At 51.3% G+C, this 46,494-nt stretch carries 37 protein-coding genes; 21 read left to right on the forward strand and 16 right to left on the reverse strand.

Annotation, left to right across the window (positions count from 1 at the left end; all coding sequences use genetic code 11):
• The coding region (locus J8X26_RS16805) for a transporter associated domain-containing protein (protein ID WP_208951453.1) at window positions 1-1,067 on the forward strand (1,067 nt) is incomplete at its 5' end.
• A 70-nt stretch (window positions 1,068-1,137) separates the two neighbouring features.
• On the opposite strand, the gene J8X26_RS16810 is transcribed toward J8X26_RS16805, so the two are convergent.
• The 4 genes from J8X26_RS16810 to pabB all read right to left on the reverse strand — a co-directional run bounded on the left by J8X26_RS16810 (window position 1,138) and on the right by pabB (window position 6,691).
• A complete protein-coding gene (locus J8X26_RS16810; RefSeq protein WP_152325651.1) occupies window positions 1,138-2,730 on the reverse strand; it encodes an EAL domain-containing protein in 1,593 nt (530 codons plus the stop codon).
• Between the two features lie 455 nt (window positions 2,731-3,185).
• The gene (locus tag J8X26_RS16815) at window positions 3,186-4,550 is read right to left on the reverse strand and encodes an L-serine ammonia-lyase (RefSeq protein WP_152325652.1); all 1,365 of its coding nucleotides are present in this window, start codon (window positions 4,548-4,550) and stop codon (window positions 3,186-3,188) included.
• Between the two features lie 168 nt (window positions 4,551-4,718).
• Window positions 4,719-5,321 carry a CoA pyrophosphatase gene (locus J8X26_RS16820; protein ID WP_208951454.1) on the reverse strand — a complete coding sequence of 201 codons (603 nt, stop codon included), beginning with the start codon at window positions 5,319-5,321 and terminating at the stop codon, window positions 4,719-4,721.
• Window positions 5,318-6,691, reverse strand: coding sequence for an aminodeoxychorismate synthase component 1 (gene pabB, locus J8X26_RS16825; protein WP_208951455.1), 1,374 nt, complete (start codon window positions 6,689-6,691; stop codon window positions 5,318-5,320). Before pabB ends, J8X26_RS16820 begins: the two co-directional genes overlap by 4 nt.
• 160 nt (window positions 6,692-6,851) lie before the next feature.
• Between pabB and J8X26_RS16830 the strand changes: the two genes are divergently transcribed.
• Window positions 6,852-7,031, forward strand: coding sequence for a YoaH family protein (locus tag J8X26_RS16830; protein WP_101077138.1), 180 nt, complete (start codon window positions 6,852-6,854; stop codon window positions 7,029-7,031).
• An 83-nt stretch (window positions 7,032-7,114) separates the two neighbouring features.
• On the opposite strand, the gene purT is transcribed toward J8X26_RS16830, so the two are convergent.
• A complete protein-coding gene (gene purT / locus J8X26_RS16835) occupies window positions 7,115-8,293 on the reverse strand; it encodes a formate-dependent phosphoribosylglycinamide formyltransferase (protein ID WP_208951456.1) in 1,179 nt (392 codons plus the stop codon).
• Window positions 8,294-8,552: 259 nt separating this feature from the next.
• Here purT and dbpA point away from each other — a divergent pair, with 259 nt between their 5' ends.
• The 4 genes from dbpA (at window position 8,553) to pip (ending at window position 14,098) form a co-directional block, all read left to right on the forward strand.
• Window positions 8,553-9,935, forward strand: coding sequence for an ATP-dependent RNA helicase DbpA (gene dbpA, locus J8X26_RS16840; protein WP_152325656.1), 1,383 nt, complete (start codon window positions 8,553-8,555; stop codon window positions 9,933-9,935).
• A 162-nt stretch (window positions 9,936-10,097) separates the two neighbouring features.
• Window positions 10,098-10,463, forward strand: coding sequence for a protein YebF (yebF, locus tag J8X26_RS16845; protein WP_152325657.1), 366 nt, complete (start codon window positions 10,098-10,100; stop codon window positions 10,461-10,463).
• Window positions 10,464-10,592: 129 nt separating this feature from the next.
• Window positions 10,593-12,632: a S9 family peptidase gene (locus tag J8X26_RS16850; RefSeq protein WP_208951457.1), complete on the forward strand. Its 2,040-nt coding sequence runs from the start codon at window positions 10,593-10,595 to the stop codon at window positions 12,630-12,632.
• Window positions 12,633-13,141: 509 nt separating this feature from the next.
• Window positions 13,142-14,098 (forward strand): prolyl aminopeptidase, encoded by a 957-nt coding sequence (pip, locus tag J8X26_RS16855; protein ID WP_152325659.1) that lies wholly within the window; start codon window positions 13,142-13,144, stop codon window positions 14,096-14,098.
• Between the two features lie 37 nt (window positions 14,099-14,135).
• Here pip and J8X26_RS16860 read toward each other — a convergent pair whose 3' ends face one another.
• The gene (locus J8X26_RS16860) at window positions 14,136-14,366 is read right to left on the reverse strand and encodes a DNA polymerase III subunit theta (protein WP_152325660.1); all 231 of its coding nucleotides are present in this window, start codon (window positions 14,364-14,366) and stop codon (window positions 14,136-14,138) included.
• Window positions 14,367-14,773: 407 nt separating this feature from the next.
• Between J8X26_RS16860 and ftnA the strand changes: the two genes are divergently transcribed.
• The 4 genes from ftnA (at window position 14,774) to J8X26_RS16880 (ending at window position 17,067) form a co-directional block, all read left to right on the forward strand.
• Window positions 14,774-15,280 carry a non-heme ferritin gene (gene ftnA, locus J8X26_RS16865; protein ID WP_095921401.1) on the forward strand — a complete coding sequence of 169 codons (507 nt, stop codon included), beginning with the start codon at window positions 14,774-14,776 and terminating at the stop codon, window positions 15,278-15,280.
• 139 nt (window positions 15,281-15,419) lie between these two features.
• Window positions 15,420-15,806: a copper homeostasis periplasmic binding protein CopC gene (copC, locus tag J8X26_RS16870; RefSeq protein ID WP_374101288.1), complete on the forward strand. Its 387-nt coding sequence runs from the start codon at window positions 15,420-15,422 to the stop codon at window positions 15,804-15,806.
• A gap of 3 nt (window positions 15,807-15,809) precedes the next feature.
• A complete protein-coding gene (copD, locus tag J8X26_RS16875; protein WP_208951459.1) occupies window positions 15,810-16,694 on the forward strand; it encodes a copper homeostasis membrane protein CopD in 885 nt (294 codons plus the stop codon).
• 37 nt (window positions 16,695-16,731) lie between these two features.
• A complete protein-coding gene (locus J8X26_RS16880) occupies window positions 16,732-17,067 on the forward strand; it encodes a YebY family protein (RefSeq protein WP_152325663.1) in 336 nt (111 codons plus the stop codon).
• A gap of 345 nt (window positions 17,068-17,412) precedes the next feature.
• Here J8X26_RS16880 and J8X26_RS16885 read toward each other — a convergent pair whose 3' ends face one another.
• The gene (locus tag J8X26_RS16885; protein WP_208951460.1) at window positions 17,413-18,021 is read right to left on the reverse strand and encodes a phosphatase PAP2 family protein; all 609 of its coding nucleotides are present in this window, start codon (window positions 18,019-18,021) and stop codon (window positions 17,413-17,415) included.
• Between the two features lie 262 nt (window positions 18,022-18,283).
• On the opposite strand from J8X26_RS16885, the gene adhP reads away from it, so the two are divergent.
• The gene (gene adhP, locus J8X26_RS16890) at window positions 18,284-19,297 is read left to right on the forward strand and encodes an alcohol dehydrogenase AdhP (RefSeq protein WP_152325665.1); all 1,014 of its coding nucleotides are present in this window, start codon (window positions 18,284-18,286) and stop codon (window positions 19,295-19,297) included.
• 362 nt (window positions 19,298-19,659) lie between these two features.
• Window positions 19,660-20,358, forward strand: a complete 699-nt coding sequence (locus J8X26_RS16895) for an extensin family protein (RefSeq protein ID WP_208951461.1) — start codon at window positions 19,660-19,662, stop codon at window positions 20,356-20,358.
• On the opposite strand, the gene J8X26_RS16900 is transcribed toward J8X26_RS16895, so the two are convergent.
• Together J8X26_RS16900 and J8X26_RS16905 are read right to left on the reverse strand one after the other, a co-directional pair.
• Complete coding sequence (locus tag J8X26_RS16900; protein WP_208951462.1) at window positions 20,359-21,540, reverse strand: M20 aminoacylase family protein; 1,182 nt, start codon at window positions 21,538-21,540, stop codon at window positions 20,359-20,361.
• A 362-nt stretch (window positions 21,541-21,902) separates the two neighbouring features.
• Window positions 21,903-22,160 (reverse strand): DUF1883 domain-containing protein, encoded by a 258-nt coding sequence (locus J8X26_RS16905; RefSeq protein WP_208951463.1) that lies wholly within the window; start codon window positions 22,158-22,160, stop codon window positions 21,903-21,905.
• A 516-nt stretch (window positions 22,161-22,676) separates the two neighbouring features.
• Between J8X26_RS16905 and J8X26_RS16910 the strand changes: the two genes are divergently transcribed.
• The 4 genes from J8X26_RS16910 (at window position 22,677) to J8X26_RS16925 (ending at window position 29,512) form a co-directional block, all read left to right on the forward strand.
• Window positions 22,677-25,439 (forward strand): WG repeat-containing protein, encoded by a 2,763-nt coding sequence (locus tag J8X26_RS16910; protein ID WP_208951464.1) that lies wholly within the window; start codon window positions 22,677-22,679, stop codon window positions 25,437-25,439.
• Window positions 25,439-28,279 carry a WG repeat-containing protein gene (locus J8X26_RS16915; RefSeq protein WP_208951465.1) on the forward strand — a complete coding sequence of 947 codons (2,841 nt, stop codon included), beginning with the start codon at window positions 25,439-25,441 and terminating at the stop codon, window positions 28,277-28,279. The genes J8X26_RS16910 and J8X26_RS16915 overlap by 1 nt, the downstream gene beginning before the upstream one ends.
• A gap of 96 nt (window positions 28,280-28,375) precedes the next feature.
• Window positions 28,376-28,768, forward strand: a complete 393-nt coding sequence (locus tag J8X26_RS16920; protein WP_165056871.1) for an ASCH domain-containing protein — start codon at window positions 28,376-28,378, stop codon at window positions 28,766-28,768.
• 93 nt (window positions 28,769-28,861) lie between these two features.
• On the forward strand, window positions 28,862-29,512 hold the full coding sequence (locus tag J8X26_RS16925) for a C39 family peptidase (RefSeq protein ID WP_152325672.1): 651 nt from the start codon (window positions 28,862-28,864) through the stop codon (window positions 29,510-29,512).
• Window positions 29,513-29,555: 43 nt separating this feature from the next.
• Here the strand turns inward: J8X26_RS16925 and J8X26_RS16930 are convergent, their stop codons facing one another.
• The 5 genes from J8X26_RS16930 to yebS form a co-directional block, all read right to left on the reverse strand.
• A complete protein-coding gene (locus J8X26_RS16930; protein ID WP_152325673.1) occupies window positions 29,556-29,798 on the reverse strand; it encodes a YebV family protein in 243 nt (80 codons plus the stop codon).
• 216 nt (window positions 29,799-30,014) lie between these two features.
• Window positions 30,015-31,685: a diguanylate cyclase gene (locus tag J8X26_RS16935; protein ID WP_208951466.1), complete on the reverse strand. Its 1,671-nt coding sequence runs from the start codon at window positions 31,683-31,685 to the stop codon at window positions 30,015-30,017.
• A gap of 393 nt (window positions 31,686-32,078) precedes the next feature.
• A complete protein-coding gene (gene rsmF / locus J8X26_RS16940) occupies window positions 32,079-33,605 on the reverse strand; it encodes a 16S rRNA (cytosine(1407)-C(5))-methyltransferase RsmF (RefSeq protein ID WP_208951467.1) in 1,527 nt (508 codons plus the stop codon).
• 83 nt (window positions 33,606-33,688) lie between these two features.
• A complete protein-coding gene (locus tag J8X26_RS16945) occupies window positions 33,689-36,319 on the reverse strand; it encodes a PqiB family protein (protein WP_208951468.1) in 2,631 nt (876 codons plus the stop codon).
• Window positions 36,288-37,535 carry a membrane integrity lipid transport subunit YebS gene (yebS, locus tag J8X26_RS16950; RefSeq protein ID WP_152325677.1) on the reverse strand — a complete coding sequence of 416 codons (1,248 nt, stop codon included), beginning with the start codon at window positions 37,533-37,535 and terminating at the stop codon, window positions 36,288-36,290. The genes J8X26_RS16945 and yebS overlap by 32 nt, the downstream gene beginning before the upstream one ends.
• Before the next feature lie 257 nt (window positions 37,536-37,792).
• Between yebS and J8X26_RS16955 the strand changes: the two genes are divergently transcribed.
• From J8X26_RS16955 to htpX, 4 genes are all read left to right on the forward strand, one after another.
• Window positions 37,793-38,290, forward strand: coding sequence for a GAF domain-containing protein (locus J8X26_RS16955; RefSeq protein WP_152325678.1), 498 nt, complete (start codon window positions 37,793-37,795; stop codon window positions 38,288-38,290).
• Between the two features lie 95 nt (window positions 38,291-38,385).
• On the forward strand, window positions 38,386-39,075 hold the full coding sequence (gene proQ, locus J8X26_RS16960) for an RNA chaperone ProQ (RefSeq protein ID WP_152325679.1): 690 nt from the start codon (window positions 38,386-38,388) through the stop codon (window positions 39,073-39,075).
• A 19-nt stretch (window positions 39,076-39,094) separates the two neighbouring features.
• Window positions 39,095-41,167, forward strand: a complete 2,073-nt coding sequence (prc, locus tag J8X26_RS16965; RefSeq protein WP_165056876.1) for a carboxy terminal-processing peptidase — start codon at window positions 39,095-39,097, stop codon at window positions 41,165-41,167.
• A 282-nt stretch (window positions 41,168-41,449) separates the two neighbouring features.
• The gene (htpX, locus tag J8X26_RS16970) at window positions 41,450-42,328 is read left to right on the forward strand and encodes a protease HtpX (RefSeq protein WP_152325681.1); all 879 of its coding nucleotides are present in this window, start codon (window positions 41,450-41,452) and stop codon (window positions 42,326-42,328) included.
• A gap of 63 nt (window positions 42,329-42,391) precedes the next feature.
• On the opposite strand, the gene J8X26_RS16975 is transcribed toward htpX, so the two are convergent.
• Window positions 42,392-43,789 (reverse strand): MFS transporter, encoded by a 1,398-nt coding sequence (locus J8X26_RS16975; RefSeq protein WP_152325682.1) that lies wholly within the window; start codon window positions 43,787-43,789, stop codon window positions 42,392-42,394.
• A gap of 239 nt (window positions 43,790-44,028) precedes the next feature.
• On the opposite strand from J8X26_RS16975, the gene kdgR reads away from it, so the two are divergent.
• Entirely contained in the window at window positions 44,029-44,820 is a 792-nt protein-coding gene (gene kdgR, locus J8X26_RS16980) for a DNA-binding transcriptional regulator KdgR (RefSeq protein WP_152325683.1), read from the forward strand.
• A gap of 75 nt (window positions 44,821-44,895) precedes the next feature.
• Here the strand turns inward: kdgR and J8X26_RS16985 are convergent, their stop codons facing one another.
• Window positions 44,896-46,287, reverse strand: coding sequence for an L-cystine transporter (locus J8X26_RS16985; RefSeq protein ID WP_152325684.1), 1,392 nt, complete (start codon window positions 46,285-46,287; stop codon window positions 44,896-44,898).
• Between the last annotated feature and the right edge of the window lie 207 nt (window positions 46,288-46,494).

Below are 46,494 nucleotides of genomic sequence, written 5' to 3' on the forward strand. Positions count from 1 at the left end.
TGGGTGTGATGTTGCTGGCGTCTAAATCGCTGACGCGTTTCGTGAATAACCATCCGACGGTTGTCGTCCTGTGTCTGAGCTTCCTGCTGATGATCGGCCTGAGCCTGATTGCAGAAGGATTTGGCTTCCATATTCCGAAAGGCTATCTGTACGCTGCGATTGGTTTCTCGATTCTGATTGAGTTGTTCAACCAGATTGCGCGCCGCAACTTCCTGAAAAGCCAGTCGAACCGTCCTATGCGTGAACGTACCGCCGAGGCGATTCAGCGTCTGATGGGCGGGAAACGTCAGAGTCAGAATGAAGATGAACCGGCGGGCGATGTGTTACCGGCGGGTGAGACGTTTGCTGAAGAAGAACGGCATATGATCACCGGCGTACTGACGCTGGCCTCGCGTACGCTGCGCAGTGTAATGACGCCGCGAACTGAAATTTCCTGGGTCGATTGTGAAAAGTCACCCGCCGAAATTCGCAGCCAGCTGCTCGACACGCCGCACAGTTTATTCCCTATCTGCCGCCATTCTCTGGATGATGTCATCGGGGTCGTTCGTGCGAAGGACCTGCTGGTTGCGCTGGAAAACGGTGAAAACATCGTGGCGTTTGCAGAAAAAACGCCGCCGATTGTGGTGCCTGAAACCATGGACGTCATCAATCTGCTTGCCGTTCTGCGTAAAGCGAAAGGCCGCCTGGTCGTGGTGAGTAATGAATTTGGTGTGATTCAGGGGCTGGTGACGCCGCTCGACGTGCTCGAAGCCATTGCTGGCGAGTTCCCGGACGAAGATGAAACGCCGGACGTTATTGCTGACGGTGAATCATGGATAGCCAAAGGCGGGACGGATTTGCATTTGCTACAGCAAATTCTCGACGTGAACACGCTGGTCAGCACTGACGATGATTTCGCTTCGCTGGCGGGGTTACTGCTGTCGAAGTCCGGGCAGATGCCGGTGGCGGGTGAGGTGATTGAAATGGCTTCGCTGCGCTTTGAAATTCTGGACTTGTCGGAATACCGCATCGAGCGCGTTCGCATTACACGGTTGAAGTCAGAGAATGACTGGGAACAGGAACAGTAACCAGTTCTGCTTCAGTGAAAACGGCGACTCCGGTCGCCGTTTTTTATGGTTTGAATTCAGTGTCAGGCTATCAGGCCGGTTTGGTTTCGTTCGGCGGCGTGATGATTTGAGTCGATTTTTTATAGCGCTCAAGCCAGACAGGGAACACTTCAATCGGCATTGGCCGGGCAAAATAGTAACCCTGCAATGAATCTACTTTGCGCTGCCGCAGATATTCCACCTGTTCACGCGTTTCCACCCCTTCGGCAATCAGCTTCAGATTCAGGCGTTGCGCCAGCGTAATGATGGTGTCGGTGACCGTCGCGTTAATCGCGTCCGTACCAATCGACGCTGTGAAGGCCTGATCAATTTTGAGTACGTCAGGGTTCAGTGTCTTGAGATAACTCAGCGAACTGTGACCGGTGCCGAAATCGTCAATGGCCAGCAGGATCCCCATTTCTTTCAGCTGTGAAATTTCTGCCGCGCGTAATTCCTGCAAACGTGTTCGTTCGGTCAGTTCCAGCATCAGGGATACCGAAGGCTGCGCCGGAAGCCAGATTTTGCGGATGTCATCCACAATTTCCATGTTATTAAAATGCTGCGCTGCGACATTAATACTGACGTAAAAACCGGGTGTGGCAGGGAACACTTCCAGGTTATTCGCAACCGTCTGAATCAGATATCGCGTAAGCGAAATGATCAACCCGTGCTGTTCAGCAAGCGGAATAAAGACATCGGGCGACACCCATTCCTGACGGCGATTTTTCCAGCGCATCAGGGTTTCTACGCCGATACAGCGGCCATCGGTACTGTTAATGATGGGCTGGCAGTAGACCTTAAATTCGCGGTGCGAAATCCCGTGACTGATCGGATAAGCCAGACTGATCCGGCTGCCGGAAAGCAGATAAACCGCGGTGGCGGTCAGCAGGCTGATTAATACAGAAAGGGGCAGATGAGATAACAGTTCACTCCAGGCTAAATCGCTGGCTTCTTCGCCATAAAGCGATACGGAAAAATCGTATTTATCAGAACTGACGCTCAGCAATGCTGGCTGCGGGAGGTGACTGCTTTCCACAATCTCGTCACTGCCGTATTCGAGATTTTGTCTTCCGACATTTAATACGATGTGGCTGGCGTAGGGGGGTTGCGGCTCAAGCAGAAAGTTCGAAAGGACACCGATGTTATAAACAAACAGCTCGCCGTTGAGATTATCCGGCGTGGTCGGTTGCCAGAGAACCAGCGTCGGCGCATCCACCTTGCTCCATTTTGACGCACGCAGATCTAGCTGAGTTTTACCCTGTGCCAGATTAGGCAGTGTTTTGTTGAAATTAAGATCTAAAGCCCCGATCAGGCTCGAACAGATGATGGTGCCATTACTGACCAGGCTGATGGATCGCAGCGTTTGCATACGGGCGACAGTTTGTTGCATGACCGGTTGCAGCGCGTTGCAGCTTAGCGTCTGGTCGATAGGAATCGCTCTTCCTGCGGGTGACGCAGGTTCAAGTAATTTCTCCAATTTTTCAACGGTGTGGATAGCCACGCGTTGTTGATCTTCTGCGATGACCTGAGCTTGTTCGTAAATGCGAATGCCAAGAGTCAGAAGCAATGTACATATCCCCATTGCGCAGGCAAGCGCAATGCGATAGTAACGATACTTCGCAAGACCGGTCTGGGAGAACAGCATCGTTCTAATCCTTTTATCCCGTGTTAAATGCAGGCTCAAAATTATTATTATTAAAGGTTTACCGATGCGTAACAGCCGTGTTGTTATTATTGATAGTAGCTGTAAATCGCCGGACGCTCTCCCTGAGTTATGGAAAACTCCCTAATTTTCCCGGCAAAAATCAAAGAAAATCCGTATCGGTGACGTTGTCACGTATGTTTTTCTGTACATTTTTTGCATGTATCTTCAGTGTATAGAGAGGTTCTCTGAACGGGAAAATCAGGCGGAAATCAGCATGCCGTACCTGCAGGGTATAATGCAAGTGTCACTACCATTATGTATTGATAATACAACAGGTTGTTGTTAGCGAAGGTTTTATTGCTACCGGCTCCCACCGGAGTGGTATTTCCTGCGGCAAGCGGGCCAAAAATGATGCAACCCGCCAGCCGCCTGGAGACGAAAAATCCTGCAAATGATTAGTCGCACTGAACCTTAATGGCTAAACCGCCGCGGGACGTTTCGCGGTACTTCGAGTTCATATCTTTGCCCGTTTCGTACATGGTCTCGATCACTTTATCCAGCGAAACGCGTGGCTCACTGGTCCGGCGCAAGGCCATGCGTGCGGCGTTGATGGCTTTTACGGAAGCAATCGCGTTACGTTCGATGCACGGAACCTGAACCTGCCCGGCAACCGGGTCGCAGGTTAAGCCCAGATTGTGTTCCATGCCAATTTCCGCTGCCACGCACACCTGCTCCGGGCTGCCGCCCAGCAGTTCTGTCAGGCCCGCCGCGGCCATAGAACAGGCCACGCCGACTTCGCCCTGACAGCCGACTTCCGCACCCGAAATCGACGCATTCATCTTGTAAAGAATGCCAATCGCGCCGGAGGTCAGGAAATAACGCAGGTAAATATCCGGGCTGACTGACTGAATAAACTGGTCATAATACGCCAGCACCGCCGGAACAATCCCGCAGGCGCCGTTCGTCGGCGCCGTCACCACACGCCCGCCGGCCGCATTTTCTTCGTTCACGGCCAGGGCAAACATGTTCACCCAGTCGATCACGTTCATCGGGTCATTAGACAGTTTATCGTTGGACACCAGCATTCTGCGCAAGGCAGACGCTCGACGCGGAACGCGAAGCGGGCCAGGCAGAACGCCTTCCGTATTCAGGCCACGGTCGATACAGGCCTGCATGGTGTGCCAGATTTTCTCGAAATACTGTTCGATGTCCTGTTTGCTGTGCTGGGCGAGCTCATTTTTCATCATCAAACCTGACAACGAAAGGCCGGTTTCCTTGCATTTGGCCAGCATTTCGCTGGCGGAATTGAAGCTGTAAGGGACCGTCACTTCATCAAGCACCGGCTGACCGAAATGCTCGTCATCGACAATAAAACCCCCACCGACGGAGTAGTAGGTTTTGCTGTAAATCATTTTGTCGCCCGCAAAGGCATGAATTTGCATCGCATTTTCATGGCGCGGTAAATTCTCACCGCGAAACACCATGCCGGTGTCACGGGGGAAATCGACTTCATGCTGAGTTTCACCCAGCGGCAGGCGCTGACGCTGCTCAACGTCGCGAATAAAATGGGGAATGCCGTCGATGTCGACGGTATCTGGCTGGTTACCCGCCAGACCTAAAATAATGGCGATATCTGTGTGGTGGCCCTTGCCTGTGAGAGACAGGGAACCAAAAACGTCCACGGCGACACGCGTAACGGCAGGCATCATGCCCTTTTCGAGCAGGTCATCAGCGAACTGTTTCCCGGCTTTCATCGGGCCCAAAGTATGGGAACTGGAAGGGCCAATCCCGACCTTGAACATGTCGAAAACGCTAATCACGTCGAATACTCCTGTAATGAATTACGGCAGGGAACGGGATCCCTGACAGCCACAACTCAACTTGTGGCTCAATCTATAGTTTAAAAGGCCTGAGGGGCAAAAGTTTCATTTTTCGCATGAAATAAACTTATTTGATGCAAAAGTGTGATCGGAATGTAATCAGCGGGCTCAGGCTTCAACCTGCCGGGCGAGCTGGCGGATGATCGCCGCCGTGAGTCCCCAGACAAATTGCTGCTGATACCAGGATAAATACACCCGGTGATGGATGCCTCTGCGATGAATATCCAGAGTGTGATAGCGGGCAAGATCAAACGCTTCCTGCAAGGGCATTTCAAACAGCTCGGCGACTTCATCCTCAGCCGGATGGAACGTAACATCGACCGGCAACAGCCCGACAACCGGCGTCACCTGGAAACCGCTGCTGCTGTCCTGCGGTGAAAGCGTGCCTAAAACGTGTACCTGTTCCGGCTCAATGGCGACTTCTTCCTGAGCTTCCCGCAGCGCGGTGGCAATAATTGAGGTATCCGTTGCATCGGCTGCGCCGCCGGGAAAGGCGACCTGACCGGGGTGTTTGCGCAGCTGATCGGAACGGCGCGTCAGTAAGATTGTCGGCTCTTTCCGGCAGATAATCGGAATTAAGACGGCGGCGTGACGGGTTCCGCGCAATGCGGGGGCAGGCATACGCGGTTGCTGCAACTGAAAACGCAGGATGAAATCTTCCACCGCGGGGGAAAAAGTCTGCACGGGTGCGTGTTGTTCCAGCAAAGTCACGGCTGAACGTCTCCTAACTGAGGCAGTATGCGGGCAATTTTATCGAACGTTTCCTGATATTCTGCCTGTTCCTGGCTGTCGGCCACAATCCCGCCGCCTGCCCAGCAGTAAATTTTCCCTTTCGCCGTCAGCAGCGTGCGGATGGTGATATTACTGTCCATCGTGCCGCAGCAACTGATGTATGCAATGCTGCCGCAGTAACCGTTGCGTCGCTGTGGCTCAAGCTCTTCGATGATTTCCATTGCGCGGACTTTCGGTGCACCGGTAATTGAGCCGCCAGGAAAACAGGCGCGCAGCAACGCACTGGCGTGGCACGCTTCCGGCAGTTCTGCGGTGATGGTACTTACAAGATGATGAACCGCAGGGAAAGGCTCGACTTTGAATAATTCGGGAACGCGCACGCTGCCCGGCGTGGCAACGCGGCCAATGTCATTTCGCAATAAATCGACGATCATCAGATTTTCCGCACGATCTTTTTCCGATGCCGCCAGACGCTCAGCCTGACGCACATCTTCTGCGGGATCCTCGCTGCGCGGCAACGTCCCTTTAATCGGGCGCGTCTGGATCTGATGGTCTTTCAGCCAGATGAAGCGTTCAGGCGACAGACTGATCACCGTATTTTCAGCTAAACGCAGAAACGCCGAGAAGGGGGCTCGATTTGCACTATTCAGCTGCAAAAATGCCTGCCACTCGTCGCCGGAATAGTGTGTCGAAAATCGCTGCGCGAGGTTAATCTGATAGCAATCACCACTGTGAATGTATTCCTGAATCTGGCGGAATTTTTCACCGTATGCCCCGCGGCTCATGTTGGACTGCCACGGCGCTTTCAGCCGGAAAGGTTGCGCGGCGGTGGCCTTCTGTTGCGCCAGCCAGTGCAGGCGGACGGAAACGTCATGGTGGCAAATCAGCATCACACGTTGCAGATGGTGATCGGCGATCAGCGCCCAGTCATAAATACCCACCGCCATATCCGGCAGGGCGATGTCCTGTTCTGCCGTGTCGGGCAGTGCCTCAATACGCCGTCCTAAATCATAGCCAAACAACCCGAGCGCGCCGCCCAGAAACGGAAAATCAGGCGAGCTTTCCGCCTGCAAACCGGATGCCGATAGGTATTCCTCCAGCAGGGCAAACGGATCGTCTTTCCGTGACGTCACTTCACCGTTTTGCTCAACCTGCGTGATCTCACCGCGCGTCGTCAGTGTGATCAGCGGATCCGCCACCAGAATATCAAAGCGGTTATGCTGATGCTGCGCAGAGCCGGAATGCAAAAGCATGGCCCACGGCAAAGCTGAGAGCGCAGAAAATTGTTCGGACAGCGCATCGGGATGATAAGGCAAAGTATGAAAATTTACGGAACGGGTGGATTGCATGGCAGGTAAGAGCTTCCGGGCGCAATTAAAACGTATTATAGCGCCGATCCTAACATAGATTCGGCTGCCTGAAAGCAGCACAGGCGATTTGCAGCAATAAGGCGTATACTGTGCAACCCCGCAGCCTGCGGGCCGATTTAACGTACAACAGGAATCTCCCATGCTGACAGGTATGCCTTCATTATCACATTCCGAACAAGAACAGGCCGCCGATCGTATCCGCCAGTTAATGGAAACCGGAATGAGCAGCGGCGAAGCCATTGCAACCGTTGCGGAAGAAATCCGTGAAACGCACAAAGGCGATCGCGTGACCGTTATCTTTGATGACGAAGACGAGTAAATTTCCGCTCTGATAAGCACATATCAGGCATAAAAAACCGGACCCTTTGCGGAGTCCGGTTTTTTTTCATCTTTATTCAGGCATCAGCCTTTAACGGTGACCGCCGCTGCGGCTTGTTTCGCCTGCTCAACCGCGTCTTCAACGTTCTCGGCAATCGCCAGCGCCACGCCCAGACGGCGTTTGCCGCTGATTTCCGGTTTACCGAACAGACGGATCTGATTGAAACCCGTCAGCGCGTTTTCCAGCCCGCTGAAAGAAACGTTGTTGCTGGTCAGTTCCGGCAGGATAACCGCGGAAGCCGACGGGCCGAACTGGCGGATTTTCCCGACCGGCAGACCTAAGAATGCGCGAACGTGCAGGGCGAACTCGGACAGATCCTGAGAAATCAGTGTGACCATTCCGGTATCGTGCGGACGCGGTGACACTTCGCTGAAAATCACTTCATCGCCACAGACAAACAGCTCAACGCCAAACAGCCCTTTGCCGCCCAGCGCCTTCACCACTTTTTCCGCGATATCTTTCGCGCGCTGCAATGCTAGTTCGGTCATTTGCTGTGGCTGCCAGGATTCACGGTAATCGCCATCTTCCTGACGGTGCCCGATTGGCGCGCAGAAATGAATGCCGTCAATGGCGCTGATAGTCAGCAGCGTAATTTCAAAATCAAACTTCACCAGACCTTCAACAATGACGCGTCCGCCACCGGCACGGCCACCTTGCTGGGCATAATCCCAGGCTGTTTGTAACTGCTCAGCGCTGCGGATGAGGCTCTGGCCTTTACCGGATGAACTCATCACCGGTTTGATGATGCACGGGTAACCGATTGCGTCTACGGCCTGACGGAAAGTCGCTTCGTCGTCAGCAAACTGATACGTCGATGTCGGAAGTTTCAGGGTTTCCGCGGCCAGACGACGGATGCCTTCACGGTTCATGGTCAGACGCGTCGCTTCGGCGCACGGCACCACGTTATGGCCCTGTTTTTCCAGCTCGACCAGCATGCTGGTGGCAATAGCTTCAATTTCCGGCACGATAAAATCAGGGCGTTCGTTTTCAATAACGGCTTTCAGCGCATCGCCATCGAGCATGTTAATAACATGGCTGCGGTGAGCGACCTGCATGGCGGGTGCATCCGCGTAGCGATCGACAGCGATCACTTCCAGACCCAGGCGCTGACATTCGATCGCCACTTCCTTACCCAGCTCGCCAGAGCCTAACAACATGACGCGGGTGGCGCCGGTGCGCAGTGCAGTACCAATGGTTAACATAGCTTCGTACCCAGATCTTTGATGAAGGAAAGTAAGAATTTCGGGCCGCAGTATATCTGAAATTATCGGGGACGAAAACGATTGCGCAGTGTGTTTGAAAAATTCCCTGCATATGTCAGAAGGGGATTTACAGGATTTTTTAAGCCGGTTTTCTGCTGTTTAAGGCAGTCTGCGGGCGTCTCTGTTATCATTTAGCAAACCATGGCGCCAGATCTTCTGCCGCTGCCCCGATTTTTGCCTCACATAAAGAGTTATCGCCTTGAGCACGCATTCCTTTTCTGTCCTGACATTGCCCGCTGAGCAACTTTCCAACCTGAATGAACTGGGTTACACCGAAATGACCCCGATTCAGGAAGCCTCTTTGCCCGCTATCCTGCAAGGTCAGGACGTCCGCGCCAAAGCCAAAACCGGCAGTGGTAAAACAGCCGCTTTCGGCATTGGTTTGCTGAACAGCATCACCGTTTCACAGTTTGTGGCGCAGGCGCTGGTGCTTTGTCCGACGCGCGAACTGGCCGATCAGGTCAGTAAAGAATTACGTCGTCTGGCGCGTTTTACCCAGAACATCAAAATCCTGACCCTTTGCGGTGGCCAGTCAATCGGCCCTCAGAACGAATCGCTGGTCCGTCAGCCACACATCGTGGTCGGCACGCCGGGCCGTATTCAGGAACACCTGCGCAAAGGCACGCTGAAGCTGGATGATCTGAAAGTGCTGGTACTCGATGAAGCCGACCGCATGCTGGACATGGGTTTTAGTGAAGATATCGAAGATGTGGTCAGCTATACGCCGCAAACCCGCCAGACGCTGCTGTTCTCCGCGACGTATCCGGACGGCATTGAACGCATCAGCTCCAAATTCCAGCGCGAACCGCTGAAAGTGGAAATTGAAGGCGAAGATGATGTGGCAGACATCAAGCAGGTGTTTATCGAAGCGGATAAACATCAGCGTTTATCCCTGCTGGCGGCGGTGTTGTACCAGCATCAGCCGACATCGTGCGTGGTGTTCTGCAATACCAAGCGTGACTGCCAGGAAGTGTGTGACGCGCTGGCGGCCAAAGGGATCAGTGCGCTGGCGCTGAACGGCGACCTCGAGCAGCGTGACCGTGACCGTGTACTGGTGCGTTTCTCCAATGGCAGCTGCCGTGTGCTGGTCGCAACCGACGTTGCGGCGCGCGGGCTGGACATCAAACAGTTAGGTCTGGTCATCAACTATGAACTGTCTTTCGACCCGGAAGTTCACGTTCACCGTGTAGGCCGTACAGGGCGTGCGGGAACCAGCGGTCTGGCGGTCAGTCTGGTGACTCCGCAGGAAATGCCACGCGTAACGGCGCTGGAAGATTACACCCGTCAGCGGTTCACCTGGCAACCTGCCGCGCAGGCGCTGGCGGCAACGCCGGTGGCGCTGGATGCTGAAATGGCCACGCTGTGTATCGACGGTGGTCGTAAAGCCAAAATCCGTCCCGGCGATATTCTCGGCGCGCTGACCGGCGATGCCGGGCTGACCGCGGCAGAAGTCGGTAAAATTGATATGTTCCCGATCCACGCTTACGTTGCTATCCGTCAGAAGAGTGCGAAGAAAGCCCTGCAACGCCTGCTGGAAGGGAAAATCAAAGGCAAAAACTGCAAAGCGATTATTTTGCGCTAAAAGAGTTATATCGCGTTTTGCATTGTTCGTCTGATTGTTAATGTTGTGTTATTGGCTTGTTGATGATTATATTGTCTGACACAAGTGATGACCTTTCGGTTTGTATGGTTATTGTTCCGGCAAGGTCAGCGTAATAAAAGACAAAGACTGGGAAGACGAACGATGAAAAAGATAATCTTGAGCGCGGTAATGGCAGTCGCAGGAATGAGCGGTCTGGTCCAGACTGCTCAGGCCGATGAGCCTGAAGTGAGAACGGCGACGGTCACACCTTGCGCGAATGCGACGAAAGATGAACTCGCGGCGCTGGTGAAACGCGATTTTCTGCAAAACCGCATTCCGCGCTGGGATGCTGATAAAAAAGCGCTCGGCACCTCAACGCCGGTTGCATGGGTTGATGCCGGCAGCATCACCGGTGATAACAAGAAATGGGATATCCCGCTGAAAGTCCGCGGTGATCATGCCGACAAGACCTACGACGTCACGCTTAACTGCCAGCTCGGTGAAATCAGTTACAGCACGCCGGTCTGAGTTTTTCCCCTGCGCCCGCAACCCCTGACGGGCGCACATTCCCGCTAATTCCCGCACATTCCGTCTCTTGGTTTCCCCGTCTAAACCTGTCACTCTTGTCACACCATAAAGAGGACAAAGAGATCCGAGATGATGACACCTCCAAAGGCTGAAAAACGCCCGCAAACACTGAGCGTACACGGGGATGACCGTGTCGATAATTACTACTGGCTGCGTGACGATGACCGCGCCGATCCTCAGGTTCTGGCGTATCTGACGGCAGAAAACGAATACACCGATCAGGCGATGCTGCCGCATCAGGCGCTGCGTGAAACGCTTTACGGGGAAATGGTCGCGCGCATTGCGCAGCAGGATCACTCCGTTCCTTACGTCAAACACGGCTACCGTTATCAGACCCGCTACGAGCCGGGCAACGAATACGCAATTTATCTGCGTCAGCCCGCCGCCGAACATGAACAATGGCAGACGCTGATCGACGGAAATGAACGTGCCAGCGATGGCGAGTTTTATACGCTGGGCGGCTTAGACATTAGCCCGGACAATAAACTCATGGCCGTGGCCGAAGATTTCCTGTCCCGCCGCCAGTACGACATTCGCATTAAAAATCTGGATGATGAAACCTGGACTGACGATCTGCTGAAAAACACTTCCGGCAGCAGCGAATGGGCAAACGATTCTCAGACGCTGTATTACGTTCGTAAGCATAAGAAAACGTTGCTGCCGTATCAGGTTTACCGCCACGTCGTCGGCACAGATCCGAAAACGGACAAACTGGTTTACGAAGAAAAAGACGACACGTTTTACGTCGGGCTGGATAAAACCACCTCAGAAAAATACATCCTGATCCACCTCGACAGCACCACGACGTCCGAGATCCTGCTGCTGGATGCCGATGATCCGCAGGCGACGCCGAAAGTGTTCCTGTCGCGCCGTAAAGATCATGAATACGCGCTCGATCATTATCTGGACCACTTCTATATCCGTTCGAACAAAGACGGTAAAAACTTTGGTCTCTATAAAAGTGTAAACGCCACCGAGCCGCAGTGGCAGACGCTGATCGCACCGCGCATTGAAGTCATGCTCGAAGGTTTTAGTTTGTTCCGCGACTGGCTGGTGGTAGAAGAACGCCATCAGGGGCTGACGCAGCTACGCCAGATCCACTGGACCAGCGGTGAGGAAAAATCACTGGCATTTGATGACCCTACGTATACCACCTGGTTGGCGTACAACCCGGAACCGGATACGTCGTTGCTGCGTTACGGCTACTCGTCGATGACCATGCCAAGTTCGCTCTTTGAGCTGGATCTCGACACGCATGACCGTACGTTGCTCAAACAGCAGGAAGTGAAAGATTTTGATGCGACGAATTACCGCAGCGAACGCGTCTGGGTCACAGCGCGCGACGGCGTGAAAGTCCCGGTTTCACTGGTTTACCGCCGTGAATTGTTCAAGCCAAACACAAATCCGTTACTGGTTTACGGCTACGGCTCTTACGGCAGCAGCATGGATCCGGCTTTCAGCGGCAGCCGCCTGAGCCTTCTCGACAGAGGCTTTGTTTTCGCACTGGCCCATATCCGTGGCGGCGCAGAACTGGGCCAGCAATGGTATGACGATGGCAAACTGTTTAACAAACTCAACACGTTCCACGATTTCATCGATGTAACAAAAGAACTGGTGGCTGAAGGTTACGGCGATGCAGGGCAGGTTTACGCGATGGGCGGCAGCGCCGGTGGTTTGCTGATGGGCGCGGTAATTAATCAGGCTCCAGATTTATTCCACGGCATCGTTGCACAGGTTCCTTTTGTCGACGTTGTCACCACCATGCTCGATGAGTCAATTCCGCTGACGACCGGCGAGTATGACGAGTGGGGTAATCCTAACGACAAAGCGTATTACGACTATATGTTGCAATACAGCCCGTATGATCAGGTGCGTGCGCAGGCTTATCCGCACATGCTGGTGACTACCGGTTTGCATGATTCACAGGTGCAATACTGGGAACCGGCGAAGTGGGTTGCGAAACTGCGTGATGTCAAAACTGACGACAATCAGCTGCTGATGCACACGGATATGGATTCCGGCCACGGAGGTAAATCTGGGCGCTTCAAGGCTTACGAAGATATCGCGCTGGAATATGCCTTTGTTCTGTCGCTGGCAGCGAAAAAATAACAGGTTCCCCCCGAAATAATTCAAGTCGCAGGAAGGCGGCAAGTGAGCGCAGCTAACGCATCTGCGGCTTGAAGTATGAGGGGGAATAAAAAAACCCGCGTTCAGCGGGTTTATTCTACGAAGGAACTTTATCAGGCAGCTGCTTTCTTGGCTTTTTTCTCAGCCTTCTTCTCAGCAGGGGTCTTCAGTGGCTTTTTCTTCGCATTTTTTTTGCTATCCATTCCTTTACTCATAATCGCCTCTCTTTAAAGCTGGTGGATTGGGTTGCTCAGCTATTTACTGCCTATTTCGTGTCAGTTGCAAGCAGCTTTGTACGATTTCTTTTGTCATCTTCGCAGTTTTCGTTTCACGGGCAGCAAGCTTGCAAGCTAAATTGCGTGATAAGTATGCGAACAGCATATGAAATAACGATTTTTGGTCATAACAACTTGTCGCGGCGGAACCGATGCGCTGTTATTAACAGGCGAGCACATCAATCAATACACTGGCCGAATAGAACAGGAAATGTCATGCCAAAATTAAAAGGGTTGTATCCGCCTCTGGAAGCGTATGCCAGCGGCATGCTTGATACGGGCGATGGACACCAGATTTACTGGGAACGCAGCGGAAACCCGGAAGGTAAACCAGCGGTATTTCTGCACGGCGGGCCGGGCGGGGGCTGCTCATCGGTTCACCGGCAACTTTTTGATCCCAATGATTATGACGTCATGCTGTTTGACCAGCGTGGCTGCGGGCGTTCAAAACCTCACGCCAGTCTTGACAACAACACGACCTGGCATCTGGTCGAAGACATTGAACGCTTGCGTAAATTAGCGGGTGTCGAGAAATGGCTGGTGTTTGGCGGTTCGTGGGGATCAACGCTCGCACTTGCTTATGCTGAAACGCATCCTGAACGTGTCAGCGAAATGGTTCTGCGCGGTATTTTTACCCTGCGTAAGCAGGAACTGACCTGGTATTACCAGGATGGCGCATCCCGTTTCTTCCCTGAAAAATGGCAGCGTATTTTGTCGATTTTAGATGATGAGGAACGCAAGGATGTCATCGCCGCCTATCGTGCACGCCTGACGTCGGCAGATCTCGCCGTTCAGCTGGAAGCCGCGAAAATCTGGAGCTTGTGGGAAGGGGAGACTGTGACGCTTCTGCCTGCGGAAGGTTCGTCATCTTTCGGCGAGGATGACTTCGCGCTGGCGTTTGCCCGCATCGAAAACCATTACTTCACGCATCTGGGTTTTCTGGACAGCGACGATCAGCTTTTGCGCAATGTAGATCGCATCCGCCATATTCCCGCCGTTATTGTCCACGGCCGCTACGATATGGCCTGTCAGGTGCAAAACGCCTGGGACCTGGCACAGATCTGGCCGGAAGCGGAACTGCACATCATCGAAGGGGCAGGGCATTCGTTTGACGAGCCTGGGATCCTCGATCAATTGATCCGTACTAACCAGCGTTTCGCCACCCGGCGTTAACGTTTTCTGTGCTCCCGTTTACCCGCAAAGCCGTCGCTTATTTTTGCTTAGGTTCGTAAGGTAAACGGGAAAATTTATGTGATTCCCCGCGATAAAACATGACCCGTTCACGAAAGTAAGTGCGCAAATGCGCAGGTTGCTCGCGTTCAGCCATCTCAGCCACAACAGGCATATTGTAACGTTCCTTAAAAGCGACAGCTGATGCGGCGAGATCGACGTTAATGCGGTCCATCTCGTCTTTGCTGATTTCGGCCAGATTGATGCTCATTGTTGTTTCCTGCTAAACCATTTCGCCGCATTGTACCCGACACCCTGCGCAGGGTGAATGTTGTCTTTAGAATTTTATTATCCCCTGTGTTGTTGGCGCGATTCCCTGGTGTTATTGAGTAAATAAGAATTATTCCCGAAATCTAAGTGATAATTATATTCAACTGAAAGAGTAAAGCAGGGTATTTAAATAAGAATGATTCTTTTTAATAACATCCTTTATGTTAATGATTATCATTAGTGCATATTTTAATGAAAATAAATTTCATTAAATTCAATGTGTTAATTTATATTGTTGCCTGCATGATTAATAATGTGAATCGGGTGTTTTTATTTTGTATTGATGCGGGCATAATGCGGGTAAATAACCCCATTCATCTGCCTTAATTTATTTTATGGAGCCGTATCATGCTTAAAAAAGAAATGATCGACCAGCTGAACGAACAGCTGAACCTCGAGTTTTACTCTGCCAATTTATATTTGCAGATGAGTGCATGGTGCAGCGATAAAGGCTACGAAGGCGCAGCGGCGTTCCTGAAACAGCACTCCATGGAGGAAATGGATCACATGCATCGCCTGTTCAAATACGTCAGCGATACCGGCGCATTACCTCTGCTGGGCGCGATTGCTGCTCCGCCGGTGTCGTTTGAATCTCTGACTGATTTGTTCAAACAAACCTATGAGCATGAGCAACTGATCACCCAGAAAATCAACGAACTGGCCGATTTGTCCATGACGCTGAAAGACTATTCTTCTTTCAACTTCCTGCAATGGTACGTTGCTGAACAGCATGAAGAAGAAACGTTGTTCAAATCCGTTCTCGATAAACTGGCTCTGGTCAGCAACACCGGTAACGGCCTGTTCTTCGTGGATAAAGACCTGAAGAACATGGTTGCACAGGCTCCGGCAGGCTAATTTTCCTGTGGTTGTGGTTCATAAAAACGCAGAGTGCTCAGGCCTCTGCGTTTTTTTATGTTTTTTTGACAAACGTTTTGGAGCGGTTTGCGATAAAGTGACGGCGTTATAAATTCATCGTTAAGCAAGCCAAGGAATTATCGTGTTCAAAAAAACCACTTCTCTTTGCCGTGCACTGGCAGTCTCAGCTGTTTTGCTGGGCGGATTTATCTCACAGCAGGCTTCTGCCCACGCACACCTGAAAACAGAAACGCCCGCCGCCGACACCGTTGTCACCGTCAGCCCGTCCGAATTGTCACTGGGCTTTAGCGAAGGCATCGAACCTAATTTCAGCAAAATTACGCTGACCGACGCAGAAAATAAAACCGTTAAAACCGGTTCTATGACGCTCGCGGCGAATGACAATACTCAGGCGGTTCTCCCGCTTCCGGAAACGCTGAAGTCGGGTAAATACCTGGTAACGTGGAGCGTTGTCTCCGTTGATGGTCATAAAACACACGGTCAGTACAGCTTTACCGTTAAATAAACGATGAGCCTGACTGCCATGTTTGTCCTGTGCCGGTTTGTCCACTTTGCTTCACTAATGCAAATTTTTGGGTTGAGCGTCTTTTGCTCCTTACTGGCACCCCAGGGCTTTTCTGCCGTATTGCTGCGTAAAAATCAGTCTCTGATGATGTGGTCCGGCATTCTGGCGGCGGTGACGTCGGTGGGAATGCTCGCAATTCAGGCCGCGCAGATGGGAAACGGTTGGGGTGACGGGCTGAACCTGAACGTCTGGCTGCTGGTGCTCACGACGTCGTTTGGTGACGTCTGGCGGTGGCATCTTTTACTGACGGCAGCATTATTGCTGGTCATGCTGATGGACTGGTTGCCGGAACGCAACGTGATCATCTTTTTGTGCGCCCTCGGTTTACTGATGAGCCAGGCGCTGATCGGCCATGCGGCGATGCATGATGGCGCGCTGGGGCTGTTACATCGGACTAATCATGTCGTGCATCTGCTCAGCGCGGCTTACTGGTTCGGATGCTTATACCCGCTGCTGACCTGCATGTTATATACGCGACAACCTGCGACACGCCCTTATGCGATTGCCACGCTTATCCGGTTTTCGGTCTGGGGCCACGCCGCCGTCGCGCTGGTTATCCTGACCGGTATTCTGAATACCGTGATTGTTTTGCAACGCTGGCCGGTCGATATGACCTCGCTTTATCAGCGTCTTCTGGTCATCAAAGTGGCGCTGGTCGGGATCATGTGCGGGATCGCCATTTTCAACCGTTACCGGCTGGTGCCGTTAATGGGTAAACAGCCGGAGCTGGCCCAGCGCCATTTCATCATGATGACGTGGCTCGAATGGGGGCTGGCGTTATTGGTTTTACTGGCGGTGAGCTGGTTTGCGACACTTGCACCGGGCTGAAAAGCATGAAGAATTTACTATTTACTGAGGAAAAATCATGAGGAAAACACTGCTCGCCTGCGTATTGCTAACCTTATCTGCCAGCAGTTTTGCGGCGCCGCAGGTTGAAACGATCAGTCGCCTGCAATATGGCAAAGCCTGGGCTTTTACGCGTGAAGAAGTCATGCTGCAATGCCGTCCCGGTAACGCGCTATATATCATTAACGACAGTACACTGGCGCAATATCCTCTGAACGACGTCGCCAAAGAGCAGGTTAAAAACCGCCAGGTTCAGGCCGTGCCGCTGGAGAAAATCTGGCTAGACGATCCGGCTAATCCGGGGCAAAAAATGAGCCTCGCGCCGTTTATCGCCAAAGCCGAGACGCTTTGCTGAATCGCCGTGCAGCCGGTAACTGCCTGATGTTAATCCTATGTTTTGCGTATGTTGTCACACAATGAGAATAATACATCATTGTTATTATCACTATGTTTCAAACTGAGTGGAAAATAGTCAGGCCTCGGCTACTCTTTAAGTTGTACGGCTTAACCGCCTGCATTAATGCCAACTTTTAGCGCACGGCTCTCTCCCAAGAGCCATTTCCCTAGACCGAATATAGGAATCGTATTCGGTCTTTTTTTTGCCTGTTTTTTAAATCAGTAAGTTACACCTCTTCCTGCTTTTTCCATAACTGCAAATGAGCTCTTTTAGCCGTAGCCTATTCCCAGTGGATTTCGCCAGTCATTCAAGCAGTTTTGCACGCGTCCAGGGTTGTTTACCTGTGATTTGCGTGGCGATATGTTCGATGAATTGCTGCGTGGATGCTTTCTTGCCAAAGCTCATCAGGGACAGAGGAAGAATAAGAAGAATAACTAATGGAGTGAATGTGAAATAGTGCATGTCACGGCTGCGTTGTGTATACAAAAAGATTCCGCTGCAAAGACTGCCGAGGATTAACCCTGAGATCACTTCACTGACGGAATGAGCATGCAGTGCGACCCGGCTGATACCCACCATAATGGCAATAAAATACCCAACAGCAATCATCAGCCTGCGTCTGTCGGGGTGAAAACGTTGGCTTATCAGCCAGAACATCACCGGCCATAAAGTGGCAGACATCGTGGTATGTCCGCTGAAGCCTGTAAAATTAAATGTACTGCTGCCAATGCCCCAGGCGAGAAACAGGAGTTTTGAAATGCTCACTGCAAGACCCGAAATCCCCAGAGTAATCAGCCAAATTAATGCCGTGGCCGGGCCATCAGCTTTCCACAGCATAAATAAAGCGAGGGTTATTCCGGTAGGTAAAATGAGCATACTGTCGCCAAAATAGGTCAGGATATTCCAAAGCAAGACGTAGCCCTCGAAGATAAATAATAAATTCTTCTAAAGAATCAATCGGAAAGTGTATCAGCAGAGGGTTTTTAACCAAAAGGGATTAGCTTCTCTCACTCCATTTTCAGACTGCAACCCGATTTTTACAGGATTACACGCTTTGTAAACCTGGTAATACAGTCCTAATTTATTGTATTACTTGAAATAATTATTGTTTGTATTGCAGTTAGGGAGTGACCGTTTTAACTTTGATATTCCACCACAATGAGAGGAAAGGAAAATGAAAGCTGCTGTTGTCAATAAAGACCATTCTGTTGATGTCGTTGAGAAAACTCTGCGTGCATTGGAGCATGGTGAAGCACTTTTACAGATGGAGTGCTGTGGTGTTTGTCATACGGATTTACATGTAAAAAATGGGGATTTTGGTGACAAGACTGGCGTGATCCTTGGCCATGAAGGCATTGGTATCGTTAAGAAAATTGGTCCGGGTGTGACTGCGCTGAAAGTGGGTGATCGCGCGAGCGTCGCCTGGTTCTTTAAAGGCTGCGGACATTGCGAGTACTGTACCACCGGCAATGAAACACTCTGTCGTCAGGTTGTGAATGCGGGTTATACCGCGGACGGTGGCATGGCTGAAGAATGTATCGTTTCAGCAGATTATGCAGTGAAAGTGCCGGATGGTCTGGAATCCGCTGCAGCCAGCAGTGTGACTTGCGCAGGCGTAACAACGTATAAAGCTGTGAAAGTTTCAGGTATCCAACCGGGTAAATGGATTGCCATTTATGGATTGGGTGGCCTGGGAAATCTGGCGTTGCAATATGCTAAGAATGTGTTTAATGCAAAAGTTATTGCAATTGATGTGAACGATCTGCAATTAGAGTTTGCTGCCGAAATGGGCGCAGATTTGACCATCAATATGCTAAAAGACGATGCTGCAAAGATCATTCAGGAAAAAGTGGGGGGTGCTCACGCCGCAGTTGTCACGGCAACAGCGAAATCGGCATTCAATTCTGCCGTTGATGCCATGCGTGCCGGTGGACGTATCGTCGCAGTGGGGTTGCCTCCTGAATCCATGAGTCTGAACATTCCGCGTCTGGTTCTGGACGGTATTCAGGTTGTCGGTTCGCTGGTTGGCACACGTGAGGATTTGGCGGAAGCATTCCAGTTTGCCGCAGAAGGTAAAGTCGTACCAAAAGTCACTAAACGTCCATTGGGTGATATCAATGCTATTTTCCGCGAAATGGAACAAGGCAAAATTAAAGGCAGAATGGTGATCGATTTTACGCATAAGTAAAATTTCCATCATGTGAGTGGCGCTGCTGGAAATACTACGGCGTCACTCATGGCATATCATCGTGATAATGTCAGTGATTCAGCAGATAAAAAAAAAGCCCGCTCGGGGCGGGCTGAAAGGGGTATTACGAGGGTCTTACACACTATGAAGGACAGTTCATAGTGGACACAGGAGAAGGAATGTCTTCCTCGGGAATAAAGGTAACAAACCTAATGTCGATTTATGTCAAACCAGAGTAAGTTTACTCTGCAACATGTAACTCCCACCAATACAGGTTTACATAAAACGTTATACTCAACCCTGACATTTCTGCGCCATCAAGCGAGATACAGCCACCAGAGCCCTGCATGACAAGGAGCTTTATGAAATATTGGTTAGGTTCTGTCGTCATTATGCTGATTATTGTAATCAACGGTCCGTGGATAAACCGTCATATTCCCGCTGAATATAATCCGTTCGCGCCAATTGCCCTTAATGACCCTCCAACGTTAATTACCCGCTATAAAATGTGGAAACTGGACAAGAACCCGCAGGCTTGTATGGCGGTACTTGAGAGGGTTCAGCAAGATGGCGGATTAATATTCAGTAATCCAGGCAAGATGAGCGGTAAATGCCCTTTGGATAATCCAGTAAGAGTTAGGGCATTGGGTGGCGTCGCTTTAAGTTCGAGCTTTCTGGCGAGTTGTCGCCTTGCGCTGAGTAGCGCGATGTTTGTCTCGCAGGTCGCAAAACCGCTGGCGCAGCAAAAACTGGGAACGCCGTTAATTCGTATCGAGCATCTGGGCAGCTATGCCTGTCGTAACATGTATAACAAACCGGATGCCCGTTTGAGCGAACACGCTACGGCAGAAGCACTGGATGTTTCCGGATTCCAGCTGATGGATGGACGGCATTTGACTGTGCTGAAACAGTGGCCTAAGGAGGGCGCGGAAGCGGACTATATGCATACCATATTTGCTGAAAGCTGCGGATATTTTGGCAATTCCATCGGACCCGAATATAACGCAGCGCATGCCAATCACTTTCACTTTGGCATGCGCTTGTTTGGTTTTTGCCGCTAGTTATTCATCGGCTAAATAACGTTCGGCGAGACGTGCCCAGTACGCAACACCGAAACTTAAGCTTTCATCATTAAAGTTGTAGGCAGGGTTATGGAGAACGGCGCTGTCGCCATTCCCAAGGCGCAGGAAGCAGCCGGGTTTTTGTTGAAGGAAATACGCAAAATCTTCACTGCCGGAAATAGGGGCCAGATTTTCGACCACATTCTCTTCACCGACCAGCTCTTTTGCGACCTCCAGTGCGAACGCCGTTTCTTTATCATGATTAACCAGCACCGGATATCCTGGTACATATTCAATCTCAGCACGTGCTCCATAGGCAGTGGCATGGTTAGATACCAGGGTGCGAATACGTTCCTCCAGTATTTTTCGCACATCTGCATCAAATGAACGAACGCTCATTTCAAGGCGAGCTGTTTCTGGGATCACGTTGGCCGCATGCCCTGAATGTAAAGAGCCGATGGTGACAACGGCTGTTTCATTGGGATCTATGTTCCGGGAAATAATGGATTGGAGCGTCACAACCAGGCTGCTGGCGACCAGAATCGGGTCGACGGTCATATGAGGGCGCGCAGCATGACCGCCTTTGCCGTGGATCGTGATATTTACCGTATCGCAGGCCGCCATAAACGGGCCTGAACGGAACATCATTTTTCCAACCGGATAACCGGGGTGATTGTGCAGGCCGTATACCGCGTCACAGGGAAAACGCTCGAACAATTGCTCGGCCAGCATGCGTTCTGCGCCACTGTTAAAACCAATTTCTTCAGCGGGTTGGAAAATCAGGTTCACAGTGCCTGAGAAATTTTTGCTGCGCGCCAGTTGCTCGGCGGCTCCCAGCAGCATGGCGGTATGGCCATCGTGGCCGCAGGCGTGCATTTTCCCCGGTGACTGACTCGCATAACTGACACCTGTCAGTTCAGTGATAGGCAGGGCGTCCATATCTGCACGGATACCGATACTGCGTTTACCCGTCCCCAGAGTCATTGAACCGATAACCCCGTGACCACCGACGCCGGACGTGACTTTAAACCCCAGAGACTGCAGCTTCTCAGCGACTAAAGCAGCAGTGTCGGATTCTTCATTAGAAAGCTCAGGATTCTGATGCAGGTGTTGACGAACTTCGCGCAGCCCCGGAACAAGGTCGGCCACGTCAGCGATGGTGCAAAATGATTTATTATTCATTATGAGGATCTGTTTTTGCCAGGAAGATATCCGGCCTTAAGACCGGTGCCGCGTCATTACAGGGAACAGAATGCAATGCGAGAACCCGGCTGGCAATCAATTAATCAGTGAGAAAACTGGATTTTTGAAATTATGGAATGTTCAATTCAATCACGGTATGTAATTGATGTAAAAAGCTAAAGTTTTTACGAGATGTTGCGCAATTAATGATTTTGACTCTGGACGCTCCGACGCCACATCTATACCGTTGTATTTGTTTGTACCGGCACAGGCAGATTTTAAAAAATATCAGGCAAATGCTATGCATCCGCCTGATATGACGTCTCAAGATAATGAAGGTGTCTGAGAGGAGATAAAGAGGATTAAGCGGGCATATAGCTAATGGAATGCTCCAGAGAATCGCACTGGGAATCGATAAGTACATTCCAGATCCCTTTATAAGGGATGCCAACATAGGCCGTATTTTGCTCGTTAACCGTCAAAATATCGCCGAAACCTGAGTGGCGTCCATTTCGCTCAATATCATTTTCACACATCAGATGGATGTGGCATTTTTCTGAACAACGAATGACGACTGTGTCGCCACCAAACAGACTCAGTCTGGCTCGAATGATAGGCATGACTTTCCCCCAATGAAGATAAAGCACCTGAAATACGCTATAACCGAACACTGCCAGGTTTTACGTCACCCAGACCAGGAGTGATTTTGGTCACATAACGCTCTTTAACCTATAAAACCAGAGTAAAGCAGGGGGAATAATGACTTTAATCAAAACTTGTAAGACTCTTCTGAAGATTAATTATTCGTCAGTCATGCAGCTGTAAATGAAAATGACCATACTTTTAACAATGCAGGGTGAATGTAGGTACGCGGTTAATGACCGGTGAGAAATTCATTTGGATGCTAACATCCAGAGATTATCTTTCTATGCAGTGATGAAGTGTATTCATTCGTTACAGGGTAATAAATTAGCTGCTTTTTCTTTCACAAGCTGACACCCTATAGGTGTATAGCATGTGCGTGCGCTTGAAATTGATTATTATCGGATTTTTTACCGTCTCACACGCGCACAATGCGGGTGATGAAAAAAACGTGCGCTACACTTTCTTATTTTCTCCAGTTATAAGGGCATCGGATGATTTGCTCCGAAAAATTCAAATATTTCAGAAACTTCAGCGCATTAGCTCTGGTTCTGAATGCGACTTTTAGCCTGCCGGTACACGCGGATGACTCGCAGTTACGGGCATGTGGCAATGCAAAAACGGCCAAAGACTGCCAGTTACCTTTTCAACAGGGGTTTTCGGCTGTTCAGGTAGGGTTATCACGTGAGCCACTATGGGGCTATCTTGATACCACCGGGCACATGGCAATCAAACCTGATTTCAGCGACGCGCGCGGATTTGTTCATGATCTCGCCGTTGTTAAAAAAGGTGATCAATACGGTTACATCGATAAGAAAGGCCACTGGGTCATTGAGCCGCGTTTTACCCGCGCAACCGATTTCAATGCACAGGGTACTGCGCTGGTCATCACGGATAACCGTCTGGCATTAATTGACCGCAAAGGTGCCGTTGTGAAAACGCTGCCTTTTGCTGTTTCTCTCGACACCCATGGTTTTGCGGGCGGACAGGCGCTGGCAAGCGTCCAAACTCAGGTTTCCCCTACGCTGTGGAATGCTGCAACCGATCGCTCCCTTTCTCTGCCTGACGATGTGATGGCGCTCGATCTGCCGCAGTCCGGGCTTATCCCCGCTAAAAAGCGTGATTCCGCAAATGACGGTTACTGGGGGTATCTGGACGAAAACGGTGACTGGGCAATTGACCCGATGATCCTGAAAGCGCGCGATGAGCCTCAGCTTAGCGGCGAGGTGGTTGCTGTCAAAATCAAAAACGGGTGGAGTTTCGTTGATCGTCAGGGCGTTTCATTAAATAAAGAACAGTATAAATCTGTACGTCCTCTCTCTTCCGGTAACTGGCTGGTTACCGGCAACGATAATTCCAGGCAGTTGCTCAGCAGCAAACTGGAAAAAGTGCAGGATATTCCTGCCGATCAGTCCGAGAATATTATCGTCTGGGGTAAGGCAACGCTGGCGACGGGCAGCAAAGGTATTGTCATCGTTGGGGCAGATAACCAGGTTGTTTCCCTGAAAGTGAATAAACCTCAGTTCCTTCAACAGGGCAACCGCCTTTGGGTCATGCAAACTGAAGGGAAAGCACCGCAGGTAGTACAGGTTTATGACAACAATGGCGTTGCATTACTCAATGATGCCACACTCGCTGCGCTGAAAGATTATCAGGTGAAGCCATTGGGTACGTTTGTACTGACCGATGATATCGCCACATTGCCGGAAGTCACTGCGGATGTAGCGCACACACTGCCATGGGCGGCTCTGGCGCCTGCAGACACCACAAAACCACCGGCAATCCTGACCTCGCAGGGCAACGTTCTTTCGGATCCTCAGTGGGCTGCTATCGATGGCGATGCGTCTCAGGCTCCGCTGATTGTCCATACGCAAACCCAAAAAGTGGGTGCGGTAGACGGCGCGGGCAAATGGGTTATTCAGCCGGTTTATCAGCAGATCAGCGCGTTTTCCGGTGACTACACCTGGGCTGTCGAAAACAGTAATAATACCGATACCAAACGCTTAATAGACCGCAATGGCAGCGTAACGGATGTGCCAGCGGAAATCTTGCAAAACGCCCAGCGTCTTTCCGGCGGTTTGTTGTATTACACCGAAGGCGTTAATGATGCCCGTCGCTGGGGCTTATGGGATATTGCGAGCAAGAGCGTTAAAGCTGCCCCTCAGTTTACTCAAATCGAATCCTTCAATGAGGGGTTCGCTCTGGCGAAAGCCGATGCCGGATGGGGTGTTATCGGCACCAACGGTGTATGGGCAATTGCGCCGGATCCAAGCCGCAGCGGGAAATTCCAGTATATTGGCCAGGGCGTTTTCACCCTGTCTGATAACGATCAGCCGGGCGAACGCAGTGATCTTTCGAGTCATTTCAGCCTGTACAGCGCAAACAGCGGTCAGGCTATCGCCGAAGACCTGCTGGCAAGACCACAATCAGTCGGGCAGGGGCACTGGCTGGTCCAGCCTTCCGAAGGGGGCGTGGCGCTGTTAGACAGCGCTGGCCGCTATCCAGTCAGCAAAGCCATTGCAGCTTCATCAAGCTCAGTGCAGGGCGACTGGGTAATGCTCAGTTTCTCTCCTCACTTTGGTGCCATTAATGCGCAGGGTAATTGGCAGATTCAGCCTTTTTACACCGAAGAATTCAATTTCATTTCGCCTTTGAACTGGAGCCGTGCCGTCAGTGACGGGCATACCACGCTAATAAACGATCACGGTGCTGTTCCGCTGGATGGTTTCGAGCAAGCTCAACCACTGAATTCACTGATGCGACTGACTATGAATGATGATGTGACCGGCGAAACGGTGCTGTATGACAATGACGGCAATGAGATCCAACGTTTCGCCGGGCTCGACAGCTTGCAGGCAGATAAAGCCAGTGCCGGTGTAATCCCATTACGCGACAGCAAAGGGCTTTATGGTTTCGTTGATCAACAAGGTAAGAAACTGATCGGTTCTTATTTTGATCAGGTTGGCGCAATGAATAATAACTTTGCCACAGCCATGAAGAAATCGACTTACGGCAACCTCTTTGGTTATATCAGCACGACCGGCCGTTTCGCTATCTTGCCTAAATTCGATTGGGCCGATAATTTCAGCGAAAAACACGCATGGGCGGGCGGCAAAGGTGTCGTCAGCTTGCTGACCGCGGAAGGTGCCGTTCAGGCGAAAATTCAGGTGCGTTGTAATCAGCGCGTAATCGTGGACGCAAAAGGCGCTTATCTCTGGCCTGCAAAAGCGCCTTCATGCGGTACCGGGAGTAACTAATGATTGTCAGCAAACCTTCAAGGCTACGGATAGCACTTCTTTGCGCATTGAACACCAGCAGCGCACTGGCCTTATTGACGCTGACAGCTTCTGCAAATGCGGCTGAACCTTCCGGTTGTTTTGCTCCGTTGACAGCTTCGCAAAACGATGTACAACGACGTAACGCGTTGCCGGCTGTTCAAAACTTATGTATCCGTGATGTTCGTGAAGGGCGCGCGGCTGTGCTTTTACCGGCTGCTGACGCAGCCAGAGAGCGCTGGGGCTTTCTGGATAATCAAGGGCAACTGGTTATAAAACCTGTCTTTGAAGATGTCGGTGATTATCATTACGGCGTCGCAGCCGCTAAACAACAGGGGAAGTGGGGGTTTATTGATACTACCGGGAACTGGCTGATTCAGCCTGGTTTCGATGCGGTACAACCTTTTACTGAATCCGGTTTAGCCGTTGTGACAGTGGCCGGGAAGTCGCAGATTATCGATCGCAAAGGCGCGCAGGTTGGAAAAGCGCTGGATGATTTAGTGGACGAGGCCATTCTGAGTAATGGCCTCCCCGCCCGTTTGCAGCTGTCGTTTAACAGCGTGCTGCTTTCCCCAGATGGTGTTCGCCATGTAGCAACAGACAAAATGGAAGTTGCGGAACCTTTTGGGACTCAGGGATTGTTCATCGCCTTCGATGCCAGCAAAGGTTATGGCATCGTGGATGAAAATCTGGGCTGGCGCATTGCACCACAATATGCCGCCATTACGCTTGATCCGCGTAATCCGGCAGTGGCACTCGCGAAAAATTCCGACGGAATTACGTTAATTCGTGCAGACGGCGTTCAGGATGAGCAAAAGTACTTGTCAGTCAGTGAAGAAACCGGTGCTTTCTGGCTGGCGAAAACGGCTGATGGTGTGAAGTTACTGGATAACTCCGCAGTTGTGATTGCAACGTTTAGCGATTCTGATGCCGCCGCTCTGCGGGTTTCGGGGGACTATGTCCTTAACCCGACTCCGAAAGAAAATCTCATCGTATTTGTTCCCGGCCGTAAACAACCTCTGACATTGCCTGCCGCCAGCGAGCCGTGGGGGCAGACTACCGGTGAGTTTCTGGTGACCACCCGCGGTGAGCAGAAAAAAGTGAACGCGATAATTGCACCTTCAGGCGGAATGATTGGTGGTGCTCAGAATGTCGGCTGGCTGGCGCAAATTTCCAGTGCGGAAGTGATCAATCACCGTCTGTGGCTGCGTAATGATCAGGGCGATGTCGTGAATGTTGTTGATTCGACCGGAAAGGCGTTGCTGAACCCGAAGACGATCAGTGCGCTTGAAAATAGCCGGATTGAACCGCTCAATGCTGGCGATGACCACGTTACCGCGCAGTCGCCATTAGCTCTTATCCGCCCTGAGGCAGGAACCAGCAAAACAGGTGCTGGTTTCCTGAAACCGGACGGTTCTCTGCAAATTGATAACAAATGGCAGGATCTTGAATCAGCGGACAGCAGCGAAGATATCGGGCAATTTATTGTCAGAACGGCCGATGGCACCGGCGTGATTGATGCGCAAGGGAAAGTGGTTATTCCTCTGACAGAAGACAACATATCTCCGTTTGTAAAAGGCTATGCGCTGGATTATCTGGATGGAAAGCTGACGGCGCTCGACCACGCCGGCAAGCATTATAATTTGCCGGATGTGTTTGATCTGGAGTCGGTCGGTAACGGCTGGTTCCGTTATCACGAAACGGCAGCTGAAGGGGCATTGTGGGGAATTTACGATGCCATTAACCAGAAAATGGTCATTCAGCCTTCCTATCAGGATGTGGGTGATTATGCCAACAATCAGGTTGCCGTTCAGACGCCAAAAGGCCTTTGGGGGATCCTCGACGGTCAGGGTAAAACGATGGTGGAAGCTAAATACGCCAAAGTTAAGCGCATCAATTCTGCTTTGTGGCTGCTGACACAACCGGCAACGGACGATCAGCCAGAGTCCCGTGTGATTGCAGAAATCATTGGCAATGATACGAAAACCCGGATTGCGCCGACGGCCGGTCTGGCGGTAAATCAGTTTAGTGATGGTCGCATTCTGGCAACGTCTGCCGCCGGGCAATCCTGGCTTCTGGACGCCAAAGGCAATATTCAGCTTCACGAGCAGCAAACCCGAATCAGCGCACTGGGCGACTGGGTGAAACTATCCCGCCAGCCGCAGGAAGGTTATTTGTCGGCGCAGGGTGACTGGCAGATCCAACCCGCTATCGATACCCGGGGCTCCGCCTTTGCACAGGGTCACGCATTACGTTCTACAACTGCAGGATTTGAGCTGATTGACGACAAAGGTGCGCGTGTCGCCGCGATGCCTGAAGGGACATGGAACCTGCCTTTGGGGAGTACGTGGTCTGTTTCTTATGATCCGCAAAACAATGAGGTCGCAACCCGCTATGTCGATAATACCGGCAAACTGGTTCTGACTGTGGCAGGTTTCGCCAGCCGTATGGTTGACGGACATGCTGTTCTGACACGTGCTGATGGTACAAAAACCTGGATTGACGGGCAGGGGAAAGCCGCTGATGCTGTCTCTTACGCCGATCTCGGTTTGCCTCATGACGGTCTGGCGTTCGCTAAAACGGATACTACCTACGGTTTTGTAGATGCGCAGGGTAACTACGTGATCGCGCCTGTTTATAGCGCAGTTTCACCGTTTGACGGGGGGGTTGCGATTGTCTCGACGCCCGCAATGTCGATGATGATCGATAAGACAGGCAAGCCACTCGCGCGGTTGAATAAAGAGTGCGGCATTTCTGTTTTATACGGCGCGGGCAGTTCGCGCCAGTGGCCACAGAAAATGCCGGATAATTGCAAACCCTGAGCCTGATGCTTGCGTTCAAAACCCGCTGCGGCGGGTTTTTTTGTGCTAATGTTTAACTGTAATGGCAGTGAACTATCTCAATTGAAAGGATAAATTATGATCCCGCAGATCCCGCTTAAATACAGGGACGCAGAACGCTGGTCTTTTGGTGATACTGAATCGTCAGCAGATGAACTGGCCAAACGTGTCATGGCCGGTACCAAAACAGCGACCTGCTCAAATCTCGATGATGATCCTGAACCTGAGCCGGGCGAAGTGTTCGTTGTGGTCGACGGCCGCAACAACCCGGTTTGTGCGGTACAACTGACCGAAGTGAAACAGGTTCCGTTTGATCAGGTAACAGAGCAGCATGCCTGGGAAGAAGGTGAAGGTGACCGCACGCTGGCTTACTGGCGTAAGGAACACCAGCGTTTCTTCGAAGAGTATGAAATGTTTGAACCGACGATGCCTCTGTTGCTCATGAAGTTCCGGATGATCGAAAAGTTCTAACTTTATCATGTGGCCTGAGAAGGAAAATCAGGCCAAAAACCTCAAGGCATAAGATCTACCTGATGTTGTTGATCTGTCGTTCGGGAATGAGTCATGTCCGCCAATTCAGTAAATCCTCATACGTTTTCACCCCTTTCCCGAATACCGTATTTCAGCCAGTGGGAAGATCCGTCCTGCGCTGCGGGCATTATCGCCGGTGATATTGCGCTCAGCGATATCCGCCTCTGGCGTCAGTCTGGCGCGGCTTCTCAGGAAGAATTTATCGAATGGGCCAATCATGTCTGCGGAATGTGTTGCCTGAAAATGGTGCTGGCGGCAGTTTCCGGAACTGTCGTACCCATTCTCGAACTGACCCGGCGCAGCCAGACGTACGGCGCTTATGTCCGTGAAGGGAATAATATTAAAGGGCTGATTTACGCGCCGTTTGTAGAGTACGTCCGTCAGGAGTTAGGGCTGAGCGCACAGGTCAAAGTGAATATTTCTGCGCAAGATATTGCTTCACAGCTCGATGTTCACCGGTTTTTCATTGCTTCGGTGCATCCGTCGATTCGTATCCCTGAATCTGTTCCGCCGGCTAAGGGCGGACATCTGGTTCTGGTCACGCGCGCTGATGTCGGATCTGTGACCTTCCATAACCCGTCGGGTCACGATATTTCCTCGCAGCAGGATGTCACTCTGCCGGTTGAAACTTTTGCCCGCTTTTTTGCCGGGCGCGGAATAGCTCTGGTGTCTGACAGTAACTGACCGCAAGCGGCATGGCGAACACAATTCCGTTCGCCATGCAGTGTTACTCCAGTCGCATGATCCACTCATCTTTCTGCTTATCGTACTTCTCTTTATACAACACAGAATGACGGCCATCGACAACCGCCGGGACGCTGGTGTGATCATCCCACGCATCAAGTTGCATACACAAATCAGGGTCTGATTTGCACGGAATATGCACTTTATCGCCGCCTTTTGCCTCAGGCGTAGAGAGATGTGCATCGTCAATTTCATAACTGCCAATTCTGATACTCGATTTTCCCATCAGGTACTCCTTGCCAGGATGACGCCAGTGATTTCAGTAACATCAGGTACGACCAGTTGGTCGCCCTGATCTCAGAATAGTCGACAGCACAAAAAGTGCCACTGGGTTTTTTTCATGGCAGCGAAGAAACGAATTTTTAGAGGGAAAACCAAAGTTCGGAAGGAAAGGAATAAGGAGCCGGTGTTTGATAAACGAATTGGCCCCTTTGATTTGCTTTCAGAGTGGATTAAATCTGATGGAAACCGGCATTGCGTTGATCTGATTACGGCCATTATTTTTGGAAAGATACAACGCTTCGTCCGCCGCGCTGACAATGTCTGACTGATCTTCGATATCCGGGTCCTGATCTGGCCGGTAAGTTGCAATGCCCTGGCTGATGGTCACGCGGTTAAACTCGCTGAAGCTGTGTTTGATGCCCAGCGTTTCGATCGATTCCATAATGTGCTGGGCGACAATCCATGCACCTTTCAAATCAGTATCCGGTAAAATAGCGGCAAATTCTTCACCGCCAAAACGGGTGACCACATCGGTGCTGCGTTTCAGCGATTTCCGCAATGTTCTTGCCACAAGACGCAGGCAGGCATCGCCCGAAAGATGGCCGTAGTGGTCGTTGAAATGTTTGAAATAATCGATGTCGATCATCACGACCGTCAGCGGCGTACGGTTACGTTTGGCGCGCATATATTCGTGACTGAGCACTTTTTTAAATTCGCGACGGTTTGGCAGTTTGGTCAGTGAATCGGTACGGGCCTGAATTTCCAGGCGACGGTTGGCCTTAACCAGTTTCAGTTCCAGCAATTTGCGTTCGTGAACGTCTTCAGCGGTGCCGTACCAGCGCTGAATTGAGCCGTCCGTCGCATAACTGGCCGCCGCGCGGATACGCATCCAGTTCCAGCCGCGGTCAACGTGGCAGAAGCGAACTTCGATATCCAGAGGCGCGCCGGTTTTAAGGCATTGTTCCCAGGTCTGAACCGCGGCCCGGCGGTCTTCAACATGCATACTCTGGATCCATTTATCTGCCAGAATATCCTGACGCGTCATGCCGGTGATACGTTGAAAACGCGAGCTGACGTCATTGAGCATGCCGCGCGGGTCAGCGGTCCATGGGATTTGCGGGTTCAGCTCCACCATGTTGCGGTAATGCTCCTGGCTTTCGCGCAGTGCCCGTTCCATACGCTTGAGGCTGGTGATATCTGTCATTGCCACAGAAAGCCCGTTCAGCTGATTTTGTGCGTCGTAAGCCGCTTTTATGCGTACGAAGAAAACCTGATTTTTACCGGGAACTGAAAATTCACGGTCGGGCGTCGTTTCGTTACGCTGCGCCATCTCCAGTGCGTTATTGAGCAAAGGTGAAAGACCGGGCAGGAAAACCCCGATTTTGCGGCCAATCGCTTCATACGGTTGCAGACCAATGATATTGGCCATCGCATCATTAACGGTGACATAACGCATTTGCAGATCGATAAAGCACAGGCCAACAGGGGCGTTGGAATAAATGGTTTCGAGCTGGAAAAGACGCTGTCCGGGAGCCTGATCCAGACTGGTCAGATTACGGTCGATGCCACGATAGCCGCGGAAATTGCCGTCGTTATCAAACAGCGGAACACCGCTGGTTTCGAGAATAACTTCGCTGCCATCCGGGCGGATATTACGGTTAAGTAATCCGCCAAAAGGGGCGCGGCGTTCAACAATCGCAGCGAACTGCTCACCCACGCGTTTGGCTTCGTCAGGCGGCATGAAGTCAAAAGGCGTTTTGCCTAAAACTTGTTCGGGCGGAATGCCAAGAAACTCGATGCATTTATTTGAGGAAAAGACGTAACGTCCTTGTGCATCGACTTCCCAGATCCAGTCAGAATTGTTATCGATAATATCCCGCAGACTGGCCATCTGCTGATTCGAGTTTCATTTCATCCGACATGATACTTCTCCGACTGGCAGGTCTTTACTCAACATCAGGCACTATGATTTATATCTAAAAATGATATATCACTGGCAATGTTATCTTGAGGGCAATAATACATGTCAGGCTAGGATTATTCCTACTTATAATTCCATTAACCTATATGGATAAAATAAAAGGATATCCAATATATGTAGCACAAAATTTTTCACAGTCATTTGTTCCATGCAGTTTGTCACCTTGATTTCACCTAAAAATGTACCGGAGCAGAATCGGTTTAAAAGCATAGCTGACTTATTTTTTATCGAATTTAAGAAAGGATTAATAGAATTTTCTGCGCCAACAGGGGGATCCTGTGGCACAGAAAATTACGAAAAGAGTTAAATTAATTTATCGTTCGAAAACGTCTGGTGCCGCGTTGCCCCGTCCCTGACCAGTTCGCGGGGCAGGCTATTTTTAATCCGGCTGCCGATTTTTTTTGCCAGCCCGAGCGGCTGATTTGCCCAGGTCACCAGACACTCATCCGTCACCGGGGTGTTTTCAGGATAAATATCGACGCCGCGCAACCAGTTCTGTGCCAGTTCATCATCAATTTCAAACCGGTTGCTGGCGTCATTAACGCTGAAAGCAACAACGGCTTCATGCTGCCAGCGGAAACCTTTTGGAAAGCGTTCAGCCAGGCGGACGCCAATACGCGAAAATCTGACCTTGCCGAATAAGTGTTCCAGCACGGCAGGGAAGATCCAGATTTCTTTGTCGCGCTGCCACAATGTGTATTGTTTTTCAGGCCATGAAAGCCCGGAGCTGGCGGCGGCTTTGATTATTTCCGCGCTGTCCTGACGTGAAAGTGGCGCGAACGGGAAGCGGCCAACTTTATATCCGGGAACCGGCAAACGCGGTACAGAGTCTGTTTTACGAAAACGAGCAACGAAGAAACCTTCGCTGTCATAAATCTGCGGGAATACGTGGAGATAACCTTCCTGTGTCACCGCTTTTTGCGCACCATCGAATAAATCTTCCAGAGATTCTGTTTCCACCGCACCGGCGTAGGTCTCCAGCAGCCACTGGCAAACCTGGTGATTTTCCTGCGCATTGAGCGTGCAGGTGGAATACACCAGAACGCCGCCTGGCTTTAAGGCGTGAAACGCGCTGTCGATAAGCTCGCGTTGCGTGGTGGCAATTTCAGCCACGCTGGCTTCTGACCAGTTGCTCATGGCATCGGGATCTTTTCGAATCACGCCTTCACCGGAGCAGGGCGCATCCAGCAGAATTGCATCGAACGTTTCGGGTAACGCGGCACCGAACACGCGCCCGTCGAAATGGGTCAGCGCGGTATTGCTCACGCCGCAGCGGCTGATGTTGGCATGCAGCACTTTCACGCGGCTGGCGGAATATTCATTGGCAACGATGCCCCCGCGGTTTTCCATTTGTGCGGCAATCTGCGTCGTTTTTGAGCCCGGTGCAGCAGCAACGTCCATTACCAGCGCAGGTTGTGTGTCGTGTGCAAAAAGGGCTGTGACGGGGAGCATGGAACTGGCTTCCTGAATGTAAAAAAGCCCGGCGAGATGGGCCAGCGCGTTACCTAAGCGTGAATCATCCAGGGCGTGACGGTTGATCCAAAAGCCTTCTGCGCACCAGGGCACTGGCTCTAAATCCCACTGAAATCCTGACGCCATTTCGAGAAAATCAGTCACGCTGATTTTCAGGGTATTGACCCGCAGACTTGGGCGCAGAGGGCGCTGGCATATCGCAATAAAATCTTCCATGGTCAGGCTGGCTGGCATGATTGCGCGCGTCGCATCCAGAAAGGCGGCAGGTAATTTATCAGCGAAATCGCTGGCAGTGGTGAGCTTTGACAAGAGTTGGGTTCCAGTACTGAAGGTATTTTCTGCCGCGGAGTTTAGCATATTTGCCGGCAGATGAAGGCGTGGGTGTTGGCCGAATGCAATGAAAAGGCCACCCGAAGGTGGCCTCTGAAAGCGCGGGATAGTTAATTCCTTGGGATCGCCGTTCCCCATTTTTGCCAGTCTTTCGGCGCTTCCGGATTGAGCAGGAAGTGGTTGCCGTTGGCGGCTTTTGGTGCCAGCGGTGTGGTCGGCGGCGTTGCGAAGGCAATACCGCCGCGGATGAACTGCTGGAATGTTCCGCTTTTAAATACACCCCCGGTAAGACCGAACTGTAAATCATAGCCGGAGGCCAGCCAGAACACAGAGTTTTCACGTACCAGATACTGGTACTTTTTACTGACGCGCAATGTCACGTTCACGCGGTCAGCCATCGCGCCCAGATAGAAGCCTGAAACCGTACCCACTTCAATGCCGCGGAACAGCACCGGCGTGCCGATTTGCAGTGAGCCGACTTCTGCTGCATCAACCACAATGCCCAGACCGTCGGTGTAACGCGAATCGGTAATCGTGGATTCCTGCAAATCAAAGTTACGCGCAGGAACGCCTTTACCGGCTTCAACGTTGATGTACGGCTGAAGTAAGGTATCAAGATTACTGACACCACCGGCCGAAATTTCCGGCGAAACGATTGAGAAACGTGTGCCACGGCGGGCAAAATTGTCGACGTATTCCGGATACAGCACGGCTTTGGCGGAAACCTGATTGAGCTGAGGATCCAGTTTCAGGGATTCTACCTGGCCGATGGTAATCCCCAGATAACGGATTGGCATGCCCGCGGAAAGTTTGCTGGCATCGTAGGTATTGAGCGTGATCTGGCTGCCCACGGCGCGTGCGGAGGTTTCGGAATCATAAAGAATACGCTTGGTGCCTTTGCTGGTCAGCACGCCTTCAAAGTTATCGAAGCTGATCGCTCCTTTCAGTGCGCGATCCAGCGGCGATGCCTGAACGGTCAGCCCGCTGCCGTTCAGCTGAACTTTGGCTCCGCCTTCTGCCCAGAAAATAGTTTTTTCGGTCAGCAGGTTGCGGTATTGGGGCAGGATGTAGACATCCACGTCAAACTCGTTGGCTTTCGGGCGCACGTTAACAATCTGGCCCACCTGGAATTTACGGTAAAGCACCACGGAACCGGCTTGAATGTCTGGCAGGCTTTTTGCCGTCAGCGTCAGCGTCGCACCTGGTTGATCACCCTGAATGCCTTCAGCGGCTTTTTCCGCATTGCTGTACAGCGGATATTTTTGCGCGGGTTCGCCTTTTCCGCCCGGAATAATGCGGATGCCGCCATCTACCCATTCCTGCGCGCTGGCGCCCAGCACTTCCATACCATCGATACCCAGCTTCACATCAACGCGGCTGTTCACCACAAACTTGCTGTCTTTATGCAGTAAGTTTTTGTATTCCGGCTTGATAGCGGCATTAAACAAGATGCCTTCATCAGTCAGTGTGCGGTCGATGATCTGACCAACAGTAATGCCATACAGTTTGATTGGCTGGCCCGCATCAATGCCATAACTTTGCGGCGCGACCAGCTGAATTCTGCTGGTGGCCGGATCCTGAAGCAGACGCTGGTTGCTGTCGAGGACGGTAAAACGCTTCTGCGCATCGCCGTCGCCCGGGATCAGTTCCAGCGTATTGCCGGTCAGCAACTGGCTGATATTGGCATTATTCAGGCTGAGTTTCGGGCTGTTCATTTCGATGCGCGTCCCGGTGCGCATCATATCCAGCACAGAAGGGGCGACGGTCAGTTTGCCGGTGACTTTGTTATCGGGCTGCAAGGTGATTTTTGTCAGCGTCCCGACCTGCAAACCCTGATACATCAGCGGTGTCTGGCCTTCGGACAGTCCATTGCCATTTGGCAAATCCAGGTCGATTTCAACGCCGCGCTGGCTTTGCGCCAGATCAGGGTAAAGCACGTAAGACTGGTCGGCCTTGGCGGGTTTTCCGTCGTTCGGAGAATCCATCGAGATCGCACCGTTAACCAGCGCTGCCAGACTTTCCATCTGAACTTTTGCACCGCTCAGGCTGAAATCGCCTTTAAAGCCGGAAACATTCCAGAACCGGGTGTTGTCTTTGACCAGACTGGCAAAGCGTTTGTCGATCAGTAAATCAATCGTCACACCGTTGTTGCCGCTTTCGATGTCGTAATCGTAAACTTTGCCGATCGGGATTTTACGGTAATACACCAGTGAACCGGTGCTCAGAGAGCCCAGGTCTTTGGCGTGCAGATGCACCATTAGTTCGCCGGTATTGAGGCGGAATTTAGGTTGCGTATCCAGCGCGACAAAGTGGTCTTTTTCTTTTCCGGGCCCTGGCATCATGCCAATGTAGTTACCGCCAACCAGGGCATCAAGGCCGGACACGCCCGCCAGCGATGCTTTCGGCGTCACCAGCCAGAACTGAGTGCCTTCGCGCAACGCGTCAGACAGATCGCTTTTAATGCTGACTTTTACCTGAATGGTGCGCAGATCTTTGCTCAGGCTGATGGATTCGACCGACCCGACTTCAACGCCCTGATAACGCACAGGCGTACGGCCCGCAACGATGCCCGCTGCTGACTGGAAATCGATTGTGACAGTCGTCCCGCGCTCCTCGTAGTTGCTGTAAATGAGCCATCCGGCAATCAGTAAAGCAATAAACGGCAGAAGCCAGAAGGGTGAAATCCGGCGCCTGTGTTTTATCCGTGCTTCAGTCGGTGTATTCGGCGTTTCCTGTTGCATGTGCATCCCAAATCAAGCGGCTATCAAGCCATTCAACGGCAAGAATGGTGAGGATCACGGCAGAGCCAAAGTAAAAGGCAGCCGGTCCCATTGTAAATGACAAAAGCTGGTCACGATTTACCAGCGACATCATCAATGAAATTACAAACAAATCGAGCATAGACCAGCGTCCGATCCAGGTCACCAGCCGTAAGAGGCGAATACGCGTTTTCAATCCCTGAATCGCTTTGAAATGGATGCTGATCAGTAACGTCAGCATCACGATAACTTTTGTGAAAGGGACCAGAACGCTGGCGATAAACACGATGGCGGCAATCGGTACGTTGCCTGACGTGGCTAGCGACACGACGCCGGAGAAAATGGTGTCTTTGAGCTGTTGTCCGTTGGCATAAATAATCGAAATCGGCAGCAGGTTCGCAGGGATCAGGAAGATGATTGCTGCAATAAGCGCCGCCCAGGTTTTTTGCAAACTGTGTTTATAACGCAGCCGCATTGGTACATGACAACGTGGGCAACGGCCCCGTTCATCCGGTTGTCCGGTAAATTTGCAGGCCAGACACAAGCGCAGCGAAGAGGGCACGCCTTTGGGCTGACGCTGCGGATAAAACTCTTCCCACAGCTGTTCGATATTCAGGTTAATCATCGTCAGCGTGACCATGACGGTCATCATCAGGTACGCCGCCAGCGCAATGCCGACATTGATGTCGGCATACTCTTTGACCTTAATACTGGCGACGGCCATGCCAATCAGATAGATATCGAGCATTACCCAGTCTTTCAGGCGGTCGAGCATCAGCAGCACGGGTTTCAGGTTCATGCCCAGTTTGCTGCCAAAATGCAGGTAAAGAATGGAGAGCGCCAGCGTCAGCGGCGCACCGATAGTGCAAAACGCGACCATACTGGCGGTGACCGGATCACCCTGACGCGACATTTGCCAGATTCCTTCCAGCAGACTGGCGTCAATACGCGTGCCCAGAAGGCGGATGCTGATAAGGGGCTCGGTATAGGCAAACGGCATCAGCAGCAAAATGCTGATGGCAATCGTGATCAGACGCGGCAGGGAACAAACCCGACCCTTTTCGACTTTGGCGTTACAACGCGGACAGTGCGCCGTTTGCGTCCGCAACAGTGCGGGAAGCGCAAAAAGGTAGTCACATTCACTGCACCGCTGGTAGCGAATATGCGGTAGCTGGGCTGAAATTGTGTGTATTTTCATAGTACCTGGAATAGTAAAGAATACCTGTTGTTACAATTACGCATCCCCCTTAGGGGTCAGGCGAGGCCATTGAGCCAATATCAGCCAGGTTTTTTTGACAAAATAACGTATTATGCGGTCGGCAAACAGTTATTGTAGGTGAGTCTTTTTGATGTCACACAGGATTAACCTTGTTCATATGGGCATTTAATGCTTATTTTATAGAGGTTAAGCACACCAGAACGGCTCAGTGCCCTTAGGTTATTATTGGTTACTACATGAATAAAGAAGCATTCTACACGGAATTAAAACGTGATTTGAGCGCGTTGATCGCCGGAGAAAACAATTTTATTGCGACTCTGTCGAACGCCAGTGCCTTACTTTTTGAGCGTCTTGACGGCGTGAATTGGGTAGGTTTTTATCTGATGGATGGCACATCACTGGTGCTGGGGCCATTCCAGGGTAAAATTGCCTGCGTGCGTATTCCGGTAGGGAAAGGCGTCTGCGGTACCGCTGTTGCAGAAAATGCCGTACAGCGTGTTGGTGATGTTCATGCCTTCCCGGGCCACATCGCCTGTGACGCTGCAAGTAATGCCGAAATTGTCCTTCCCATCACGGTGAAAGGCACAGTTATTGGCGTATTAGACATTGATAGCACCGTTTATCAGCGCTTCGATGAAGCCGATGAACAGGGGCTGACAGAGTTAGTCAGCGGGCTTTGCCAGCATCTCGAAAACTGCGATGCTGAAAAATATGTCAATCTGATCGTAAGTTGATCGTCGGATAACGTGGCATTTAATAATGGCGTCATTATAATGGCGCCTGTTCATGCCTGCGCCGGTTGGCAAACCCGTTGTAATCAGGAAATTTCATGGAAAATCAACCTAAGTTGAACAGTAGTAAAGAAGTCATCGCCTTTTTGGCTGAGCGGTTCCCGCTCTGTTTTACCGCCGAAGGCGAAGCACGCCCATTAAAGATCGGTATCTTTGCGGATTTGGTCGAGCGCGTGCAAGGTGAAGAGAATCTGAGCAAAACTCAGTTACGCTCTGCTCTGCGTCTGTATACCTCAAGCTGGCGCTATCTGTATGGCGTTAAAGTTGGCGCAGAACGCGTTGACCTTGATGGTAATTCATGTGGCGTTCTCGAAGAGCAGCACGTCGAACATGCCCGTAAACAGTTGGAAGAAGCAAAAGCCCGCGTTCAGGCACAACGTGCAGAACAACAGGCTAAACGTCGTGAAGCCGGTGAAACCACTGAGCCACGTCGTCCACGTCCGGCCGCTAAAAAACCTGCGCCGCGTCGTGAAAATGCGCCCGCAGCTGTGGCTGGTCAGGAAAATCGCAAACCACGTTCACCTCGCCCACCGCGTGAGGAAAAACGTGAACCGCGTCAGGTGCCAGTAACAGACATTTCAAAACTGCAAATTGGCCAGGAAATCAAAGTCAGAGCAGGACAGAGTGCGATGGATGCAACCGTTTTGGAAATTGCCAAAGACGGTGTTCGCGTTCAGCTCTCTTCGGGTCTGGCGATGATTGTGCGCGCAGAACACTTGCAGTTCTGATACGGAGGCCAACTCAGGCATGAACAAATTTGTCAGATTAAGCGTTATCGCGGGTCTGTTAATGGCAGGGGCAGGGCTGGTGAATACCAGCTTTGCAGCGAACGAGAGTGCACCGGTGACTCTCGCTCAACTCCCTAATTTGACTCAAGACCCGCAAGATGCAACGGTAAGCGAGCGTGTGACCGCACGCTTTACCCGTTCACATTATCGTCAGTTCGACCTTAATGCAGATTTCTCAGCGAAAATCTTCGACCGTTACCTCAACATGCTCGATTATGGCCATAACGTACTCATGGCTTCCGACGTGGCGCAGTTTACTGACAAACGTGCCACTTTGGGTGAGGAACTGAAATCCGGTCAGTTAACTACGCCTTATGCCTTATTTAATCTGGCGCAAAAACGTCGCTTTGAACGCTATGACTACGCGTTGAAAGTGCTTGAGCGTCCGATGGATTTCACTGGCAACGACACTATTGAGCTTGATCGCAGTAAAGCACCGTGGCCGAAAGACCGCGCTGAGCTGGATAAGTTGTGGGATGCGAAAGTCAAATATGACGAGCTGAACCTTAAACTGACCGGCAAAAACGATCAGGAAATCCGCGATGTGCTCTCCAAACGTTATCATTTTGCGATGAAACGTCTGACGCAGAGCAACAGCGAAGATGTGTTCCAGCTGGTGATGAATGCCTTTGCGCATGAAATTGACCCGCACACCAATTATCTCTCTCCCCGCAGCACCGAGCAGTTCAATACCGAAATGAGCTTGTCTCTGGAAGGTATAGGCGCCGTCTTGCAGGGTGACGATGATTATACCGTCATCAATTCAATGGTAGCTGGAGGCCCGGCGGCCAAGAGTAAAGCCATTGCGGTTGGCGACCGTATTGTGGGTGTGGGCCAGGTTCAGGCCGGCAAACAAACCCCAATTGTTGATGTGATCGGCTGGCGTCTTGATGACGTCGTTGCGCTCATCAAAGGGCCTAAAGGCAGCAAAGTGCGCCTGCAGATCCTGCCTGCGGGCAAAAATGCTAAAAACCATGTTATTACCCTGACACGCGAAAAAATCCGTCTGGAAGATCGCGCAGTCAAAATGACCATCAAAAATGTCGGCAATCAGAAAGTGGCCGTGATGGACATTCCGGGTTTCTATGTGGGGCTTACGGACGATGTTAAAGTCCAGCTACAGAAAATGGCGAAGCAAAACGTCAACAGCCTGGTTATCGATCTTCGTACCAACGGCGGCGGTGCCCTGACTGAAGCGGTTTCTCTGTCAGGTCTGTTTATCCCAAGTGGCCCTGTTGTGCAGGTTCGCGATAACAACGGTCGTATCCGTCAGGACAGCGATACCGATGGCGTCGTGTACTACAAAGGTCCGCTGGTGGTTCTGGTTGACCGCTTCAGTGCGTCAGCATCAGAAATCTTTGCAGCCGCAATGCAGGATTATGGCCGTGCGCTGATTGTCGGTGAGCCGACCTTCGGTAAAGGGACCGTGCAGCAATACCGTTCACTGAACCGCATCTATGATCAGATGCTGCGTCCGGAATGGCCTGCGCTAGGCTCCGTACAGTACACAATCCAGAAATTCTACCGTATCAACGGCGGCAGCACTCAGCGTAAAGGGGTTACCCCGGATATTCTGATGCCAACCGGTATTGAATCGATTGAGACGGGTGAGAAGTTCGAAGATAATGCGCTTCCGTGGGATAGCATCAACGCGGCGACTTACACCAAAATGGGCGACATGAAACCGTTCCTGCCTGACTTGCTCAAAGATCATGAAGCACGTATTGCGAAGGATCCTGAGTTCCAGTACATCCAGCAGGATATCGCCCGTTATAAAGCACTGAAGGACAAACGTGATACCGCCTCCCTTAATTACGCACAGCGTGATAAAGAGGACAAAGAGGACGATGCATTACGTCTGAGCCGTCTGAACGAACGCTTCAAACGTGAAGGTAAGAAACCGCTGAAATCTCTCGATGACCTGCCGAAAGATTATGTGGCACCGGACCCTTATCTCGATGAAGCTGACCACATTGCCGTTGACCTGGGCAATCTGGAAAAAGCTCAGGGCGACCAGACCGCGGCGAAATAATTCTTCACCCGGTGGTCAGATGAAAAAGCGCACTCCGGTGCGCTTTTTTTATGCGCTAAACCGGGCATGAAAGCTCGCGGGGCATGTAACTCCATAGATTTCAGCGACGGATGTGAAATAAAACGCTTCAAAATGTAAAGTATTGTGATTTTAGGTCTTTAGCGGGCAGGGACTCTTGAATCTGTGCAAGAAGCCCATAGGATCAGTACAGCCGGGCAGGCTATGTGCCGGTGGTGTGACTCGATCAATAACAACGAAGTAACAATGAGGAAGTAAAATTTTATGATGCGTATAGCGTTGTTCCTGCTGACTAACCTGGCGGTTATGCTGGTCTTTGGGCTGGTGTTAAGCCTGACGGGCATTCAGTCCAGCAGCGTGCCGGGGCTGATGATCATGGCCGGGCTGTTTGGCTTCGGTGGTGCTTTTGTCTCGTTGCTGATGTCTAAGTGGATGGCGTTGCGTTCGGTGGGTGGTGAAGTTATTGAGCAGCCACGAAATGAAACTGAGCGCTGGTTGATGGAAACGGTTCGTCGCCAGTCTCAGCAGGCAGGCATTGCCATGCCGCAGGTCGCGATTTATCACGCGCCAGATATTAATGCTTTCGCAACCGGAGCGCGACGTGATGCCTCGCTGGTAGCGGTGAGCACAGGTTTGCTGCAAAGTATGAATCAGGATGAAGCCGAAGCGGTTATTGCCCATGAAATCAGCCACATTGCGAATGGTGATATGGTGACCATGACGCTGATTCAGGGGATCGTGAACACCTTCGTGATTTTCATTTCGCGTCTGATTGCGCAGGTGGCTTCTGGTTTCCTTTCCGGAAACCGTGATGGCGAAGAAAGTAACGGCAATCCGATGATTTATTTTGCCGTGGCGACGGTGCTTGAACTGGTCTTTGGTATTCTGGCGAGCATTATCACCATGTGGTTCTCGCGTCACCGCGAGTTCTACGCAGATGCCGGTTCAGCGAAACTGGTAGGGCGTGAAAAAATGATTGCAGCGTTGCAACGTCTGAAAACCAGCCATGAACCGCAGGAAGCGGGCAGCATGATGGCGTTTTGTATAAACGGCAAATCGAAGTCTTTCAGCGAGCTGTTTATGTCTCACCCGCCGCTGGACAAACGTATCGAAGCGCTGCGCAGCGGTCAGTACATCAAATAAATGTCCGTTCGTTTATGTGTAAAAAAATGCCTGGCTTATGCCAGGCATTTTGCTTTGCGAAACTTACGGTTTAGAACTCTCAGCAGCTTGCTGGCTGCTGGTTTTTTGCGTCATTCTCATCAGACTGACCAGCGCGCCTGCACCGGCGAGTGTCCCGGCCATAATTAACGAAGCATGCGTCCCGTGTGACGGGAACAGGTTAAACATCAGGGCAACCATTGCTGCACCGGTCGTCTGGCCTAAAAGACGGGCAGTTCCCAGCAAGCCACTGGCGCCACCGCTGCGGTTACGCGGTGCGGAACTGATGATTGTGTGATTGTTCGGTGACTGGAATAAACCAAAGCCCGCACCGCACAGAAGCATGCGCCAGATAATGTTCAGATGTGAAGGTTCTGGCGGCAGCAGTGAGAGCGAAAACAGCCCGAATGAAAAGATAATCAACCCGATCCCGCCCAGCATTCCGGGATGGAAACGCTCGACCAGACGGCCGGCGATTGGTGCCATCACCATCGTTGCCAGCGGCCACGGCGTCAGCAGCAGGCCGGTATCTACAGAGTTCAGCCCCAGCGTATTTTGCAGGAAGAAGGGCAGTGAAACGAATGCCAGCATTTGGGCACTGAAAGAGCACAACGACGTGCCCAGCGACAGGCTGAAAATCGGGATGCGCAGCAAATCCACCGGCAGCAACGGGAAAGGTTTCGATAACTGGCGGCGGACAAAGAACCAGCCAATAATCAGCAGCGCGATCACTTCGCCCAAAATTAGCAGATGGTTCAGACCCTGCGCGAAACCGCTGATTGCACTGATGAGCAGGCCAAACGTCAGCGCATTCATCACGCTGCTAGTGATATCAAAACGCTGCCCCTGACTGCGTGTTGAGTTGGCCGGAAGAAATTTCAGGCCCAGAATCAGCGCGACAATACCAATCGGAACATTCACCGCAAACAACCACTGCCACGACGCGACGGACAAAATCCCTGCTGCAATAGTCGGCCCTGCGGCGGACGAAACGGCAACAATCAGCGCATTAATCCCGACGCCACGACCCAGAAAACGTTGCGGATAAATAATGCGTATCAGCGCGGTATTGACGCTCATGATCGCCGCAGCCCCGAACCCCTGCAATACGCGCGCGACGGTCAGCGTCAGCAGCGAATCGGAAAGAGCGCAGAAGAGCGACGTAATGCTGAATACCAGCAGGCCGGTCTGATAGATGCGGCGATAGCCAAAAATATCACCGAGAGACGCCAGAGAGAGCAATGAAATGGTTATTGCCAGTTGGTAGGCATTCACGACCCAGATTGAGGCCGCCGGGCTGGCATGAAAATCATTGGCAATAGTGGGTAACGCCACATTCGCGATTGCGCCATCAAGCACCGAAACGGTAATACCCAGAGCGATTGCAAGGATCGCACCGTAGCGCTGTGGAACGGGAAGCCCGTCGTTGGGTGTAGGTGTCATGAGTTATGTCAGTGCGTAGTCATCAGAGAGGGGAATATTACTACGCTAATGAAGCTAAAGTGACAATTGTCACATGATGTAATGAATTTTTTACTGTTCTCTCAGTTCTGAAACTGGCTTAACAGTTCTTACATTCTCACGCATCGGGTAGATTGCTTCTCGTCGATGCTTACCACTATAATAAAAACTACGTTCTATTTTTTTTGAAACAAAACTCACGCGAGCAGGTAATTCATCCTATGGCTATCGCAGATCTTGATAAGCAACCCGATTCTGTTTCTTCCGTTCTGAAAGTTTTTGGCATTTTGCAGGCCCTGGGCGAAGAGCGGGAGATTGGTATTACTGAACTTTCTCAGCGCGTTATGATGTCCAAAAGTACCGTCTACCGTTTTTTACAGACGATGAAATCTTTGGGATACGTGGCGCAGGAAGGGGAATCTGAGAAGTATTCGCTCACTTTGAAGTTATTCGAGTTAGGGGCGAAAGCACTGCAAAATGTGGATCTGATCCGCAGTGCTGATATTCAAATGCGTGAACTGTCCCGTCTGACCCGCGAAACGATCCACCTTGGCGCACTGGATGAAGACGGTATTGTCTATATCCATAAAATCGATTCGATGTACAACCTGCGCATGCATTCACGTATTGGCCGCCGTAATCCGCTGCACACTACGGCGATCGGTAAAGTGCTTCTGGCCTGGGGCGATAAAGCGGAAGTCAGCGCCCTGTTGCAGGAAATCGAATTTACCCGGAGCACTGAAAACACCATTATGAATGCCGCCGATTTGCAGACTGCGCTTAATCAGGTGCGCGTGCAGGGTTATGGCGAAGATAACGAAGAGCAGGAACAGGGGCTTCGTTGCATAGCGGTTCCTGTGTTTGACCGCTTTGGTGTGGTGATTGCTGGCCTGAGTATTTCGTTCCCGACTATCCGTTTCTCAGAAGAAAGCAAAGCGCACTACGTTGAAATGCTGCATACCGCCGCGCGCAACATTTCTGAGCAGATTGGTTTTCACGACTACCCGTTCTGAGTCTTTGCATAAGTAATGCAGATATAAAAAAACCGAAGCCATTGGCTTCGGTTTTTTGTTTTCAGCGAACCGGGATCAGCGATGAGCCAGTTCAGCGGCTTCTTCAGAATCCATCACTGCTTTATCTGTCTGTTTTAAAAGCTGGCTGGTGATTGTACCGGCAGTCATTGAACCACTTACGTTCAGGGCAGTACGGCCCATATCAATCAGCGGCTCGACGGAGATCAACAGCGCGACCAGCGTGACAGGCAGACCCATCGCCGGTAATACGATAAGAGCCGCGAAAGTCGCACCGCCGCCCACACCGGCAACACCGGCGGAGCTCAGTGTGACAATGCCGACCAGCGTGGCAATCCAGACCGGATCAAACGGGTTGATGCCCACGGTTGGCGCAACCATGACGGCCAGCATTGTCGGATACAAACCGGCACAACCATTCTGGCCGATAGTGGCCCCAAAGGATGCTGCGAAGCTGGCAATCGATTCCGGGATACCGAGACGACGAGTTTGTGCTTCAACGCTCAGCGGAATAGTGGCAGCGCTGGAACGGCTGGTGAATGCGAAGGTTAGCACTGGCCAGACTTTACGGAAGAATTTCGCCGGGTTAACGCCGGTGAAAGACAACAGCACAGCGTGAATTACGAACATGATGGCCAGACCGAGATAAGATGCCACCACGAAACTGCCCAGTTTAATGATGTCCTGAATGTTGGAACCGGCAACCACTTTGGTCATTAATGCCAGAACACCGTATGGAGTCAGTTTCATGACCAGACGAACCAGTTTCATCACCCAGGCTTGCAGGGTATCGATAAAGGCCAGAACGCGCGGGCCTTTATCAGCATCATCTTTAACCAGCTGAAGTGCCGCAACGCCAACGAAAGCTGCGAAAATTACCACGCTGATGATGGACGTCGGGCTTGCACCTGTCAGGTCAGCAAACGGGTTCTTAGGAATAAAGGAAAGGATCAGCTGAGGCACGCTCAGGTCAGCCACTTTGCCCACGTAGTTGGACTGGATAGCGGTCAGACGCGCGGTTTCCTGCGTCCCCTGAACCAGCCCATCAGCGGTCAGACCAAACAGACCGGTCACAAAGATACCTACCAGCGAGGCAATCAGCGTGGTGAACAACAGGGTACCGATAGTCAGGAAACTGATTTTGCCCAGCGATGACGCGTTGTGCAGTTTCGCTACCGCGCTCAGAATCGAGACAAAAACCAGCGGCATGACTATCATTTGCAGTAACTGGACGTAGCCGTTACCGACAATATTAAACCAGGTAATAGAGGTTTTCAGTACCGGATCATCGGAACCATAGATCAGCTGCAAAGCCAGGCCAAACACCACACCCATGGCCAGACCAAGTAAGACTTTTTTTGCCAGACTCCATTGCTTATGGCGGGTTTGCGCCAGCAGCAAAAGGAGGACAACGAAAACCACTACGTTAAGAACGAGCGGAAGATTCATACCGAACTCCAGACTTATAGTTTTGATATTTAAAACGGGTGTTCCCGACAGGGATTGCACCATCCCAAAGCAATGGTGAGCAGGATATCAGTTTGGCACCTGAACATTTATATCCAAAAAGAATGCTTTATAACTTTTAGAGCCTATCCCAATAGGATTTTATTCCAGATAATGATGCCGCAGGTAAAATGCAGCATCGCCTCATAA

This window comes from Rahnella sp. ChDrAdgB13, from assembly GCF_017655185.1.
GTDB lineage: Bacteria > Pseudomonadota > Gammaproteobacteria > Enterobacterales > Enterobacteriaceae > Rahnella > Rahnella contaminans.

What these genes read in the sequence shown, in the direction of transcription:
- J8X26_RS16810 (WP_152325651.1), bottom strand. Translation starts at nt 2,730, where the DNA reads ATGCTGTTCTCCCAGACCGGTCTTGCGAAGTATCGTTACTATCGCATT.
- pabB (WP_208951455.1), bottom strand. Translation starts at nt 6,691, where the DNA reads ATGCAATCCACCCGTTCCGTAAATTTTCATACTTTGCCTTATCATCCC.
- J8X26_RS16830 (WP_101077138.1), top strand. Translation starts at nt 6,852, where the DNA reads ATGCTGACAGGTATGCCTTCATTATCACATTCCGAACAAGAACAGGCC.
- purT (WP_208951456.1), bottom strand. Translation starts at nt 8,293, where the DNA reads ATGTTAACCATTGGTACTGCACTGCGCACCGGCGCCACCCGCGTCATG.
- yebF (WP_152325657.1), top strand. Translation starts at nt 10,098, where the DNA reads ATGAAAAAGATAATCTTGAGCGCGGTAATGGCAGTCGCAGGAATGAGC.
- J8X26_RS16850 (WP_208951457.1), top strand. Translation starts at nt 10,593, where the DNA reads ATGATGACACCTCCAAAGGCTGAAAAACGCCCGCAAACACTGAGCGTA.
- pip (WP_152325659.1), top strand. Translation starts at nt 13,142, where the DNA reads ATGCCAAAATTAAAAGGGTTGTATCCGCCTCTGGAAGCGTATGCCAGC.
- J8X26_RS16860 (WP_152325660.1), bottom strand. Translation starts at nt 14,366, where the DNA reads ATGAGCATCAATCTGGCCGAAATCAGCAAAGACGAGATGGACCGCATT.
- ftnA (WP_095921401.1), top strand. Translation starts at nt 14,774, where the DNA reads ATGCTTAAAAAAGAAATGATCGACCAGCTGAACGAACAGCTGAACCTC.
- copD (WP_208951459.1), top strand. Translation starts at nt 15,810, where the DNA reads ATGAGCCTGACTGCCATGTTTGTCCTGTGCCGGTTTGTCCACTTTGCT.
- J8X26_RS16880 (WP_152325663.1), top strand. Translation starts at nt 16,732, where the DNA reads ATGAGGAAAACACTGCTCGCCTGCGTATTGCTAACCTTATCTGCCAGC.
- adhP (WP_152325665.1), top strand. Translation starts at nt 18,284, where the DNA reads ATGAAAGCTGCTGTTGTCAATAAAGACCATTCTGTTGATGTCGTTGAG.
- J8X26_RS16895 (WP_208951461.1), top strand. Translation starts at nt 19,660, where the DNA reads ATGAAATATTGGTTAGGTTCTGTCGTCATTATGCTGATTATTGTAATC.
- J8X26_RS16900 (WP_208951462.1), bottom strand. Translation starts at nt 21,540, where the DNA reads ATGAATAATAAATCATTTTGCACCATCGCTGACGTGGCCGACCTTGTT.
- J8X26_RS16905 (WP_208951463.1), bottom strand. Translation starts at nt 22,160, where the DNA reads ATGCCTATCATTCGAGCCAGACTGAGTCTGTTTGGTGGCGACACAGTC.
- J8X26_RS16910 (WP_208951464.1), top strand. Translation starts at nt 22,677, where the DNA reads ATGATTTGCTCCGAAAAATTCAAATATTTCAGAAACTTCAGCGCATTA.
- J8X26_RS16915 (WP_208951465.1), top strand. Translation starts at nt 25,439, where the DNA reads ATGATTGTCAGCAAACCTTCAAGGCTACGGATAGCACTTCTTTGCGCA.
- J8X26_RS16920 (WP_165056871.1), top strand. Translation starts at nt 28,376, where the DNA reads ATGATCCCGCAGATCCCGCTTAAATACAGGGACGCAGAACGCTGGTCT.
- J8X26_RS16925 (WP_152325672.1), top strand. Translation starts at nt 28,862, where the DNA reads ATGTCCGCCAATTCAGTAAATCCTCATACGTTTTCACCCCTTTCCCGA.
- J8X26_RS16930 (WP_152325673.1), bottom strand. Translation starts at nt 29,798, where the DNA reads ATGGGAAAATCGAGTATCAGAATTGGCAGTTATGAAATTGACGATGCA.
- J8X26_RS16935 (WP_208951466.1), bottom strand. Translation starts at nt 31,685, where the DNA reads ATGGCCAGTCTGCGGGATATTATCGATAACAATTCTGACTGGATCTGG.
- rsmF (WP_208951467.1), bottom strand. Translation starts at nt 33,605, where the DNA reads ATGCTAAACTCCGCGGCAGAAAATACCTTCAGTACTGGAACCCAACTC.
- J8X26_RS16945 (WP_208951468.1), bottom strand. Translation starts at nt 36,319, where the DNA reads ATGCAACAGGAAACGCCGAATACACCGACTGAAGCACGGATAAAACAC.
- yebS (WP_152325677.1), bottom strand. Translation starts at nt 37,535, where the DNA reads ATGAAAATACACACAATTTCAGCCCAGCTACCGCATATTCGCTACCAG.
- J8X26_RS16955 (WP_152325678.1), top strand. Translation starts at nt 37,793, where the DNA reads ATGAATAAAGAAGCATTCTACACGGAATTAAAACGTGATTTGAGCGCG.
- proQ (WP_152325679.1), top strand. Translation starts at nt 38,386, where the DNA reads ATGGAAAATCAACCTAAGTTGAACAGTAGTAAAGAAGTCATCGCCTTT.
- prc (WP_165056876.1), top strand. Translation starts at nt 39,095, where the DNA reads ATGAACAAATTTGTCAGATTAAGCGTTATCGCGGGTCTGTTAATGGCA.
- htpX (WP_152325681.1), top strand. Translation starts at nt 41,450, where the DNA reads ATGATGCGTATAGCGTTGTTCCTGCTGACTAACCTGGCGGTTATGCTG.
- J8X26_RS16975 (WP_152325682.1), bottom strand. Translation starts at nt 43,789, where the DNA reads ATGACACCTACACCCAACGACGGGCTTCCCGTTCCACAGCGCTACGGT.
- kdgR (WP_152325683.1), top strand. Translation starts at nt 44,029, where the DNA reads ATGGCTATCGCAGATCTTGATAAGCAACCCGATTCTGTTTCTTCCGTT.
- J8X26_RS16985 (WP_152325684.1), bottom strand. Translation starts at nt 46,287, where the DNA reads ATGAATCTTCCGCTCGTTCTTAACGTAGTGGTTTTCGTTGTCCTCCTT.